This is a genomic window from Bacillus cereus group sp. TH152-1LC (assembly GCF_027710505.1).
In the GTDB taxonomy this organism is placed as follows: domain Bacteria; phylum Bacillota; class Bacilli; order Bacillales; family Bacillaceae_G; genus Bacillus_A; species Bacillus_A mobilis.
In genome coordinates, this window is the sequence record NZ_JAQFNK010000002.1 from 1 (window position 1) to 57,671 (window position 57,671).

The following is a 57,671-nucleotide window of genomic DNA, read 5'->3' on the forward strand; positions in this document are numbered from 1 at the left end:
ATTTATTTCATGGTTTTTAGTAATTGCGCTTGGATTAAGATTAGGATTTCGTTATCAAGAATTGCAAGATGCAATTACGAAAGGGATTTCTAACGGATTAGAAGCAATACTGATTTTAGTTGCAGTAGGTGCTTTAATTGGAACTTGGATTGCTGGTGGCGTAGTACCAACATTAATCTATTATGGATTAGAGTTTATTCACCCTAGCATATTCTTACTGGCAACATTAATTATTTGTTCAATAACTTCTATCGCGACAGGAACATCATGGGGAACAGTAGGAACAGCGGGTATTGCTATGATGGCGATTGGTGAAGGACTTGGCTTACCACTTCCGCTTGTTGCTGGTGCAGTTCTTTCAGGAGCTTATTTTGGTGACAAATTATCACCACTTTCTGATAGTACAGTTCTTGCAGCTTCTATGGCGAAAGTAGATGTTATTGCTCACGTTCGAGCTATGCTCGTATTAGATGTTCCGGCTTACATTATTACTAGCATTATGTTTACTGTAGCTGGTTGGATGTATGGCGGCGATAATGTAGATTTGAATCGAGTAGAGTTTTTAAAAGAAGCTTTATTAAAGCAATTTGATATTAAAATATGGATGCTTGTTCCGGCGGTCATTGTTATCGCACTATTAGCGATGAAGAAACCATCGATGCCAACAATTGCAATGGGAGCTTTAATTGGTGCAATTTGGGCAACTCTTTTCCAAGGAATGAACTTTGGAGAGGCGATTGGAACAGCGTATAACGGATTCTCAATTCAATCTGGTGTTGAATTTGTAGACAAGTTATTAAACCGTGGTGGAATTAACGGTATGCTTGGCTCAGTGGCCGTTATTATTTTCGGTTTAGGATTTGGTGGATTACTTGAAAAACTAGGTGTTTTAAAAGTAATCGTATCAAAATTCGAGAAGAAATTAAATTCTGCAGGTAATGTAACATTGTCTACATTAATCGTGGCATTCTTAGCGAATATATTTGGTTGTGCGATGTACGTATCACTAATTTTAACACCGAAAATTATGGAAGATAGCTATGATAAATTAAAAATAGACCGACGTGTATTAGCGCGTAACTCAGAAGTAGGTGGAACGTTAACTTCTGGTATGGTTCCGTGGTCGGATAATGGTATTTTTATGGCTGGTATTTTAGGTGTAGCAACGTTCTCATACGTTCCGTTTATGTGGTTAAGCTTTGTATCGTTAATTTTAGCAGTTATTTACGGATATACAGGCAAATTCATCTGGTATGTAGATGATGCCGATAAAGGAAAGCAAGTATCATAAAATAAAAAATCACCTTCTACATATTGTAGAAGGTGATTTTTTATTTTGTAATAGGAGTTGAAGAAGTTATCTGGCTCTCATATTTAGCGATTTTTTGTTGTATCTTTTTTAAGTTTTTTTCAGTGTCTTGAATGAGTTGTAAGACATTGGTCTCCTGTTGTTGCATTAATTCCAACCGCCGAAGGATTGTAGATTCTCCCTCCATAGACCAGTCGATAAATTGTTTTATTTTTTGAATGGGCATACCGGTGTTTTTTAAACATAAAATCATTTCTAAATATTTCAGTGCTTCTTCGTCAAAAACTCGATCACCTTTTTCATTTCTTTGAAGAAAAGGAAACAGTCCTTGTTTATCGTAATAACGTATTTGAGAAATAGTTAAGTGTTGCATTTTAGCGACTTGACCGATCGTATAAAACATAGAATTCATCCTTTTACTACCAAGTTATAATGCCATCTTTATTTAGTATTTTACCATTATAGTTTGTTTCACTTAATGCATATTTAATAATAATTTTAGCACTTTCATTAGTCGTATGGCCACCTGGGGAATTACCATTAAGGTCAGTAGTTGTAAAACCCGGAGTTACTCCGAAAATTTCTGGACCGTTAGTACTAAATTCTTTACTAAAAGCTAATGTTAAAGCATTAATAGCTGTTTTTGAAGAATTATACCCTAACGCATTAATTGGATGTGTTTCACCATTAGCAAACATTGTTAAGGAAGCCATGTCAGTTGTTACATTGATAATTTTACTGTTGCTTGATTTCTTTAATAATGGTAAAAAGGCTTGCACCATTTGGAATGTTCCAAAAAAGTTAACTTCAAATCCTTGACGTAAAGTTTCAATATTTAATTCACTAGGTAGCGTATGGAAGTCTAGTGCTATGCCTGCGTTATTGATTAATAAATCTAAGTGGCCAGTCGTTTCATGAATTTTTTTGATTGCTTCTTGAATGGATTGTGAACTTGAAATATCTACTTGAATATAGGAAACGTTTGATACATGTAAAGATTCTACAGCTTGTTGTCCAAGTTGTTTATTACGAGCACCTAAAAATACGTGATAATCTTTTTCTGCTAATTGACGAGCAAGTTCATATCCAATTCCTTTATTTGCACCTGTTATGAAAGCATATTTTTTCATATTGAATTCCTCCAGTAGTGTTATAGTAGGTTACAAAGGAAAGGATACAGCCTAAACTTAAGTTTAGGTCAAGAGGAATTTTTAAAAATAAATATAGAATATTTACATATATGAGTGAGAATTCTTATCATTTAAGGGGAAGTCTGTTATTATAAGAGATGTAGGTATTTTATTTTCAAGGGGATGAAAAAATGGAGTACAGAATTGAAAGAGATACAATAGGAGAAATAAAAGTTCCAGCTGATAAATTATGGGCAGCACAAACACAACGCAGTAAAGAAAACTTCCCGATTGGAACAGAGCAAATGCCGCTTGAAATTGTACAAGCATTTGCCATTTTAAAAAAGAGTGCAGCACTTAGTAATCAAAAATTAGGAAAGCTATCAGAAGAAAAAGCAGAAGCAATTGTGGCAGCAGCTGACGAAGTGATTGCAGGAAAATGGAATGAACATTTTCCACTTGTCGTATGGCAAACAGGTAGTGGTACTCAGTCAAACATGAATGTGAATGAAGTAATTGCAAATCGTGGGAATCAAATTTTGAAAGAGAAGGGATCTGACGTACATATTCATCCGAATGATGATGTGAACATGTCCCAAAGTTCAAATGATACATTTCCAACAGCGCTTCATGTAGCATGTGTAATTGCGGTAGAAAATCATGTCTTACCAGCAATTACGAAATTAAAAGAAACGTTAGCAGAAAAAGTAACTGCATTTGAACATATTATAAAAATTGGTCGTACACACTTACAAGATGCAACACCGTTAACATTAGGACAAGAAATTAGCGGATGGCACCGTATGCTTGAAAAAACAGAGCGTATGATTGCAGAGAGCAATACATATATGAAAGAGCTTGCAATTGGTGGTACTGCAGTTGGAACAGGTATTAATGCTCATCCTAAATTTGGTGAGATGGTGTCGGAGGAAATTAGCCAATTTACAGGTAAGCAATTTATTTCTGCACCAAATAAGTTCCACGCATTAACGAGCCATGATGAAGTTGTATATACGCATGGTGCATTAAAGGCATTAGCTGCTGATTTAATGAAGATAGCTAATGATGTACGCTGGCTGGCAAGCGGTCCGCGTAGTGGTCTAGGGGAAATTATTATTCCAGCAAATGAGCCAGGAAGCTCTATTATGCCAGGTAAAGTAAATCCAACGCAAAGTGAAGCGTTAACGATGGTTGTAGCGCAAGTGATGGGAAATGACGCAACAATCGGATTTGCTGCGAGCCAAGGTAATTTTGAGTTAAACGTATTTAAACCAGTTATTGCATATAACTTCTTACAATCCGCTCACTTATTAGCTGATGCAATTGTTTCATTTAATGATAATTGTGCAGTGGGTATTGAAGCAGATGAAGAAGTAATTAAAGAGAATGTAAATCGTTCATTAATGCTTGTTACAGCATTAAACCCGCATATCGGATATGAAAATGCAGCGAAAATTGCGAAGCATGCTCATAAAGAGGGGTTAACGTTAAAAGAAGCAGCATTGCAATCTGGACTACTAACAGAAGAACAGTTTGATGAAATTGTTGATCCGAAAAAAATGATCGCTCCGAAAGAGTAATAGAAGAAGCCAAGGTTCTTTGTTTAGAATCTTGGCTTTTTTGATATATATTTGTATGTCTTCCATTTGTATTACTTCAATTACCAAACTATATTATTTGTTAGCAGGACTATTCATTACTTTCATTTGTGGACAGTTTTCTTTTAAGAGTGCAATGAATTTTTCTTCTTCTTTGGGTACGAAAGTTGTCACAGAGTCAAATAAATTGTAATGGATTTCTAATTGCTGCCTAGTCCACTTTTCAGAGTGAAGTGTTTTGCCAGAGAATTTAACGTGACGAATATCTTCAAATGGAATTTCAGTATGAAATACAAAACCATGTTTTACAACAAGAGAGGATTCCGTTACGTCGTAGTGAGAGAAATAGAATGAAGAAAGATTCACGACATTTAGTAGCATCATGAGAGTGAAAAAAATAGAATTTTCATTTTGGAAGAATAATGAAACGAGAAAAATACTGCTAAATAATGTAATGAAAATGACGTGAAATGGATTCTTTTTCGCTGTAAACTTCAAGTCAGTCACCTCGGTATACGTGTTCTTTAACTAAATTAAATCACAACATCGTAATAAAACGTGTGAATATGCAAAATTGCATATTCACACGTTTTATTATTGATGTAAAATTTCTTGATGGGATAAATTCAAAGGAAGTTTTTTAATAGCGGAGTGGCATGAAGTGACTTATAAGAATAAAAAGTTAGCATTAGTCATAATTAGTTGTATGATGATTATGGGTAGCTGTGCTAATAAATTTGTTGAAGATCGAAACCTAAAGCATATATTCGTACAGGCAAGTAAAGTATTACTAGAGATTGCAAATAGAATATATAATGGATAAAAGGTGTTTTCGTATATGGAAACACCTTTTTTGTAGTTAAAACTGAATGCTGAAGTTTTGGAATGAGCAAATACCAGTTCCGTGTTAAATGAGGTTGTTGTCACTCAAATATTGAACAGTGTATTTTACTTCTTTCAGTATAGTAGGCGGAAGGCCAAGAGGATGATGGGAACCGTAAATTTGTTTAACAGTAAACCAAAGAGCTTGCAGAATAGTCATGTTTTGTTTCACATTCTATCTTCATTTGCGTATTAAATACATTCGCTTTTTTGTTACTTTAAGTCCTTTAATAAAATTATTTAGTAGACGTTTTAATAAAAGTTTATAAAATGGGCAAACGAAACATTGAGATGTTTATTTACTGTATGTTAAGATGATGAAGTGATAATAAACGATGTTTAAATTTGTTTGTTTTTAGATAAACATTTTAAAGGAGTGTTTAGTATGAGTGATATTTCAGAGAAGTTTTGGGATGCTTCGGTAGAAGAATTGAAGAAAGGGTATGTATTTGACGCGGAAGCAGAGGAATATATTTGTTTAGCTTGTGGAGAGGCGTTTATTAAGGGCGTAATTTATCAAGATAATCAAGTTTTGTATGAAGCTGAGAAGTTTGTACAATTGCATGTGCAAAATGAACATACGTCTATGTTTGATTATTTATTAAACCTTGATAAGAAATATACTGGTTTGACTGATTTGCAAAAGAAGATGGTTCAATTTTTCCATATGGGGCTGAATGATAAAGAAATTGTAAAAGAGATGGATGGCGGAAGTACTTCAACCATTCGCAATCATCGATTTACACTTCGAGAGAAAATGAAGCAAGCAAAAGTGTTTTTAGCTTTAATGGAACTGTCAGAAGAAAAATCAAAAGTACAAACGAAATTTGTACCGATTCATAGAACAGCAACGATGGTAGATGATCGCTACAATATTACAGAAGAAGAAAATGATGAAGTATTAAAAGCGCATTTTACAGAAGGATTAGATGGATCACTTTCTAAATTTCCGAAAAAGCAAAAGCGTAAATTAATTATATTACGCCATTTAGTGACGAAGTTTGATAGTAATAAAAAGTATACTGAAAAAGAAGTGAATACAGTTATAGAAAGTGTATACCCGGATTTTGTAACGTTAAGAAGGTATTTAATCGAATATGGGTTTTTAGATAGAACAGCTGATGGAAGTCAATATTGGGTGAAGTTATAATCATACGGAAAAGAAAATGAATAGAAGCACATTGTTATAACAACTATACAAAGAGATAGAAGTTGAAAAATAGACTTTTAATAAAAGGAGAAATGAAATTTGAAACCACCTACAGATAACAATAAAGAAGGTGCGGAGTCACATAAGTTAGAAAGTGAGAGTAAACCGATTTGGAAGTCGATGTCCATGTTTTTAGTACCGTTATTATTAAGTAACGTATTACAATCAATTGGACAATTATTCGGTATGGTAGTAGTAGGAAGATGGCTTGGAGTGAATGATTTAGCAGCCATATCAGCATTCTTCCCTCTATTTTTCTTACTCGTTTCATTTGTAATTGGTATTGGTTCAGGTAGTTCTATTTTAATTGGTCAGGCGTTTGGTGCTAAAAATGAAGATCGTTTAAAAGCTATCGTTGGTACGACGCTGACATTTACATTTATTATTGGAGTTGTGTTGGCGATAGTAGGCAGTATTTTTGCAATGGATATTATGCGCCTTATGGGAACGCCAGAAAATATTATTGAAATAAGTGTACATTATGCACGTATATTATTTATATCGATGCCAGTATTATTTTTATATTTCGCATATACAACATTTATGAGAGGTACAGGAGATTCTAAAACGCCATTTTACTTTTTAATTGTAAGTACAGCACTAAATATGATTTTATTACCAATTCTTATTTTTGGATGGTTAGGAGCTCCAAAATTAGATGTGTATGGAGCAGCGTATGCTTCTGTTATATCTACAGTTATTACGTTTATTGTCATGTTGGTGTATTTAAAGAAGAAAAATCACCCACTACAATTAGATAGTACGGTAAGGAAATATCTTCGCATGGATGGGGAGTTATTGAAGCTATTGCTACGACTTGGTATTCCAGCAAGTATTAATATGATATTAGTTTCATTATCTGAAATTGCGGTCATCGCGTTTGTAAATCGTTACGGTTCGGATGCAACGGCAGCATATGGCGTCGTGAATCAAGTTGCAAGTTATGTACAAATGCCAGCAGTTAGCCTCGGTATTACAGTTTCTATTTTTGCAGCACAATCAATTGGTGCAAATCAATTTGATCGATTGCAGAAAGTTGTGAAGGCCGGAATTATTATGAACTATGTCATCGGTGGTGTGCTAATATCTCTTATTTACTTGTTCTCAAGAGACATACTATCACTATTTTTAACGAGTCAAACTACAATTGATATTGCTCACAGCCTAGTTATGATCACATTATGGAGTTATTTAATTTTCGGTCATGCGCAAATTATTAGTGCGACAATGCGAGCAAGTGGTACAGTATTATGGCCAACTGTTATCGGCGTTGTATCAATTTGGCTTGTTGAAGTACCCGTAGCGTATTACCTTTCTTACCATACAAGTCTTGGTATAGAAGGGATATGGATTGGGTACCCAGCAGCATTTATTGTCAGCTTAATTTTACAGTATGCATATTATAAGCTTTCATGGCAGAAGAAACGAATTACACGATTAGTGAGCTAAATCATGCAAATGTCCCTAAGTTATTATACTTAGGGACATTTTTTGTAAGTGTAGGTTTATAAATAGCTTTTTAAAGTGATATCAAAATGTTGTCTAATGAGTTTGTTATCACTCATATAAAACTCCCACGCTTTTTCAGGTTCGCCGATAATTTCAAAAGATTCTTCTGTAATATATAAAGCACAATTATCCTCTAGTGCAATTCCTTCTATATTACCTTGATGATTTTGTAAAAAGGAATGGAAGGCGTTCATTCTATTTAATTGATTATAATGTGGACAAAATCTTTTGTTCATAATACCCCAGCCGTTGCTCTCTATATAACCAGAACTTTCGTAATCGGATCGGATACTAGATGTGAACCAGCACATAGCACCGGCGCTATACCCTGCAATGAGCGTTCCTTGTTGCAAAGCAAATAATAATTTTTCATCTAGTTTAAGTTCTTTCCATTGTGTAAGCATGTGAATATAGTTCCCACCACCGAGATAAATTAAATCAGCTGATTGAATCATTTCGTCTATTTCATATTTAGAAAGTGTATCGGTTATAGTACGTAAAATTTGTACTTCACAGTGTAATTGTTTTTCGAACGTGTCTAAAAATAATTTTATATAGCTTTCATCATCATGACTAGCTGTAGGAATGAATAATACTTTTGGATACTGTTTATTTGTTAATGCTATAAGTCGCTCATTAATAGGCGAGTGATTTGAATCTTGTAAGTCACCGCCACCAATGACAGCTAATTTCATAGTAAAGCACCACCTAATCATTTTCGTTATATAAAAATTCGATAGAAGAGACTTACATTCCTTCTCTATGTAATGAATAAGTAGAAAATGTAGTTTCAGTATATCGGAATAGTAAAGGTGGTGAGAGCTGATAAAAGTTTCACTTTATCGATATATAATACTTCATACTATTGTTTCAAAATATGGAAACAATATGTTTAAATAGATATAATAAGGCATTAATTCATATTGAATTAGTGCTTATACTTTAAAAAAGAATCGGAAATAATAGAGATTTTACAAATGAGTTTTTACTTTTAATAGGAACTTGTATTACAATATGGTAAAATTATTTCAATATATTTATTTAATATAAAAATACAAAGAGGGAGCGTGAAAAAAGTGGATTTTCGATTTGAATTTACAACGAAGGTGAAAGAATACTTAGATGATGAGAAGGATGAAAAAATAATAAAAGATGGACATAGAGATATCATTTTTCAGTATTTATACCCATTAGAGAGTGAAATTGGCATTTATAAAAATCCTAACTTTACTTTTTTGGCATCAGGAAGACGCTCGCATATCGTATTAGAAAACATTGAATTTAAAACAGAGGTAAATGTAAAAAATAACATCATTGAAATTACAAAAATAGTGGATAATGTCGTTATTCCGTTAGATACGATTGTAGCGAAAGATCGGGAATTATTTGCACTTGGACGTAATGAGAAGTTTAGTGTGCAAATATTAGAGCAGTATCTCTTTGATACATTTGGAGAGAAGTTAGGTTTACGATGAATAGAACGGGGTACTGATTTATAGGTAGTGAATTTTAGTGCATATCATTCATGTTTGACCTTTCATTTAATTTATACTACAATTCGTAGTGTGAAAGGAGCCGTACTATGTTTACTCAAAACTATAAGTTAAATGAGCAAGGATTAAATCATTTCTTTGGACCGCTTGAAGCGAAAATTATGGAGATTGTCTGGTCTACCGAGGGTATTACGATTAAAGAAGTGCAGCAGAAATTAAGTGAAGAATCACCTGTGAATTTTAATACGGTCATGACAGTTATGAACAGGTTAGTAGAGAAATTTCACTTAGAAAAACAGACTGTGAAAAGAAGTGGTATATATCGTGCTGTGCAAACAAAAGAAGAATTCTTATCCAATCAAACGAAGAAAATGACACAGGAATTGATGGGGGAATTTGGAGATTTAGTTGTAAATCATATGCTTGATGAGTTAGAGCAGGCTGATCCGACTTTAATAAAAAAATTAGAAGACAAATTGAATCAGTTAAAAAAAGAGGATCAATGAAATGAAATGGCAAATGCGTAAAATCATATTGTTAGCAGTAATTGTTAGTACTCTCTTTTTCAGTGTGTTAGTGTATTACGTTACATATCCATTTCTGTTTCAAAATAAGGCGTTTTTTCTTTCAAAGTTTTGCTTGTTTCAGTTAGAACAACATATGAAGGAATTATCGTTCATTCGTATTATAATTGCTGGATTACTATTACTTACTGTACTCATAGTATGCAACAGAATTTGGCGACAATTTTTCTATAGTAAAAAATTACAAAAAGTACTTATTCCTTTCATTCGAAAAGGAAAACAAATATATATATTGCCGACCTCGGAAGTTGCAGCGTTTACAATTGGGTTATTTCGTCCGAAAGTTGTCATGTCAGAAGGGATGATTCAAACATTTTCAGATGAAGAAATGGATGCAATTATTTTCCATGAAGAATATCATCAAACTAATCGAGATCCGTTAAAATTATTTTGTTTTACGTTATTAGCAGAAGGAATGATATACATCCCGATATTAAAAGGGCTATTGCAACGCTATCATGTGTATCAGGAGTTAGCTGCAGATAAATATGCAATGCGAAAAATGAAATCTAAATTCGAGTTAGGTAGCGCATTATTAAAAATAATTAAAATAAAGACAATGAAAAATCGATGTGTGACAGCTTCATTTGCAAAAACAGCAATAAATTTACGAATCGAGCAAGTGTTAAATGAAAAAGTCGTAAAGCTCAATATTCCATTACATACGAATTCGGTATATGTAACATTAGCTTTATTCTGTATATCGATTGTACTTATTGTCGGAGAGTGCATATAGCCTCTTTTTTTAAGAATTAACACTACTCATTGTAGTGTGTTTAGGGGGAATAAAATGAATGCAGCAGATTTAACAATTTGGCTTGTAGCTGGGGCAGGGGTATTGTCATTTATATCACCATGTTCTTTACCGCTATATCCATCTTATTTATCATATATTACAGGTGTCTCTATTCAAGATTTAAAAGATAATCGTGGAATGATGCAAAAATCAGCGATTATGCATACCGTATTTTTTATGATCGGATTTTCGGTTATATTTTATGCGTTAGGTTTATCGGTAAGCTGGATTGGAATAACATTTTCATCTAACCAAAAATTGATTCAACAAATTGGTGGGATTTTCATTGTTTTGATGGGGCTGTTTATGACAGGGTTGTTTCAGCCTAAGTGGCTTATGGCGGAGAAAAAGGTACAGTATAGAAGTAAGTCGACTGGATATATTCGCTCGATTTTAGTCGGTATGACATATGCAGCGGGTTGGACGCCATGTGTTGGACCGATATTTTCAGCTGTACTCATGCTTGGGGCGACGAATCCTGAAGGTGCACTTCTTTATATTACAGCGTATACTCTTGGGTTTGCGGTTCCGTTTTTCGTGATGGCATTCTTTATTGGGAAGGTAAAATGGATTGTTACATATGCCAATGTCATGATGAAAATTGGCGGTGGAATGATGATTATAACAGGTATTTTGCTGTATACAAATCAAATGACGAAAATTACAGCATTCTTTATTCGGCTATTCGGTGGATTTACAGGTTTTTAAAAATGAGGAGGAAGAAAAGTGAAGAAACTAATCGCGATTATACTGGCCGGGGCATTAATTTGGGCCGGAGTGAACTTTTATAATACAAAAAAAGAAGAAAAAGAAAGAAAAGCAAAACAAGCGGAGTTACAAAAAACAGAAGTATTACCACAAGTAGGATTTAAAGCACCAAACATAACGTTAAAAGGATTAGACGGGAAGCTGCATTCGTTAAATGATGCAAAAGGAAAACCATATCTTATTAATTTTTGGGCATCATGGTGTGGTCCATGTGAAATGGAGGCACCTGACTTAGTTCATTTGTATGATAAATATCAAAAGGATGTTGAAATTTTTGCGGTAAATGCGACAATTGGAGATCCAGTACAAGAAGCGAGCGCATTTGCAGATCGTCACGGATTTAAGTTTCCTGTTTTACTAGATATGGACGGAGTAGCTGGGTTAGATTATAAAGTATTTTCGTTACCAACGACATTTTTTGTTAATAAAGATGGGATTATCGTAGAGCAAGTACGAGGTGTATTACCTCCAGATCAATTAGAAGAGAAATTTAAGAAATTAATTGAGAGTTAAGGGGATTTTGTATTGATGGAGTGGATCGTGAGGTTACAACCTGTATCTCTTATAATTGGAAGTCTATTTGGATTTATGTTGATGAAACGAAAGATGAAGAACGAAAGTGTACCATATGAAAAAATGATGGATGCAGTAACAAATGCTTTTCTAATCATTGTATTTGTATGGAAATTTGCACCGGCGATTATAAATCCAGTATGGGCTTTTAAATCGCCATTGCAAGCATTATTAGCTATAGGGAGTATGCAGCATATTATAGTGGGCTGTGTAATCGCGAGTGCATATATTGTTTGGAAAAGTAAAAAGGAGCAATTTTCGCTTCGTATTTTACTTGATGCATTGCCTATTGGGCTATGTATGAGTATTGTTTTTTATTTTCTATTCCACCAAAAAGTAGGTGTACAAACGACATTGCCTTGGGGAATGAAAATATATGAATCTAAATTTTTATATCATCCCATTTTCGCATACGAGATTATCCTTGCCCTTAGTATAATGGGCTTGTTATGGATGAAAAATGAAAGACTCGGAAATGGAAAGGATATAAGTGTTTTTCTAATAGTTGAGGGGTTTGCTCATATCATTATTTCGCTTATTAGTGAACAAAATTCGGTTGTATTTGGTTTATCAATACAGCAAATAATGAGCTTTTTTGTTATTAGTTTAGGTATTTTGTTGGTGCCGAAAAAATAAAAAGATAGCTAAGTATGGAGTGTGTCCGTACGTGGCTATCTTTTTATTGTGTATTAAAAAATCGGCGGAGTAACAGAAAATAAAACAATGGCATTTTTCTCGAATTGATTTACCCATTTATGTTTTAAATAGGCGGGTATTTTTACGCTATCACCTGTTTCTAATATGTACTCTTCTTCGTTTAAATGTAATGTAATTGTTCCGTCTAATACAAATGCCAATTCTTCACCTTTATGTTCTAGTACATTTTCAGATGAAGCTGTATTCGGTGGAACAGTCATAATTGCTGTTGCTAAATTTCCTGTGAAATCAGGTGATAACAATTCATATGATAAATTATCGATAATCATTTTTTTTCGTTTATGAGAACGTACAATTAAATCGTCTGTATTTGTATCTTCAAGTAAAAAGCTAAATGTTGGAACATCTAACGCTTTTGCGAGTACTTTTAATGTTTGGATAGAAGGGTTAGCAGATCCACGCTCAATTTGACTTAACATAGAGGGTGTTATACCTGCCATCGTTGCTAGTTCTTTACTAGTTAAACCTTTTTCTTTTCTTTGCTTTTCAATCTTTTTACCAATATCTATATTTTCCATGATTAAAGCTCCTTACCGATTATTTAATTATATTTAAATAAATTAAATTAAAATTAACTAAAGCGAATAATTTATGTTAAACTATATTAAAATTAATTTAATTATAATTTATTAAATCATAAGCTACAAGGTGATGAGGAGGAAGAGAAATGAAGGAAATAGAGAAATTAAAAGAGGAATATCCACTCTTAAATAAATTAATCGTAACAGAAGAAGTGTTTTGGGTGAATCCGAACATGGAAAAGTATGAAACGGCAATAAAAGATTCGCCACTGAATGAAGAGAATGTAAAAGATGCGGAAGAGAGGTTAAAGCGTTTTGCACCATATATTGCAAAAGTTTTTCCTGAAACGAAAGAGACTAACGGCATAATTGAATCACCCTTACTAAAAATCCCTTCAATGAAACAAGCTTTAGAGAAACATTACGAGCAACCTATTTTAGGGGAATTATTATTAAAATGTGATAGTCATCTTCCGATATCAGGGTCAATTAAAGCTAGAGGAGGCATTTATGAAGTGTTGAAGCATGCTGAACGATTAGCTTTGCAGCATGGTATGTTAACAGAAGAAGCTGATTACTCTATTTTAGATAGTGATACATGTAGAGAGTTTTTTGCAAAATACTCAATTGCGGTAGGTTCTACAGGTAATTTAGGGCTAAGTATTGGGATTATGAGTGCGAAACTAGGTTTTAATGTAACTGTTCATATGTCAGCAGACGCAAAAGAATGGAAAAAAGATTTATTAAGAAATAAAGGTGTGCACGTTATTGAGTATGAAGCTGATTATAGTAAAGCAGTAGAAGAGGGGCGTCAGCAAGCAGATGCAGATCCTAGCTGTTATTTTGTAGATGATGAAAACTCCCATGATTTATTTTTAGGATACGCAGTAGCAGCATCGCGTTTACAAAAGCAATTAGAAGAGTTAGAGATTGTAGTAGATGAAGGGCATCCTTTATTTGTTTACCTTCCGTGCGGAGTAGGAGGCGGACCTGGCGGCGTCGCATTTGGTTTAAAGTTATTGTATAAAGACAACGTGCACTGCTTCTTTGCGGAGCCTACGCACTCTCCATGCATGTTACTCGGTTTAATGACAGGACTTCATGATAAAATTGCTGTTCAAGATGTCGGGATTGATAATGTAACAGACGCGGACGGACTAGCGGTAGGAAGACCGTCTGGATTTGTCGGTAAAACGATGGAACCATTTTTGAGTGGGAATTACACAGTAAGTGATGAAGAGTTGTATAGATTGTTAAAAGAACTAGCTGATACAGAAAATATTTATTTAGAGCCTTCTGCGTTAGCCGGTATGATAGGACCAGTGAAAGTGTGTAAAGAAGGTGAGTACTTACAAAAACAACAGTTAACAGAGAAGATGAAGAAAGGTACTCATATTGTGTGGGGAACTGGAGGTAGTATGGTTCCAGAAGATGTAATGAATGAGTATTATAAAACAGGTGAGGCATTAACAATATTAGAAAAATGAGGCTAATTGTGGCCTCATTTTTTATTTAAATGACATATGTATTATTATAAATTCTTTGTTATTTTCGCATTAGTTCATTATAGTATAGATATAAAGAACGAATATCAAATAAATATAACAAAAAGCTTTATTTTACATAATAAGAGGATGTGTATACGATGTCATTACAGACTAAATATATAGCGGGTATTTCGCTTGGGGTTATGGGAGTAGGTTTTGCGGCTTCTATCCCGTTTCAAGGAACGGTAGCTGGAGAGATTATACAAGGGGGATTTGAAGCAGGGTTAGTTGGCGGACTTGCGGATTGGTTCGCAGTTACAGCATTATTCCGTCATCCGATGGGAATTCCAATTCCGCATACAGCGTTATTACCTAAAAATCGTAAACGAGTAACGAAAGGGCTCATTCATACGTTAGAAAATGAGTGGCTAACGAAAGAAAGTATTACGGATAAAGTAAAAGAAATGCAGTTAGCGCAAATGGTGCTACAAATTGCTGAGAGAGAAATGCAGTCTGACGCTGTGAAAAAAGGGATTGTAACGATTGCGGAGAAAGCGATTGTAACAATAGATACGGAAAAATTAGCGGTTATTATTGAAAAAGAATTAAAAACGTATTTGCATACAATCAATACAAGTAACATTTTACAAGTGCTTGTTGATCAATTAGTTGTGCAAGAATATGATGAAAAGACACTTGATTACATTTTAGTAAAAGTGAAAGATTGGACAGCGCAAGATGAAGCACGATACCAGCTCGGAAGCTTAGGTATAAAGGCGATGGAAAACATAAAAGTAGATGGATTTTTACAGTTTACTTTGAAATCGTTTATGAATATTGTAGATGAAGATAAAATTGGCGGTATTTTGCAGAAATTCATTATTAGCAATATTAATAGCTTACAAGATGCAGATAATAGCACAAGACAAATTATATTATCGAAAATTCGTCAAGAAATTATAAATGTAAAAGAAAATGAAGCGTTACTACAAGAATTAGAAAATTGGAAAGAGAAATGGATTGCCAATTGGAATGCTACTGACAAAATTAAAGAGATGCTGGAGCAAGTACAACAAAGGGCGATTACTTTTGTGAAAAATGAAGAATTTACGGATAAATATGTTATTCCATTTTTACAAACACAAATGAATAAAATAAAAGAAGATGAACAAACTGTTCAAAAAATAGAAGAGTGGTTACAAAAACAAGTTGTCACACTTGTTGAAAAGAATTATTCGAAAATCGGAAAACTTGTACAAGAAAACCTTGATAAGTTAGATGATAAAACGTTAATTGAAATGATTGAAAATAACGTCGGTAAAGATTTACAGTGGATCCGAGTAAACGGGGCTGTTTGCGGATTTATGATTGGATTAGTGTTAGAAGGAATTAAAGCGATTATATGAGAAAAACCTTCCACAATTGTGGAAGGTTTTTATTTTTCAATTATACTCATATTGATATTATAAGCTTTTTCAATATTTAACTTGTACGTCCCGCTGCCTGTTTTAATCGAATTTTTATACCAATGTTCTTGCTCGTTGAATTCTGGATTTTCTTCTGAAGAATTATTTTCTTTTTTCGTTAAATCTTCAACTTGTTCCCAAGGTGTGTTTCCGTGTGCTTCTTTTTTGTTTGTTACGGCGATTACAGATACATCGCTTTCTTTCGTTAAATGAACAGATACATGTGAACTTTCTTGTACAAACCAATTATTTTGTAATTGACCTGGATAAAGGGATAGTTCGTTATTTGAAGCACGAACTTCTACATTTTTATTTTGCGGAAGAACGAGTGTCGGTTTGACCTGTGGTGCTGAATTCCATAACGTATGTTGAACTGGTAAAGATTTTAAAGTAATATACATCGTTTCCCCTGCTGTTTGAACTGAAAGGAAATCTTCTTGTTTTAAATTGAGTTTTTCATTAGCTTTCGTTGTTATTTCATATGTTCCAAGAAGGTGAATTTGATTTGTATCATTACCCTCTATTGTTAGAGGGTAATGTCCTGCATCCACTACAATTTTTTTGATAGATTCAGGTATATCAAGTTGTCCACTTGGAATATTACTCGTTTGGCGAGTGGTATGAATAGAATGACGAACTTCATCTAGTAATCCAGTTGATAATAAACAGTAAAAAGCAATTCCAACGCTTCCTAAAACGCCGATAAAGAAAATACTAAAAATATCATATTTAATAAAGGATTGTTCCTTCTTAGAAAATAGAAGGTATAGTAAAATTTCCACGCCAAGTATAATAAGTAAAACAGGCCACCATGCTGTTAAGGAATCTAATACCTCAGTCCCTTTTATAACTGAAAATAGTAAGAAGCAACCTAATGAAATAATAGAAAGCCCCATTGAAAATGTTCCAACGCGCCATGTTCTCATTCTTTTGTACCACCTTTGTTTTCTTTATTTCCAAGTAACAATTTAAAGCCGCCACCAATTAAGAGGAGTGCAACGATAGATGTTTGGAAATAGCGATAATATAGCTCGCTAAGATGAATGTTAAATATAGTTGCAAAGTAATCATTCAAAATAGGAAGGAGTGTTTGATCTAATAAATAATAACCACCGAGTGTAATTAACCCAATACCGATCCATCTTTGATGATTGATAAAATAATCAATGATAGGTTCGTCATGTACACGTTCTTTTCCATACTTTGCAGTTTGCTGTAAAGCGTCAAAGAAGCTGTAGAACCAAATGATTGGAACTAAAAATAAAAACGCAGAAAGTCTTAATAAATCGAGTAAATATATTGAAAGTAAAAAGGCTGCCATAAGCTGAAGGCCGCGGCGTTGTAAACCTAAATACATATGTCCTGCTCCGGGGAACATGGCTAAAATAGAAGCGAATGTTTTATTCTTCTTTCCTTGTTCACGATGTTCTTCAAACTCTTCGAAAATAGTACGATCATCTAGTTGCTCGCCACGTTCTTTTTTCTGGAGCTGCTGAACAACATCGAAGAAATTGTAAATCCATAAAACAGGTAATGTAATAAGGAAGATTAGGAAACTTTCTTGCGATGTTAAAAGTGCAACGAAAATAATCATACTTCCGATTCCTGTGCAAGCGACTAAAAATGTCAGTCCACGTTGCATAAGTCCTAATTGAAAATGTCCAAGTCCAGGGATGATTGATAGAAGAATGATATAAAATCGTTCGCTCTCTTTAGAGGACTCTGTAAATTCTCCGGTTGCTTGTTTTTTCGATTGATTAATAATAGTGATAACTAAATCTAATAAATTGATCACCCATAACACAACTAGTAAAAATAGAGAGATAAAAGCCAACTCACGCGCTATTAATTCTATTACGCAAAAAACTGCAAAAGAAAATAGTAATAAAGCCCCTCCGCTATATAAAATAAACCGTCCAAACTTCTTTAAATATAAATGTCCAAGCCCGGGAATTAGCCCTAATACAAGTGCTAAAAAGGGATTTTTATTCATGCTTTAAACCTCCGTCCTTTTTTGATGTGTCTACCGATTTGTTAACAATTTGTTGTGAGATAGAAGACTCGTTATGTTTTGAAGATTTCTCGAAATTTGATGTCGCTGTGAAAATATATTGGAATAAACCACTTACCATAAAAATAATTGTAGCTGCGGTCGCAATTATGTAGTGAATAATCGTTCGCTTTAGTGAGTTTGTTTTTATATTTTCACTAGGTTGTAGCGTTTCAAAATCAATTTGCGTCATAACTTCATTCGTAAATGAATCATCATTTATCATTGGAAGGTTTTCGTGTTGTTCATCGATACTTTCCATATAAAGCGCTAAACAATGATCACATTCATAAAGGTGTTCTTCCATAGATTCACGTTCATTGCTTTCTAAAAAATCTAAAGTATAATTGCGCCAATCTTCTTTTGAATAATGCGTCATAGAAACTCTTCCTCCTTCCAATGTTTTTTAATCCATTTTCTTGCCCGATACAATTTCATTTCGACTGTTTTCACTTCGATGTTTTCCTGTAAAGCAATTTCTTGATAGCTTTTTTCTTCTAAATAATGTGAGAGAACGACGTCGCGGTAATTTTCAGGAAGTTCTCTCAGTTTTTGAGCAATGAGTAATTTTTGCTCTTTCGTCAATAATAAAGCCTCAATATTCTGAGAGGATTTTATATTTTCCTCAGTTTCTTTACATAAGGAGAGTTCTTCGTTTTCTCTAGCTTTTTTTCTCTTATAATCAATAGCGTGATTGGTGGCAATACGCGCCATCCACGTTTTTAATCCGCGAAATTGATAATTTGGGAGAGAGGCGTGGATTTTTACGAATACTTCTTGTGTAACATCTTTCGCATCTTCTTCATGTCTTAAAATAGAAAAGATAACTTGGAAAATATAGTGACGATATGTTTGCACAAGGATACGAAAAGCATGTTCGCTTCCTTGCTGTGCCTTTTCAATTAATTGTTTTTCTTCAATGGGTCTCTCCCTCCTTTTTGACGCATTCTATTATATAGACGTAAGAAATGACTGGTCACCCTACACATGTTGTAAAAAAAGAATAATATATTTTTAGAAAGGAGGCTACATGAAAAAAGGTGTGAAAAAATGGTAAAAAGAAGTATATAATGAGCAAGTGGGAAATGTTAAGTGAAGAAAGGATGTGAATGTTAGTAGGGAAAGGTCCATACTAACAAACATGAAAATTAAAATATTAATAGCAGATGATAATTCTTTTATTAGAGAAGGCATGAAAATTATTTTAAATACATATGAAGAGTTCGAAGTGGTAGATACAGTAAATGATGGGAAAGAAGCAGTGGACTATTGCAAAAAGAACGACGTTGATATCGCTCTTTTAGATGTTCGTATGCCAAACATGAATGGGGTAGAGGCGACGAAATTCATTTGTGAAGAGACGAAAACGAAACCGCTAATTTTAACGACGTTCGATGATGATGAATATATTTTGGACGCAGTAAAAAACGGGGCGAAAGGTTATTTATTAAAAAATAATGATCCAGAGCGTATTCGTGATGCAATAAAAGGAGTATATAACGGTCAAACTGTTATGCAAGATGTAGTGCTTGATAAAATTAAGTGCAATTTAATGGAAAGCAAAGAGGACGAATGTAAAATAGATAAGAGTCTTTTTACAGAAAGGGAGCTTAGTATTATCGCATTAATTGCGAAAGGTTTCTCGAATAAAGAAATTTCAAAGCAACTTTTCATATCAGAAGGAACGATTGCAAATTATATTACATCAGTTTTAGGGAAAACTGGACTTGAACATCGTACACAAATTGCGATTTATTACTTAACAGGGAAAGTAGATTAAAGATATGGAATTTTGGTTAATTGTAAGTAAATTAATTGTCTTTATATATATTGTGTTTAGTTACATTTATTTAAATGTCGCGAACTTACCATGGATTATACTTACTTTGCTTTTATATCTTTCTGTAAACGTGCTTATTTCCATATTTAAAAAAGATACGTACAAAAACATATTAACTTCTCTGTCAATTGGCGTAGTTATGTTATTTGCATGGAAGGTTCATCCGTTTTTTATTTTGTTTTTACCATTGAACTTATATGAAATTATATTTCGTTATATAGAGAAGAAATGGCATCTCTTTATCATTATGATGATTCCTATTATCTTTACAGATGAAAGTATCCGAATGACATATGGATTAATTGTTGCATTTTCTTTCCTTGTATTAACTATGGCAGAACGGTATATATCGCGTGTGTTAAAGCTTGAATCACAAAATGATAAGATGCGAAAAGATATGCAGCGGCTGACGAAAAGCTTACATGAAAATAAAGAGTACATAAAGCAATCAGAGTACACATTTAAGTTAGAAGAGAGAAACCGGCTCTCTCAAGAAATTCATGATAAAATTGGCCACTCGATGACAGGGGCGTTAATTCAAATGGAAGCGGCAAAGAGATTAATGGGGATAGATAAAGAGAAATCTGCCGAGTTATTACAAAATGCAATTCATATTTCGAAAGATGGAATTGAAAGTATTCGAGTTACATTAAAAAATATGAAGCCACCAACTGAGCAAATTGGTATTCATCGTATGAAATTATTCATAGAGGAATTTGCCGGTAAGCATGATATAAATATTCCTTTCGTATATAAAGGGAATTTAGATATGATTTCACCGATTCAGTGGAAGATTATCGGTGAAAATGTTACGGAGGCACTAACGAACGCGATGAAATATGCTGATGCGACAGTCATTTCAATCGATATTCATGTACTTAATAAGATGGTGAAAGTACAAGTGAAGGATAACGGAAAAGGTGCAGATCTCGTTAAGAAAGGTCTCGGGATTATGGGGATGGAGGAGCGAACAGCATCAGTAAACGGAAAAATTATTGTAGACGGAACAAGTGGTTTTTCAGTAACAATGTTGTTGCCGATATAGGAAATGGTGATGAGGATGAATCATCTCATATGAAAAAAGTGAATAATCTCATGTGAAAAGAATGAACTTCTGCACTGAGCAGGTTCATTTTTTTTGTTTATACTAAAAGCAGAGAAACCGAAATAGGGGTGAAATGATGAATACATTAGAAATTAAAAATTTAACGAAAAAATTTGGTGATTTCATCGCGGTAGATAATATGTCTTTATCTATTAAAGAAGGAGAGATATTTGGCTTTTTAGGATCAAATGGTGCTGGTAAAAGTACAACGATAAATATGATCGCTGGGTTGTTAAGAAGTAATGAAGGTGAAATTAGCATATTAGGAAAAAATATAAAGAAACATAATCGATTTGCGAAGATGAATATCGGTATCGTTCCGCAAGATATTGCGATTTATGAAGAGTTAACTGCCTATGAAAATGTGAAATTCTTTGCTGGATTGTACGGGTTAAGAGGAGCTGAGCTAAAAGCGAGAGTAGAGGAAGCACTTCAGTTTGTAGGACTAAGCGATAAACATAAAAGTTACCCGAAAAACTTTTCTGGCGGGATGAAACGAAGACTAAATATCGCTTGTGCGATCGCTCATAGACCGAAGTTAATTATTATGGATGAGCCGACAGTTGGAATTGATCCACAGTCAAGAAACTATATTCTCCAGTCTGTTCGAAAATTAAATGAAATGGGAAGTACCATTATTTACACGAGCCACTACATGGAGGAAGTAGAAGAGATTTGTACGAAAATAGCAATTGTAGATCATGGTAAAGTAATTGCAGAAGGTACGAAAGAACAGTTAAAAGCAATAATTACTGATACGAAAGATATTTGGGTGGAAGTGAAGTCAGTAGAAAATTTAGATGTAGAAAAGTTAAAAGAGATAAACGGTGTGAAAGCTGTTCAAATGGAAGAGAACGTAATTAAAGTAAACTCGGATGCAGGAGTAAACAATTTGAATAAAATTATTCAGCACTTCATTAATCATGATATTGAAATCCGTTCGTTAGAGGAGCAGGCTCCAAACTTAGAAACAGTATTCCTTACGTTGACTGGAAGAAACTTACGAGATAAATAAAAGGAAAATGAAGAAAAGGTAAAGGGAGGTTCATCAATTGAACATCTTCAATATTGCAGTTATGCATATTAAAAGAGATTTCAGGGACGTAAGAACTTTAGTTTTTATGTTAGCATTTCCAATTGTGCTTATGCTTGTGTTAGGAACAGCATTAACGAATGCATTTGATAGCGATAGTCAATCGATTAAGGATATACAAGTGCTGTATAAAGATGAAGCGAGTAGCACACTTTCTCAATCGTTTGCAGCATTTACGAAAGAAGTCGATAAATCGGGTATTCATTTTAAAAAAGCTTCCGGCAGTATAGATGGGAAAGAAGAAGTGAAGAAAAATAAATATGCTGCTTATGTAGAGTTAAATAAAGATGGTGCAAAATTTTACGGAAGTGACAAAAGTAGTATTGAGGGAAGTATTGTGGAAGGCATGCTTACAACATTTGTTGATAAGTACAATGTAGCAACCGAAGTTGCAAAAGTTGATCCTAGTAAGGTGAGCGCAGTTATTTCAAATGGAAATCATAATGATTATATAAAAGAAACATCTTTACAAGCTGCGAAAAAACCAGGTTCTATGGATTACTATGCGGTTGTAATGACAACGATGATTGCACTATATGCTGCGATGGGAGCAAGTTCTTTAATTCGAGGAGAACGGATACGTAAAACAGGAGATCGTCTCATTGCTGCACCTATAAGTAAGGCTGAAATATTCATTGGAAAAGTACTTGGTAGCCTAGTAGCAAATGCACTGTGCATATTACTCGTTATGCTATTTAGTAAATTTGCTTTTCAAGCGAATTGGGGCGACCATCTTGGAATCATATTTATTATTTTATTAACACAAGTCTTTCTAGCAATTAGCTTCGGTTTAGGAATCGGATATATTACGAAAACACCGGAATCATCAAGAGCAATTATTATGGTAGTAGTGCAATTAGCTTCTATTTTTGGTGGTGCATATTTCGTAATAGAAGAAAATTTCGTTACGAATTTATCACCATTAACGTGGGCAAACACAGCTGTCATGAAAATTATTTATGCAAATGATGTAGGTGCAGCACTGCCAGTAATATGTTTAAACCTTGGCATTTCGGCACTCTTTTTATTAATTGCAATTATTGCATTACGTAGACGGGAGGGGCTATAGTATGAAAGATATTTTATGGCTCATACAAAAAACGTTATCTGTACTTTTGAAAAATAAAAAAGGGTTATTCATTATTATTAGCTTGCCGATAATCGGAACACTAATCTCCTTCTCAATGTATGGGAATGTCGGGCAAGGGACGTTAAATATCGGTGTTATAAATAAAGAAAATCAATTTATAGCAAATGATACGGTGAAATTTTTAGAAGGATTAAATCATGTAAAGGTAAGTAAAATTAAAGAATCTGAAGTAGAAGATAAACTTACTTCCAAAAAACTTGATGGAGTTATTACATTAGATTCTGGTTTTTCAAAAAGTGTTCGAGAAGGGAAACCAGCTCATATTGAAATTTCATCGATTAAAGGTGATCAAGTAACAGGATTTATAAAATCATATTTATATAATTATGTTGATAATATCGCTGCGATTAGTAAAGTAGCAGGAACAGATCAAAGTGCATTTGATAGTATGTACGCAGGATATCAAAAAGGTTCATTTAAAATGAAAACTGAGACGCTAGAAGATACTTCGAAAAATAAAGATATGACAAACCAAACGATGGGTTATCTTATTATGTTTATGCTATTTTCAGCAGCGAACTTATCAGGTTATATTTTAAAAGAAAAAGAAAATAGAACGTATTTTAGACTCTTATCAACGCCGATAGATGGGAAGAAATTTATATTATCTAATGTCGGGGTAAATATGATGCTATTAACAGTACAAATTCTGATTACAATCTTATTCCTAACGAATGTTTTTCATATAAATATTAATATGCCTTTCATAGTGATGATTGGTGTACTCATGCTATTTGCTTTAATAGCGATTGGAATATCGTTAGTCCTTGTCGCTTTTTCGAAAAACTCAGCATCGGCAAATGCACTGCAAAATATGATTATTGTACCGACATGTTTATTGGCTGGATGTTATTTTCCGTATGACATTATGCCAAAAGCGGTACAAAAAGTAGCTGATTTTCTTCCGCAAAGATGGCTATTAGACACAGTATCAAAACTACAACAAGGAATTCCAGTTTCAGATTTGTATTTAAATATTTTAATCTTAATTGCCTTTGCGGTAGCATTCTTCTTAATTGCTATTTATAAGTTTGGAAGAAATAACGATGCGAGAAACTTTGTTTAAATATAAAAAGGTGTGGCTTAATCTTAATGCCACACCTTGTTTGTTCGTAAATTAGAGTATCTTTTGTAATATAGGAATGCTTTTATAGAGCACTTCATTATGTGAAGCATGCACAACATATTTATTTCCCTCTAGAAGAAAAACGCTATGTAGAACAGCGTTACCATCACCATGTTTTGTAAGTATATCACCGACGACTTTGCCGTCTGTCCATTTCAGTTTGGAATGTGAAGGGACAACTTGTAAATATTGAATGGTTTCCTCTCCATCTCCGGCAATGAGTGTAGTTTCAATATTTCTTTTTTGCATCATAAATCTATTTTCATTTAATGCATCGAGGAAAGGGTTTTTCGTTTTCATCTTATTATAAGGAAGAAATGCAATCGAAGAGCCAGATCTTATAAATAAATAATTTCCGTAATCTTTACACGGAATAACATCTTGTAATCCTGGAAAGTAAAGATGTATCGCCTCAGCTGTATTCATGTTATGTAAGGTGCCTAAATAGTGAATGTATTGTTCCATATAAAAATGAATGATATTTATTTTAGAAGAGGCATGGACAGGAAGACTGCCCTCAGTCCAATAACTATAATTTGCTGGAGACCCAGCGTTTGGTGTACAGAGTATAATAAGCTGATTCACATCATTTTTATATTCGTCACTTTGAACGTAAGTCCGTCCAAGAAGTCCGCCCATACTATGGCATATTAGATTTAGTTTATCGCAACCTGTAATTTTTTTCGCATAGGCAATCGTTTGTAATAAATATTTTTGTGTAGAAAAAACAATGCGCTGCTGCCAATCATAAAAACAGATGAACAAGTCTTTATTTCGTTTGTAACCCATACTTTCTAACATCATGATGAATGGCTCATAAACAAAAGCAGAAAGTCCAAAGCCCCAATTACCGGTACCTGGAATAATAATATTGCTCATAGAACCGAAAAGCCCTGGGATAAAAACAATAGGGATTTTTCCTTTTCTCATATTCTTCTCTCCTTTATCTGTTTAACATCGATAAAAAATTAAGAAATACATTTCGTATGAAAACATATTTAAATGAAACACTACGGAGTAGAAAGTAAATTGAGCGGAAGGAAATCAAAATGATAAAAAAAATATTGCGAGTTACTTCTATTATTATTGCGATTGTTATTTTTATATTAATTTGTATGCATATTGACGTTACGCTCGGAAGAAAAATGGAAGCCGGGAAAAACATGCCGACAGAGTATGCATCTCATCATAGTGACTTTCAATTATATGTAGAAGGGAAGTCATTTTATAAACAGTTATTTACGGATATAAAAGAGGCGAAACAATCTATTTACACGTACTTTTTTATTTTGTCTGATGATAAAAGTAGCCATACTTTTTTAAACTTATTAAAAGAGAAGGCAAAAGAAGGAGTAAACGTGTATTTATCAGTTGATCGCATTAATGATTTATCATTCGAAAGAAAGAAGATAAATGAATTGCGGGAAAGTGGTGTACATTTTACATATAGTAGAAAACCTCAATTGCCATTCGGATTTTATTCACTTCACCATCGCAATCATCGCCGTATTACGACGATTGATGGGGAGATTGGCTATACAGGTGGTTTTAATATAGGAGATGAGTACTTAGGAAAAGATAAGCGATTTGGATATTGGCGTGACTATCATGTGCGTCTTAAAGGAGAAGGAGCAAAAGATTTAGAAGAGCAATTCGCTTTAGATTGGAAACGAGATACAAAAGAACATATAAAAAGAAGTACGAATAAAGCGAGTAAAGGGAATACACTACATACCATGGTTAGCTACAATGGACATTACGTCGTTGAAAAATATATAGAGTTAATAACTCAGGCGAAGCATTCAATTGTCATTACAACACCTTATTTTATAGCGAAAAATAAAGAATTTATGAATGCTTTAATTGAAGCGAAAAAACGTGGTGTTACAGTAAAAATACTATGGTCATATAAACCAGATATTCCTCTTATTAAAGAAGCAGCGTATCCGTATATTCGTCAAGCTGTTAATAACGGGATTACGGTATATGGTTATAAAAAAGGTATGTTTCATGGAAAGTTAATGCTGATTGATAATGAACTAACTGTTATCGGCACAACGAACATAACGGCACGAAGTTTTTATATAAATGATGAGATGAATTTGTATATTCATGGTGGAACTATCGTTTCAGAAGTGAATAAGGCGTTAACAGAAGATTTTCATGATTCGAAAGAGATGACGAAAGAGTTTTTTGAGAAGTTATCGTTTTGGGAGCGTTGTAAGGAAAAATTGGGGGGATTGGTGGAGTATTATTTATAGAGAGGAAAGGGTGTCTTTTATAGACACCCTTTTTTATGAAAAATAATTAGTTTTCATGTACAAGCAATGAAGCATCATCATTAATCAATGTCCCCACATGCTCACCTAAGCAAATTCTTTTCATTACACCAGGCTCATCAAAGTTAAAGACGTGTGCGGGTAAATTATAATCACGGGCCAGTAATAAAGCGGCTTGATCCATGACTTGAATGTTTTGCCTAACAATATCGTTATAGTTTAGTTTTCTGTACATTTTCGCTGATTTATTATGTTTTGGATCACTAGTAAAGACGCCATCCACCCCTTGTTTTGCGACTAATATTGCGTCACTATTCATTTCAATGGCTCTTTGAACACTTGGATAATCTGTCGTAACGAATGGTTGCCCGTTACCACCGCCAAAAATGACAACATAACCGTTATCTAAATGATGTACTGCTCTGAGGCGAATATAAGGCTCTGCTACTGCATTAAACGGGATGGAAGTCATAACACGTACTTCTCTATCTGTTTTACTTGTTAAAACGCCGCGAAGCATTAAGCTATTAATGATTGTACCTAATGTACCGATATTATCAGCTTCAACACGATCAATTCCCCATTCTTCAGCTAGATGACCTCTGAAAATATTACCGCCGCCGATAACTATGGATACTTCGATATCTAAGTCAATAATGGATATAATTTCGTTTGCGATATGTTCTAATCGTTTGGAGTTAAAGCTATTTCCAGATTGATCAGCAAGTGCGCCGCCGCTTAATTTAATTAAGACTCTTTTGTATGGCTTCATAACAATTCCCCCTATATAGATCGCAATAAAAAAGGAACAAAGGCAAATGCCTTTGTTCCTTTTTAAGAAAATGAAAAAGAAAAGAAGAAGATAGGACGAATTTTTGTACATAATTTTTCATACTATCCACTCCTTTTCATTTTGATTTGTTGTAAGTATATATCTTTTTGATTATACGAAACAATCTGATTACTTATCAAGTATATTGTATTTCTTTTTCAGGAAAAGGTGTCAATGAAAAAGAAAAGAAAAATTTTCGAATTTTTTGTGACGAACTTGTAGGTTTTTGTATGATTTTGTAGGTTCGCCTATATGATGTGTGTGTAAGCTTTTATAAATACGAAATGAAAGCGTTCGCATAAAGGGGATGAACATAAATGAAAAAATTCGGATTGGCAACACAAATTTTTGTTGCACTTGTTTTAGGGATTGTAGTAGGGGCAATCTTCTATGGTAATAAAACGGCGATTTCTTATATCACACCAATTGGAGATATATTTATTCACTTAATTAAAATGATTGTAGTACCGATTGTTATTTCAGCATTAATTGTTGCGGTAGCTGGTGTAGGCGACATGAAAAAGCTTGGGAAACTGGGCGGGAAGACAATTCTTTATTTCGAAATCATTACGACGATTGCTATTTTAATGGGATTACTTGCGGCAAATATATTCCAACCAGGTACTGGCGTTGATATGAGTAATTTACAACAAAGTGATATTTCTTCTTATAAACAAACGGCAGATGCTACAGAGAAGAAAGGATTCGCTGAGACGATTGTTCATATTGTACCGAAAAATGTATTTGAATCGATTTCACAAGGTGACTTATTACCGATTATTTTCTTCTCAGTGTTATTCGGTTTAGGAGTTGCGGCAATTGGAGACAAAGGAAAACCTGTCTTTAACTTCTTTGAAGGTGTACTTGAAGCGATGTTTTGGGTTACAAATCAAGTTATGAAATTTGCACCATTTGGTGTATTCGCATTAATTGCGGTTACTGTTGCAAAATTTGGTGTAGCAACACTACTTCCTTTAGGAAAACTAGTGCTAGCTGTATACGTAACTGTTATACTATTCGTTGTGATTGTATTAGGTATTAATGCACGAATGGTTGGCGTAAACATTTTTACATTAATGAAAATTTTAAAAGAAGAACTTATTCTTTCATTTACGACAGCAAGTTCAGAAGCTGTTTTACCTAATATAATGAGAAAAATGGAAGAGTTCGGTTGTCCAAAGGCAGTTGCTTCTTTCGTAATTCCGACAGGTTATACATTTAACTTGACTGGATCGGCTATTTATCAAGCGTTAGCGGCATTGTTTGTTGCACAAATGTACGGTGTGCACATGTCACTGACGGAGCAAATTACGTTATTATTCGTTCTCATGTTAACATCCAAGGGTATGGCGGGAGTTCCAGGTGCATCGTTCGTTGTTGTATTAGCAACGTTAGGTTCAATGGGGTTACCACTAGAAGGTATCGCATTAATTGCGGGAATTGACCGCATTTTAGATATGATTCGCTCATCTGTCAATGTATTAGGAAATGCATTAGCGGCCATTGTTATGTCGAAGTGGGAAGGCGAATTCGATGATGAGAAAGCAAAACAATATGTAGAAACAGTCAAAGAAACAAAAGCAGCATAAGAAATTGTTAAGGAGTGAATAATCATGGCAACATTAACTGAAGTTAAAAATGGTGTTCGAATTGAAAAAGATTTTTTAGGTGAAAAAGAAGTACCAAACTATGCATACTATGGCGTACAAACAATGCGTGCAGTAGAAAACTTCCCAATTACAGGATACAAAATCCATGAAGGCTTAATTAAAGCATTCGCAATTGTAAAAAAAGCTGCAGCGCTTGCTAATACAGATGTAGGAAGATTGGAATTGAACAAGGGCGGCGCGATCGCAGAAGCCGCTCAAGAAATTCTTGATGGAAAATGGCATGATCATTTCATCGTAGATCCAATCCAAGGCGGAGCAGGTACTTCAATGAACATGAATGCAAATGAAGTCATGGCCAATCGTGCTCTTGAATTATTAGGAATGGAAAAGGGAGACTATCATTATATTAGTCCAAATAGTCATGTAAACATGGCGCAATCAACAAACGACGCATTTCCAACGGCGATTCATATTGCAACATTAAACGCATTAGAAGGTTTATTACAAACGATGGGTTATATGCACGATGTATTTGAATTAAAAGCAGAACAGTTCGATCATGTAATTAAAATGGGTCGTACACATTTACAAGACGCTGTACCAATTCGTCTTGGTCAAGAATTTAAAGCATACTCTCGCGTACTTGAACGTGATATGAAACGTATCAAGCAATCACGTCAACATCTATATGAAGTAAATATGGGAGCAACTGCAGTTGGTACAGGATTAAATGCAGATCCAGAATATATTGAAGCAGTTGTAAAACATTTAGCTGCAATCAGTGAATTACCACTTGTTGGTGCAGAAGACCTAGTAGATGCAACGCAAAATACGGATGCATACACAGAAGTATCTGCAGCACTTAAAGTGTGTATGATGAATATGTCTAAAATTGCAAATGACCTTCGCTTAATGGCATCAGGTCCACGTGTTGGTTTAGCGGAAATTATGCTACCTGCTCGTCAACCAGGTTCATCTATTATGCCAGGGAAAGTAAACCCTGTTATGCCAGAAGTAATTAATCAAATTGCGTTCCAAGTAATTGGTAACGACCATACAATCTGCCTTGCTTCAGAAGCGGGACAATTAGAATTAAACGTTATGGAACCAGTACTTGTTTTCAACTTACTTCAATCAATTAGCATTATGAATAATGGTTTCCGTGCCTTTACAGATAATTGCTTAAAAGGAATTGAAGCAAATGAAGATCGCTTAAAAGAGTATGTTGAGAAGAGTGTAGGAATTATTACAGCCGTGAACCCTCATATCGGTTATGAAGCAGCTGCTCGCGTTGCGAAAGAAGCAATCGCGACAGGGCAATCCGTTCGAGAACTTTGTGTGAAAAATGGTGTATTGTCACAAGAAGACTTAGAGTTAATTCTAGATCCATTCGAAATGACACACCCAGGGATTGCAGGAGCAACTCTTTTAAAGAAAAATTAAAAGAAGAGGGGGGACAAGCCCCTCTTTTTTGTTTACAATATAGAAATGCTATATATGAATAGAGGTAGGGATGTTATGAGTAAGTTTACAGTAGCTTCTAATGGTTCATTAGAAACGACATTAAGAGGAGTAGAAGTATTATCAACACCACTTTTAAATAAAGGGGTCGCTTTCACGCAAGAAGAGAGAGAAGAATTAGGTTTAAAAGGGTTATTACCGCCAGCAGTTTTAACATTAGAAGAACAAGCACGCCGAGCATACGAGCAATTTTGTTCTCAGCCGGATGATTTATTAAAGAATGTATACTTAACAGCGTTGCATGATCGAAATGAAGTATTATTTTATCGTATATTAACAAATCATTTACGTGAAATGTTACCGATTGTATATACACCAACTGTTGGTGTAGCAATTCAAAGATATAGTCATGAATATCGTAAACCACGTGGTGTGTATTTATCAATTAACGATCCGTCAGGTATTGAAGAAGCATTCGCTAATATCGGTGCAACAGCTGAAAACATTGATTTAGTCGTTGTAACAGATGGAGAAGGCATACTTGGAATTGGTGACTGGGGCGTTGGTGGTATTAACATCGCAATCGGAAAATTAGCTGTTTATACGGCCGCGGTTGGAATCGATCCTAGTCGTGTATTACCGGTAATTTTAGACGTAGGTACAAATCGTGAAGAACTATTAAATAATCCATTTTATATTGGAAATCGTCACCCTCGTATAACAGGTGAAGCTTATGATGAGTTTATTGATACGTTTGTACAAGCGGTAAATAAGCAATTCCCGAAAGCGCTATTGCATTGGGAAGACTTTAGTTCTCGAAATGCACGAAAAATTTTAGATAAATATCGTCATGATATTTGTACATTTAATGATGATATTCAAGGTACAGGTGCAGTTTCACTTGCTGCTGTATTATCGGCAGTGAAAGCTTCAGGTGTACCGTTAAGTGAACATCGCGTTGTTGTATTTGGTGCTGGGACGGCTGGAATCGGTATCGCAGATCAAGTTAGAGATGCAATGGTCCGCGTAGGCGTATCAGAAGAAGAATCATATAAGCGTTTCTGGTGTATTGATCGTAACGGGTTAGTTACAGATAATATGGAAGATCTTCTTGATTTCCAAATGCCATATGCACGAAAAGAAGCGGAAGTAAGTGAGTGGAAACAAAACGATGTGATTGGACTTGCTGAAGTTGTGAAACATGTAAAACCGACAATTTTAATCGGTACATCAACTGTTGCAGGCGCATTTAAAGAAGAAATTATTAAAGAAATGGCTTCTCACGTAGAAAGACCAATCATTTTACCAATGTCGAATCCGACGCCACTTGCTGAAGCGAAACCAGCTGATTTAATCGAGTGGACAGAAGGAAAAGCATTAGTAGCAACAGGAAGTCCATTTGAACCAGTTACATACAATGGTGTAACGTATGTGATTGGACAATCAAATAATGCACTTATTTTCCCGGGGCTTGGGCTTGGAACAATTGTTGTACGTGCAAGCGTCATGACGGATGGAATGTTCGCAGCAGCTGCTGAAGCAGTTGCAAGTATGGTAGACACAAGTCAGCCGGGAGCACCTATTTTGCCAGAAGTTGAAGAGTTACGTAATATCTCGGAAATGGTTGCAATTGAAGTAGCGAAAGTTGCTGTTGCAGAAGGGGTAGCTAGAGAGAATTTAAGTGATAACGATATCAAGATTGCAGTGAAAGAAGCAATCTGGGAGCCAGAGTATCGCCAAATAAAAGCGGTAGAAAAGGTTAGAATATAGAAATAAAGCCCGTTTATTATATAAGCGGGCTTTCACTTTTACTACTGACAAAAAGTATAGGAAGTGGCACCTTTGAATTGGAATCAGTTATGGAAGAAAGATATATCCCTTTTAATTATATTAATGGTTGTTGTTCCGATTGCTGGAGAGCTTAATTTTCATCCTTTTAACGATACGTTTCGCGTTAGCTTTGGGACACCGCTTTTCTTCTTTTTATTGCTATTTTTAAGAAGAATACCAGCAGCGGCTGCGGGTATTCTTGTCGGTATATGTGTCGTTTTATTCCGCGTATGTCTGGACTGGGTTATGCAAGGTTCATTTCATATGACAGAGTCATTTTATTTGCGTTATCCTGTGTTCTTTTATTATTTTATTTATGGAAGTCTTTTTTCACTTTGTAGGGTAAATAAGTTTCATCAGAAACCAATCGTTATTGGATGCCTTGGAATTACAATTGAAATTATCGCAAGTATGTCAGAACTAGCGATTTATCATATGGTAGTACTCGGTACAACAATAACCGTTTCTGAAGTAAATAAACTTATCATTATTGCTATTTTTCGTAGTTTCTTTGCACTAGGATTTTTAAATATGATGATTTTATATGAAACGAAATTAAAAGAATCACAAGTCCGAAAAGAAAATGAAAAAATGTTCATGCACCTTTCGAATTTATATGTAGAATCCGTTCATTTGAAAAAAACGTTGCAAAATGCAGAGTTGATTACACAAGAAGCATATCAACTATATCGAAATTTACAGGCGAAAAATGATTCTAGCAGTAAAACAGCATTGAAAATAGCAGGAGAAGTGCACGAAATAAAAAAGGATAATCAAAGAATTTTTGCGGGGTTATCTAAACTGTTATTAGATAAAAATGTGGCTGAGTATGTAGAAGGACATGAGCTTACAGAAATGATTGTAAGAATAAATGAAAAGTACGCTGGAATGCTAGAGAAAGATATATGTTTTTCTAAACATATAGAAGGTGAACACGCTGCATATCACGTGTATACAGTACTATCAATCTTTAATAATTTAGTTGCCAATGCAGTGGAAGCGATTGAAGATAGAGGTCTCATTCATATTAATTTATATAAACGAGAGCAACATGTAATATTTGAAGTAATTGATGATGGCCCTGGTATAGCACAAAAGTATAAGAAATTAGTATTTAAGCCCGGGTTTACTTCCAAGTATGATCAAACAGGAACACCGTCAACAGGTATTGGACTTTCTTACATACACGAAATGGTAACAGAGCTCGGCGGAGAAGTAAGGTTAGAAGACAATGAAACTGAAAAAGGGTGTAAGTTTATCGTTTGTTTACCAGAGTGCAGTTTAAAGCGGGAAGGGGAATAGGTTTGTTTTATTATATAGTAGATGATGATGAAGTTTTCCGTTCGATGCTTTCACAAATTATTGAGGATGGCGATCTTGGAGAAGTAGTTGGAGAATCGGAAGATGGAGCTTTTGTTGAAGCAGAACAGCTAAATTATAAAAAAGTGGATATTTTATTTATTGATTTACTCATGCCAATGAGAGATGGCATTGAAACAGTTCGCCATATAGCGCCTTCATTCAATGGGAAAATTATTATGATTTCTCAAGTTGAATCGAAACAGCTCATTGGTGAGGCATATACACTTGGTGTGGAATATTATATTACGAAACCACTAAACAAAATTGAAGTTGAATCTGTCGTACGAAAAGTAATGGAACGGATTCGCTTGGAGCGTTCCATACATGATATTCAAAAATCATTGAATAACGTGTTTCAGTGGGAGCAGCCGCAAATGCGTAATGAACCGGTGCAAGAAGCAAAAAAGATAGCGGATTCCGGACGCTTCTTACTAGCAGAACTCGGTATTGCGGGAGAGAACGGAAGTAAAGATTTACTTAGTATGCTGGAATATTTATACGGACAAGAAAAGGCGCAAACATTTGAATTTGGATTCCCTGCGTTAAAAGACATTTTTCACCAAATCACATTAAAAAAATTAGATCATATAGCTTCGGATGTAGATATAGATAAGGAGAAAAAAGTATCTGAACAACGTGTAAGAAGAGCGATTTATCAATCATTGAATCATTTAGCTTCCATCGGACTAACAGACTTTTCAAATCCAAAATTTGAAAGCTATGCCCCGAAATTTTTTGATTTCACTGTAGTGAGAAAACGAATGACAGAAATGACAAAGGATGAAATAGCGACTTCTGGACATATACGAATTAATACGAAAAAATTTATTCAAGTGTTGTATTTTGAGGCGAAAAGGTTGATGGAGATAGAGTGAAGAAGGTGCTTATAAATAAGCATCTTTTTTTGTTCAATCAACATTTTATATTTTCTCGTTAAGCATGTAAAATGTTAAGTAAGAGAAAATGGTTTTACATTAAGGAAGTGTCAAAACAATGAGTTTTACATTAAATAAATCGATTATTAAAGAAGTGTGCGGAGAGGCCTCCTATAAAAGAGGCGAAGCTTATTATAAATCAAATAAAGTAATCGTGAATCATTATGATGAAACGAAAGAAATTTGTGAGGCGACGGTAAAAGGGAATGAAGATTTTCACGTTACAGTAGAAAAGGCTCAAAAAGGTGATGTAGTTGCGAGATGTAGTTGTCCTTCGTTAGCGTCTTTTCAAACGTACTGTCAACATGTTGCAGCCGTACTAATACAAATAAATTATAACCAGCAAACGGGTGGAATGGGACCTGTTAGTAGCAAAAATGATCAATTAACAAACGGGATGTTTCAGTTGTTTGCAGACAAACCACTACGACCAAAAAGTAAACAACACCGTTTTGATACACGTGAAATATTAGATGTTGCGTTTATATGTTCACCAGTAGCGACGAAAAGTGGTGGGTCTCTTCTTGGAATTCAGTTAAAACTTGCGAAAACATATGTCATAAATCATATTAGAGAATTTCTTTCTAAAGTGGAGAAAAGAGCGACTTTTCATTGTTCTAATGAATTTACATACACACCAGATGTACATAGCTTCAGGCAAGAAACGGATGCGGTTATTCAGCAGCTGATTAAAATGTATCATAATGAAAAAATGTATGAAGATGCGTTAGAAGTACATGCGAAACAAGATGAAAGTATGATATTCATACCGCCAGCTTCGTGGAAAGATATGCTCTCTTTACTTACTAAAGTGGAGTATGTACAGCTGAAACAAAATGAGCAACTGTTTCACGGATTACAAATGTCAAACGGTTTATTGCCATTACATTTTGAATTTACGAAAGGAAATAATGGTGGATTCACACTTCATATAGACGGCCTAAATCGTGTTCAAGTTATGGAGATGTATAACAATGCTCTTTACGATGGGAAACTATATCATTTGCCTATGGAAGATTGTATGCGACTTATTGAATTGCAAAAGATGATGAGCCGCTCAAATAGCAATCAGTTTTATATTCCTAAAAATAAGATGGAACATTTCGTAGCGAAAGTTGTACCAGGATTAATGAAACTTGGAACGGTACGCATTGATGAAGTCATATCAGATCGTGTTGAAACGCCGTCGTTAAAAGCAAAATTATATTTAGATCGAGTGAAAAATCGTTTGTTAGCAGGTCTCGAATTCCATTATGGCAATGTTGTGATTAATCCGCTAGAAGAAAACGGACAGCCGTCTGTTTTTAATCGGGATGAAAAAAAGGAAAAAGAGATTTTAGACATTATGAGTGAAAGTGCCTTCGCGAAAACAGAAGGTGGTTACTTTATGCATAATGAAGAGGCTGAGTATAACTTTTTATATCATGTTGTTCCAACGTTAAAAGGCTTAGTTGATATTTACGCGACAACAGCAATTAAATTACGCATTCATAAAGGGGATACAGCACCTCTTATTAGGGTAAGAAGAAAAGAAAGAATTGATTGGTTATCATTTCGTTTTGATATAAAAGGAATACCGGAAGCGGAAATTAAAGGTGTATTAGTCGCTCTTGAAGAGAAACGCAAATATTACCGATTAGCGAATGGTTCTTTATTATCACTAGAGAGCAAAGAGTTTAATGAAATTAATCAGTTTGTAAAAGAATCAGGTATTCGAAAAGAATTTTTACATGGGGAAGAAGTGAATGTTCCGCTTATTCGGAGTGTAAAGTGGATGAACGGACTTCACGAAGGTCATGTTTTAAGTTTAGATGAGTCTGTTCAAGATTTAGTTGAAAGCATTCAAAACCCGAAAAAATTAAAGTTTACAGTACCGAAAACTTTACATGCCGTAATGAGAGAGTATCAAGTATACGGATTCGAATGGATGAAAACACTTGCCTATTATCGTTTTGGCGGTATTTTAGCAGATGATATGGGACTTGGAAAAACGCTGCAAAGCATTGCTTTTATAGATTCTGTATTGCCTGAAATTCGGGAGAAGAAGCTACCTATATTAGTCGTTTCACCATCCTCGCTCGTCTACAATTGGTTTAGTGAATTGAAAAAATTCGCCCCGCATATTAGAGCGGTTATTGCAGATGGAAATCAAACAGAACGACGAAAAATTTTAAAGGACGTAGCGGAATTTGATGTCGTAATTACGTCATATCCGTTACTGAGAAGAGATATAAGATCGTATGCGAGGCCGTTTCATACACTATTTCTTGATGAAGCACAGGCGTTTAAAAATCCTACAACGCAAACTGCAAGAGCGGTGAAAACGATTCAAGCTGAGCATCGTTTTGGACTAACGGGAACGCCTGTAGAAAATTCATTAGAAGAGCTATGGTCTATCTTCCATGTCGTCTTTCCAGAATTATTACCGGGAAGAAAAGAATTCGGTGATTTAAGGCGCGAAGATATAGCGAAGCGCGTAAAGCCTTTCGTATTAAGACGATTAAAAGAAGATGTATTACAGGAGCTTCCAGATAAAATAGAGCACTTACAGTCATCGGAGTTATTACCAGATCAAAAGAGACTATATGCTGCTTATTTAGCGAAATTAAGGGAAGAAACGTTAAAGCATTTAGATAAAGATACGTTACGTAAAAATAAAATTAGAATTTTAGCTGGCTTAACGAGATTACGACAAATTTGTAATCATCCCGCTTTATTCGTTGATGATTATAAGGGGAGTTCAGCTAAATTTGAGCAACTGTTAGAGATATTAGAGGAATGCAGAAGTACTGGTAAGAGAATTTTAATCTTTTCTCAATTTACGAAGATGCTGTCTATTATTGGTCGTGAGTTAAACCGTCAAGCTGTTCCATACTTTTATTTAGATGGAAATACACCTTCGCAAGAACGTGTAGAGCTATGTGACCGGTTTAACGAAGGTGAAGGGGATCTATTTCTCATTTCTTTAAAAGCTGGTGGTACGGGTCTTAATTTAACGGGTGCCGATACGGTTATATTGTACGATTTATGGTGGAATCCAGCTGTTGAACAACAAGCAGCAGATAGAGCATATCGAATGGGACAAAAAAATACGGTACAAGTTATTAAATTAGTGGCTCACGGAACAATTGAGGAAAAAATGCATGAACTGCAAGAGAGTAAGAAAAATTTAATCGCTGAAGTGATTGAGCCGGGAGAAGAGAAATTGTCCTCAATTACTGAGGAAGAAATTCGAGATATTTTAATGATCTAACATAAAAAGCTATGCCTTCAAATGTATGAGGGCATAGCTTTTTTGTTGTAATAATTATATTTTGTTTTGTACAAAGTAAAGAAATCAAATGTTATTTAGATTACTTCTTTGTGCCTTTACTTTTGTATGGCTTGGCAGCTGCCTTTTTCTTTGCACTTGATTGCCAACGGTTCCACCCTTTACTTCCTGTACCTTGTCCTACACCTTTTTTTGGTTTTGCTTTCGTTTTACTCATATGATCACTCCGTTATATAAAAATCTTATTTGATAATAGTCAATGATTTAGAAAATACTCTTTATAAATGACTATGTTTACTTTAAGTAAAAATAAACTGCTTGAATGCTATAGTATAACATGAATTTGCAAGTAAACTGAAAGGAATTATAAAGAAAATGAAAATAATACGAAATACTGCGGATTCTATATTTCGAACGATTACATTACTTGTTGTGTATATGTTAGTCTCGCTTAGTGAAACGTTTTTTGGATTAACAAGGCAAAAGAAGTGAAGATGTTATATTGAAAACAATCAATAAAGCCGTAAAATAAAGAATTTAAAAATATTTTTAAATTTTTGTTGACTTTCTTTATTTTTTGTATAGAATAATCATTAATAAAATGTTTCAGAGATGTGACAACAAAACGACTATGAAAGGACGAGTAGTAGTAGGATGTAGTCTAAGCGAGTCAGGGGTGGTGTGAGCCTGATACGAAGCCTATTATGAAGAACCTCCTGGAGTTGCTAACCGAAATCCTTTACAGGAAAGTAGACTTAGCCGGGTACTTCGCCGTTACAAGAAGAACAGTATCGAGATATTTCATCTCCGTACTGTATAAGTGAGCAACCTCTGTTGCTAATTTGGGTGGTACCGCGGAACCAAAGTCTTTCGTCCCAGTTTTTTGGGAAAGAAGGGCTTTTTTTGTTGGCTTCTTTTCACAACATCCAAACATTTTAGGAGGAAACCACCATGTATCAATCATTAATGACAGTAAGAGAGACTCAAATCGCAATTAAGGAAGTTAAAACATTTTTTGAGGATCAATTAGCAAAACGCCTTGAACTATTCCGCGTATCTGCACCATTATTCGTAACGAAAAAATCAGGATTAAACGATCATCTAAACGGTGTAGAACGTCCAATTGAATTTGATATGTTACATTCAGGAGAAGAATTAGAAATTGTTCACTCACTAGCGAAGTGGAAAAGATTCGCATTACATGAATATGGATATGAAGCTGGTGAAGGTTTATATACAAACATGAACGCAATTCGTCGTGATGAAGAACTTGATGCAACACATTCCATTTACGTTGACCAATGGGATTGGGAAAAAATCGTTCAAAAAGAATGGCGTACTGTAGATTACTTACAAAAAACAGTACAAACAATTTATGGAATATTCAAAGATTTAGAAGATCACTTATTTGAAAAATATCCGTTCCTTGGAAAGTATTTACCAGAAGAAATTGTTTTCATCACTTCCCAAGAACTAGAAGATAAATATCCAGAATTAACACCGAAAGATCGTGAACATGCAATTGCAAAAGAACACGGTGCAGTCTTCATTATCGGAATTGGTGATGCACTTCGTTCAGGTGAAAAGCATGATGGGCGCGCAGCTGATTATGATGATTGGAAATTAAACGGTGACATTTTATTCTGGCACCCAGTATTACAATCTTCATTCGAATTATCATCAATGGGAATTCGTGTTGATAGTAAATCACTTGATGAGCAATTAACGAAAACAGGTGAAGACTTCAAACGTGAGTACGATTTCCATAAAGGTATTTTAGAGGACGTACTACCATTAACAATTGGCGGTGGTATTGGACAATCAAGAATGTGCATGTACTTCTTACGAAAAGCACATATCGGTGAAGTTCAATCTTCTGTATGGCCTGACGATTTACGTGAAGCTTGCAAAAAAGAAAACATTCATCTGTTTTAATAGAAGGGAGAGAGTAACTCAAGGAGTTATTCTCTCTTTTTTTATTGTGTAAACGAATGGTTTACAGTGGGTTTTACTAATAGTTTCTTTCTTTTTCATCTCCTAATATGTAATAATTTGTTAAAGGAGGGGGCGTTATGAGCTTAGGAGAACAGCTAAAAAAGCTACAAGATTCAAAGGGATTTTCGCAAGAGGATGTTGCTAAAAAGATTGCTATAACGAGGCAAGCGGTGTATAAAGTGAAACTTTAATCAGTGGGCGATTTATCCTACTGATTATTAGTTGAACCAATCGGGCTTTTATAGGCAGTTAATCGCATCTGGCTGCCTTGATTGTGCTTAAAAGCTTTGATGAGATTTACTGCCTGTTAAAGCGGGGTAAATGGGAAAATGATAAAAGTTACCCTGATATTGAAAATTTGATTTTATTGAGCGAAATGTATAATGTTACGCTCGATGAGTTAATAAAAGGGAACCAAAATTTAAAAGAGAAAATACATATTGATGAAGATGAAGATTTTGAAAAAGAGAATGAGTTTGGTTTTTATATTGGGTTTGGTTTGCTAATTGTGAGTGCTTTCGTTGATTATGAAGGAATGCAAGAGATCTTATTAGGGATAGCACTATTCATGATGGTTTTTTATTCTGACGTGAAGAAAGTTATTTTGAATGAGTTCAGATCATCTTTCAAAAGAAAAGATATATATGATAAGAAATGAGAAGAGTCAGTTATATTTCCTAGGAAAGAGTATAACAAGAAATCCAATTGTTTTATGATGATTTTGGGATGTTGATAGTATGTTAAAAAGCTCAAATAAGCATAACCCCGTTCTAAAGTTAGGACGGGGTTGGAAATCTAAGCTTTATTAAGCGTAAAGTTCTTTCAATTATTTTTACTTTAGTAAAACATTACTTATTTGTTACCGATTTCTTCCGCTAAACCGATTAAAATTCCTTCCGTTCCACGAATGTAGCAAAGTCGATACGAGTCCTCGTATTGAACTATTTCGCCAACGAGCTGAGCACCATGCTTAGTAAGTCTCGATACCATTTCGTCAATGTCTTCAACGGTGAACATGACGCGCAAATAACCGAGGGCATTTACAGGAGGTGTCCGGTGATCTGCAATAGTAGGTGGTGTGAGAAATCGCGAAAGTTCAATTCGGCTATGGCCATCTGGGGTAACCATCATAGCAATCTCCACGCACTGAGAACCGAGTCCAGTTACGCGACCGGCCCATTCACCTTCGACAGTAGCGCGTCCTTCTAGTTTTAATCCAATCTCTTCGAAGAAAGATATTGCGTTATCAAGAGATTCTACAACGATGCTGACATTGTCCATTCTTAGTAACTTGTTGTTTGCCATAGTCTTTATCTCCTTTATATGTATAAATTTATTATCTAACCATCCTCATAATTATACTAAAATCTCCTATAAACAAAAAACACCTTGTCACAGTGTGGGGAAATATGACAAGGTGTTTTCGGGTATAGAATAAACATTTTATTAACGAACAAAACTTCGGAAACCTTCTACTATTGATATACGCATGAACTTTCTTTCGTGAATGCTATCATTTTAAGAATTTGATAGTGTAGTTTCTATTCGATAATATAACTTCGACTTTCCCGCAAAATAGTCCTATCCTGTTTCTATTTATATAGGAAAGAAATAGATTCATATAATTTGTTTTTAGTTTTACTAGTGGAAATTAACTCATCTGCACTAAAGGCTCAATTTTCGCCATAAATGATTGATGCAGTGCCTCAACACCTGTTACTAAATGAAGGCGGTCAATAACGACAGACACTTTAATTTCTGATGTACTTACCATTTTAATATGAATATCTTCTTCTTTTAAAGTAGTGAACATATTCGCAGCAACACCGGGATTAGAGACCATACCAGATCCTACAATTGATACTTTAGCTAAATGATTTTCATATTCTACAGATTCATATTGTAATGTTTCTTGATGTTGTTCTAATACCTCTAATGTTTCTTTTAAATCATTAGAATGGATTGAGAAGGAGAGGTGAACAGTTCCTTCATTTGTAATACTTTGAATGATGATATCTACATTAATATGTGCCGCTGCTAATGTAGAGAAAACTGTTGAAAGTGAACCTTGTTCCAATCCTTTCATTGTGACGCGTGTAATATTATCTTCAAATGCAATACCTTTAACGATTGATTGTTGTTCCATGTTACATTCTCCTTTTACAATTGTTCCGTTTTCTTGTTCCATACTTGAGCGAACTTCTAAAATGACATTATGATTTTTAGCAAATTCAACAGCACGTGGGTGTAATACACCAGCACCGAGATTTGCTAGCTCTAGCATTTCGTCATAAGAAATTTCATCTAATTTATAAGCATTTTTTACAACTCGTGGGTCCGTCGAATAAACACCGGTCACATCCGTGTAAATATCGCATTTTTTTGCTTTCAGTGCAGCAGCTAATGCAACAGCAGTTGTATCAGAACCACCGCGTCCAAGCGTTGTAATTTCATGGTTTTCACTAACTCCTTGGAAGCCAGCTACGATAACAATCGTACCTTCAGTAAGATAAGATTGAATTCGATCTGTATGAATGTCAGTAATCCGTGCACTACTATGTACAGATTCTGTCGTAATACCAGCTTGCCATCCTGTTAATGAAATCGCGTTATAACCTTTTGCTTGGAGTGCCATCGTTAATAATGAAATAGTAACTTGCTCTCCTGTTGATAGAAGCATATCCATTTCACGTTTACTTGGATTTTCTGAAATCGCGTTAGCGAGTGCTACAAGTTCATCTGTGCTCTTTCCCATTGCTGAAACGACAGAGACGATACTATGCCCTCGTTCATATTCTTCAATAATTAAATTTGCTACATGTTGAATGCGCGCGACATTTCCGACAGAAGTGCCACCAAATTTTTGTACAATCGTTTCCATTACGAATTCCTTCTTTCATCCATTTTTAAGAATAGATTAGGACATATATAAATCCCAATATTCCTGTAGTTACCAGAGAAAAACAAAAAACACCATCTCAAATAGGTGAGGATGGTGCTGTTACAGGAAAAGGGAAACAGAAAACGGAGCTAATAAAAAAACCGCCAAAAAAGGAATATCATAAAAATAATATCTCTTTTTTGTAGATAGCTCTTCATACATACACTTCTGTACATATGACAGTTCTGTTTCTATTCGAAAACAGCCCCAATCGATAAATGCAGAGAAAATTATCGATTTCGGCAATACTTCCTTTCATCTAATTTCATAGACATCTCTGTGTCTCCATTAGAATAATCATAAGTATCGCAACCTCTATCTCACGTTTTAGGCGAGAGTGTTTGATTTATGAAGTTGTTGGTAACATTTGTTTTATAATAATTTAAATTTTTCGGGGAATCAAGTGTTTTGTATAAATTTTAAAAATTCTTTCTTTTCTTAAAAGAGTTTGTGAAAAATGTAGCAAAATAAATTCATTGCATGTACATTAAACTTATAGTGCATAGGAGGTGGAAGAATGAAGGGAAAAAAGCCTATTTATGTTTCGGCAGAAATGAATACAACAATGGAAAAATTATGGGGATATACGCAGAAACCAGATATACATACAGAATGGGATGCTCGCTTTACTGAAATTTCGTATTTAGAGAAAACGGAAGGAGAGCCACAGAAGTTTTTATATAAAACAAAAATCGGATTTGGACTTGAAATAGCTGGTGAAGGGGAATCGATAGGTGAAATAAGAAAAGAAACAGGTGAACGGATTTCTTCTTTAAAATTTTGGACAGACAATCAATTATCACTTATTCAAATAGGGCGTGGTTATTGGAAGTATACACCGTGTAAAGAACACATTCATTTTGAGACACAATATGATTATAATACGAGGTTTGGTCGTATAGGGAATGTAATAGATATCTATATGTTTCGGCCGTTATTGGGCTGGGCGACTGCTTGGAGTTTTGATGCTTTAAAATTATGGTTAGAAAAGGGATTGCACCCTAGATTACTAATTAGAAGAACAATGACATACTGGCTCGTATGTTTTTTATTTGCATTTGTATGGATGTATCAAGGAATAGTGCCGAAACTAGTGTTTACTCATTCAGAAGAAGTAAAAATGCTATCTGTGATGATTGGTTCAACTGAACATAGTATTTTTGTACTTAAAATAATTGGATTACTAGAAATTATTTTTGGTGTCCTATGGCTGTTGCCATTGCCGAAACGAAAAGTATTTGTCGTACATATTTTTATTTTAATAGCCTTAACGATAGCGGCAGGATTTACGAATATCGTAAGCTTTACAGAGCCATTTAATCCAATTACATTAAATGTTCTACTAATGGGGTTATCAATTGTCGGCTATATAAATAGCACGAATTTGCCAAGCGCAAAAAATTGCAAGAGGAAGAGAAAGGGATAATGTATGGCTAATATGTATGAAAGACTATTAGGGGATTCTTATAAAAAACTTCATCCGAAATTACAGAAACGCTATGAGATTACGGAAGAAAATAGCTTTACTGGAGAAGGAAAGATGGATGAAATTTACGGAGGTTCTATTTTCGTAAAATTAATATTAAAAATTGCATCGAAGTTTAGAATGTTTTTCTCTGAGCGGGGGAAGGAAGTGCCATTTACAATACATAATACCGCAGAGCGAGATGAACATGGAGATGAACTTGTGCGGTGGAATCGTACTTTTTATTTTCATAATAAGAAAAGATATTTTAATGCTGTTATGCAGTTGGATGAAGAGAATAATGAAATTGTAGATTATTTTGGTGAGCCGCACATACTTGTTTCTACATTGAATTTTCATATTGATGAGGTGGGGGCAATGCATATTTCTTCAAAGAAACAATGGTTTTACATGTTTGGAAGGAGAGTCCCGTTACCTAGGTTTTTATACGGAGAGGCCAACATTGTAGAAAGTTATGATGAAACACTACAATGCTTTCGAATTCATGTACAAGTACGAAATCCGTTAATTGGTTCATTATTTTCATATAAGGGAACATTTGTGGAGAGGAAATAAATAATATGAAAAATATAATAGTTGGACTTGCTTGTTATACTATTTTTCTAATATATGAGTGGTCAAATATAAACCCAGTTGAAGCAATTATATTATTATCTATTTTGTTATTTATACCGATGTCATTTTTCATTATTGATAAGGAAACAAGAAATGGATCGTATGTATTCTTTTATAAATTTGTATCGTTTTTATATCCAATCGCAGCAATTAGTGCAATGTTAGCTTTCGTAACAAATCACTATTTATTTGCGTTACTTTGGTTTGTATATACTGGACTTGTCGCGTTATTTGGTGTAAGTAGAGTGCTAGAAAGAGGATGGAAACCGTTAGAAGAGACAGCTATTGATAGTGCGTTTATATATTTGTTTTTAGGTGGTTTCTGGTTTTTAGCTTCAGTAGCAAAAATTCCCATTATGCATTTTAGCTCTGACATTGTGTTACTCACAGCTGCACACTTTCATTATTCAGCATTTCTATTGCCGTTATCAGTTGGTTTAATTGGGAGGAAAAGAGAAAAGAGAAGTAAAGTATATGATGTTATTATGTTTATCATCGTCATTTCACCTATGACAGTTGCGATAGGAATTACGTACTCAAGAGTATTTGAATTTTTTGCAGTGTTCCTATATTTATGTGCGATTTATGGTTATGGGATTTATGTTTGGCGCACGAAATTTAATGCTATCAGTGCAAAGGTTCTTCTGACCATATCGTCTAGTACACTCATGGTAACAATTATGTTTTCACTTATATATTCATATGGGAATTTGAAACATGTAATGACGATTACAATTGCTCAAATGGTTTGGATTCACGGTGTTGTCAATGGAATTGGAGTGGCGTTACCAGCATTTGTCGGCTGGATGATTGAAAAAAGTGATCCGAATTATAAATATTACGGGAAACCAATGAGCAGGTTAAGAGGAAATCCGACAGTTGGGGAAGTATTTTTACATAACAGAAGTTTAATAGATAGCAAGGAATACAGAGGTTTAGTTGATAAAATGAATGATTATCATAGTGAAGCATTTGACGTGACGAAGATTCCTTTAAGTATTATTCGTTTTTATGAAAATACAAAAGAGTATGAGTTACAATCGCATATTAAATGGGCTCGTTGGTTCCGCCCGGTTGCATTTTGCTATGAGAAAATGAGTAAACGTGTAGGACAAATACATTTAGGAATGGGCGGCAAGTGGGAAATGATGCATGGCTCTATCATTGGGATAATAGATGCGAAGGATGGAAGAGAGAATGTAAGGGCTTGGCTAAGAAAAAATGAAGCAGAAGAATCTATTTTTGTAGCTCTTTACTCAAAACATACACATGAGAATGAGACATATATGAATATTGCATTGCCTTTACCATATTCGAATATGACGGGGGTTTTGAAATTATGTAATAAGAGTAATGATTTAATTATTACTAGTAAGCTAAGAGAAAATGGTAAGGGAGATGAGGGGATTTATTTACATACTCGTTTCTTTACAATACATTTACCGCTAGCAGAGACGTTTATTATTAAAGAGAGCACGGATCACATATTAGAAGCTAATCATAGAATGTGGATATTTGGAGTTAAGTTTTTAGAAATTGATTATGAGATTAAGAAAATAGAGGAGAAGTAGGAAAAGCTTGGAGAGATTCCAAGCTTTTTTATGTATGCGTAATTGTCATAGCAACTTGTTTATCTAAGTCTCGGTCCCAAATGCGTTGAATTTCAAACGTACCTTTTTCAAAAAATAATGGGAATCTCTCTTTAAACCAATCTTGCATAGGAAGATTTAGTGCTTCATCAATTGGTACCCATAATAATTCGCCTTCAGGAGGGTTCATAAGAAGTTCACCATCAAATGAGTCTGTCCAATAATTAAATACCATATATCGAACATTTTCTTTCGGATTTACGTATTCATCTAATCCTTTAAAACTTAAATTTGAGACAAGTAATCCAGTTTCTTCTTTTACTTCTCGTGTAGCAGCTTTAACGATACTTTCTGGAAAATCTACTTTACCGCCAGGAGCGATATAACCAGGGAAACCTAGATGATCGGGGCGCTGTATTAGCAATACTTTGTTATTCTGCTGAATCATACACATCGTGTAAATACGGTGTTCTATATCTTTCCAATTGTTGCTCATATGAATCTCTCCTCTTATAAAACCTTATAGTTTTTAACTATAGTTATATATGACAAAAAATACAATAATAATACAAAAATATACAAATTCCAATTGACTATTACTAATTTTCAGAACTATAATTAGTCTGTTATATAAATATATTGTACTTGAGAGGGGAATATATTCTATGAAAAATAGAATAATCGCAGCAGGATTAATCGCAGCTAGTATATTATCTTATTCATCTAGTAGTTTCGCACAAACAAAAAAATTTCCAGATATCATAGCTAAACATTGGGCAGAAGATTCTATTTACTATTTAGTAGATAAAGGTGCAGTTACAGGTAACGATAAAGGAATGTTCGAGCCTGGAAAAGAAATTACTCGTGCAGAAGCAGCTACAATGATGGCTAAAATTTTAAACTTACGAATTGATAATAATGCTAAACCATCTTTCGGTGATTCTCAAAAACACTGGGCTACTCCAGTCATCGCAGCTGTAGAAAAAGCTGGCGTTGTTAAAGGTACAGGCAATGGATTCGAGCCAGACGGGAAAATCGACCGTGTTTCAATGGCGTCTCTTCTTGTAGAAGCTTACAAATTAGAGTCTAAAGTAAACGGTATTCCAGCAACTAAATTCAAAGATTTAGAAACATTAAACTGGGGTAAAGAAAAAGCTAACATCCTAGTTGAATTAGGCATTTCTCTTGGTACTGGTGAGAAGTGGGAGCCTAAGAAAACTGTAACAAAAGCAGAAGCAGCACAGTTTATTGCAAAGACTGACTCACTTAAAGTAGGCAATCCTTTAGTAGAAAAGGTAGTTATTATTGATCCTGGTCATGGAGGATTTGATCCAGGGAATCCGGGACAAGGTGTAGAGGAAAGTGGAATTGTATTTGATACTTCTTTAAGATTACAGAAGTTGTTAGAAAAAAATACACCTTTAAAAGCTTTGTTAACACGTGAAGAGAATGGAAATCCAGGCAGTAACAAAAATGAATCTCTTGCGAATCGAGTGAAATTTGGCCAAGAGCACAATGGAGATATATTTGTAAGCATTCATGCAAATTCTTCTGAAAATCATGATGGTCATGGAACGGAAACATATTATTATAAAAAATCCAAGCGTGGAGAAGAGACACAGATTGAAAAGGATAGCGAAGTATTAGCGAAGAAAATTCAAAAACGAGTAGTAGAAGCACTACATACAAGAGATAGAAATATAAAAGACAATCATTCATTTTATGTAGTAAATAATAATACAGTACCAGCAGTTTTAACAGAGCTTGCCTTTATTGATAATAATATAGATAATGGTAAATTAGCTGATGAATCAGGAAGACAAATTGCTGCTGAGGCAGTTTATGCTGGGATTTTGGATTATTATGAGTGGAAAGGTTTCGATGTTTCAAAATATCGTTTAGCTAAATAAGAATGTTGATTGCTAAGTCCATCGTCTATATAGAGGTGGGCTTTTTATGTAAATTTATAACAGAATAAAAAGATATATCGTATTATGCTGATTATGAATAAAATAATGGTAGATTAGTTTATTTTTATCACGTATACTTTTACTGTTGACTAATTAAGAGTTTGTTAGTTTAATAGGGAAAATTATACGATAAAGGGAGGCAAGTTAACACGGGACAAGCATATAGAAAACGTGTTAAACAATTTATGAAAAAAGTTATTTCTAATGTGTTGGCAGTGACAGTTGCACTTCAAGTAGTGCTGGCTCCAGCAACTTCGTTTGCATCTACAAAAGAATTTCCAGACGTTCCGAAAAATCATTGGGCACTTGAAGCGATTACTGATTTAACGTCAAAAGGGGTTATTGTAGGTTACGATAATGGTAAATTTGGCTTTGGAGATGTTGTAACTCGTGAGCAAGTAGCAGCATTAATGTATCGCGCTTTAAAACCAGAAGTAAAAAGCGATTATAAAAATCCATACTCTGATATTAGTGCAGGAACGACGATGTTCCCAAAAGAAATTTTGGCATTAACAGATATGGGGATTTTCGTAGGTGATGGTAAAGGGACGTTTAGACCGAAAGAATCATTAACTCGTGCTGAAATGTCTGTTATTTTGCAAAGAGCATTTAAATTAGAAGTAAAAGCACCACATACATTTAATGATATAGATGCAACACATTGGTGGGCAAAAGAAGCAATTAGTGCATTACAATCCAATGGTGTATCGGTAGGAAATGGGCTTGGAGGATTTGATCCATCAGGTGTATTAACACGTGAAAGCTATGCGCAACTTTTATATAAAGCGATGAAAATTAAAAATGATGTTCCTGTTGAACAACCATCGTATATTAATCTAGACGTAACTTTGCCATCTAACGTAACGGCACTAGAGATTGATAATTTCATTAAAAAATCTCATTCAGATAGTCCACTTATTGGAACTGGTAAAGATTTTATTCAAGCACAAAATGAGTATGGTGTGAGCGCACTATATTTAGCTGCACATGCAATCTTAGAATCAGCGTACGGTAAATCAGAAATTGCATATCGTAAACATAATTTATTTGGCTTAAGAGCATATGATCGTGACCCATTTGCATATGCAAAATATTTACCGTCATATAAGGAAAGTATTTCTTACAATGCTGATTATGTAAGGAAGAACTACTTAGAAGAAGGTGCAAATTATTTCAGCGGTTACACATTACCTGCTATGAATGAAAAGTATGCAACAGATAAAGAATGGGCTGGCAAAATCGCTAATATTATGGAGCGTATTAAACCGTTTAACAAGAAAGATTATGAAAATGTAAAACGATTACCGAAAAATCCTAATACATTAAATGTAGAGGCATTAGGAAAAGATATTCCATATAAAGATTATGCAAAAGATGCAACAGCTACTGTTCAATTAGTAGGCTCTTACTATCAAGTGCCATATCCATTTGGCTATACAATTAAGAGTGTACCAAATGTTACACAAAATGAAGTTGGAAAATTAGAAAATGGTAAGAAAGTAAATGTATATCATGAAGATCCAAACGGTTGGGTAGAATTTTCATTTGAAAATGCTCAAGAAAAATATTGGACATTAAAGAATAACTTAAAATTATAATATAAAAAAGGTGTTTTCATTTATGGAAACACCTTTTTTATTTATATTTAACATGTAATATTGGTAGATTTATTAGGAGTTTCTATTTTACTTTTACCAATAATTTAACAGTTTCATATATAATTAAAAGTATTGAAGATTGAATTTTCTGTTTTATATTCGGTGTTAACTTAATTTGAAAAGAGGGGAGAAGTATGCAAGGAGAAATACGAACAGAGAAACATGTAAGTTATGTCGGTAAATTGTTATTGCCAGTTAAAGCGTCACCACATTTTAAATTTTTGTGGATTGGGCAATTACTTTCGACTTTAGGTAGTTCGATAACGATGGTTATTTTGCCAGTCGTTGTGTATTCATTAACTGGTTCAACAGTTGTAATGGGAATGACTATGGCAATGTACATGCTACCTAATATTCTTGCTTTACCGTTTGCAGGTTTAGTTGTAGATCGAATTGATCGAGTGAAATTAATGTTATTAACAGATATAATTCGCTGTATACTAATGCTTTTACTTGCGACACTTATATTTATGGACGTTTTAACAATTCCACTTCTATATGTACTTGTAGCATTATATGGGCTTATGGAAGGGATATTCCAACCAGCATATGCGGCTGTAAGGGCGAAAGTATTTGTACCGGAAATTCGTAATGCAGCTAATGCATTAACGCAAATGAGTAATCAAGGTATACGACTAATTGGACCGGCTCTTGGAGGATTGATCGTTTCAGTTGCATCTGCGGGAATAGGATTTGGACTGGATGCAGTAACGTATTTGTTATCATTTTTTTGTTTATTATTTTTAAGAGAAATAAAGTTTAAAAAAGTAAAACCCATCGAAAAGAGGAAGACTGATTACAAACAAGAGTTTATGGAGGGGGTTTTCGTTTTAAAAAGTCATCCGTGGCTGTGGGTTACAATTTTAGTTTTTTCTTTTGTAAACATTTGTTATGCCGGCATTATCGTCGTATTAATTCCATGGTTATTTAATGTTCATCATCATTTTGAAGCATACGTGTATGGATTAGGAATGGCATCTTCTGGTGTTGGGGCTGTAATTGCCGCGCTAATATTTGGCGGGAGGGAACGGTGGCATAGGCGGGGATTACTTGCCTATGGTGGTGTATTAATAAGTGGTTGTGCGCTCTTAATAATGCCGTTTATTGCTTGGGCACCTGCATTAATTGGATTAATGGCAATTGAAGGATTCGGTATGATGATATTTGGACTCATTTGGGAAACAAGTTTACAAGAGCTTGTGCCAGAAGAAGCCTTTGGAAGGGTGGCAAGCCTTGATATGCTAGGTTCATTTGCTTTATTGCCACTAGGTTATGTGGTTGTAGGATGGTTAGCTACTGTCATAGGTGGTGAGATAACGATTATAACACTAGCTATATTAGTACTTGTAACAATTGGAATAGCGTTATGTGTACCAAGTATTCGACGATTTGATTGATGATATAAGGGAAGGGGAACGACTTATATGATTATAGAAAACTTGAACGATATAGTAGTAAAGGAATTGGACAGACAATACACTTTGCAGGAAAAGGTCTTTGAAGCAAAAAATTTTACAGTCTACATTGCTACCTATAGAGAAAATAAGCTAGCATATAACCAACTAGTATTAATAAAACATTTTTGTAACGAAAAGCCTTCCGTACATATTGGGCATAAGAAAATTAGCACCGATGCAACAAAACTGGATATCACAAAAGAAGTAACAGAAGCAATTCAATCTGGTTTTATAAATGAAGAGTAAGCCCTAATCAAATTAGGGATTATTCCTCATTAAAAACAAATGTTTGTTTCAGTTGTTTCCCCTCATTTACCGGATGGCCGTTGTAAGAGAAACTGTTTTCTTCCCAAGTGATGACGACTTTGAAATTATGGCTATTAAAGTCTAATGGGAATACGATATAGTCAAAGCTTGTATGGCTTTTTGAAACGTTGTTATGTAATGTAGTAGGATTAAAAGTAGCTTTAGAAGTAGGAGTGTTATCAACTATTTCTACAGCTACGTTTGACACATCATTACCGATGTTTTTTACGAGTAAACGATATGTATCGTATACACCTTGTTTTGGCTGCACTGCTTGCTTGTTTGCACTATAAGATTGATCGATTTCGATATACCACTGTTTTGACTTTGATTCAATTGGTAGTGATTGAAATGTGTATGCACTAGCTTGTATTGGTAGTGCTAAACAGATTAGTGCAAAGAGAGAAAATAGTATTCGTTTCATTTTTAGAGAGCTCCCATTCTGTAACGGATTTATTTATTAGTATCTTCTCTTCATGTGAGTATATACCATATAATGTAAGGTGATGTTTATGAGCCTCATGAATGTAATTTACATTTTAAATGCGAATATTAACTGCTGTATTTTTTATGAAAGCTGTGTAGAGATTTTTCTACACAGTTTTTTCTAATGTGAAAAAATTTCCAAAAATATGTTAAAATAACATTGTCATACAACAAGGGGGATTTGTTTTATGGAAAATGGACATCTTGCTAAAGTGAATGTAACGAAAAGAATTGAATCGAAATCTAAGTACAATAAGAAACTTGAAAAATATCAAAGGCGCTTATTAGCATTACAGCAAATAGTAAAAGAAGAAAAAATCGCAGTTATGTTCGTTATGGAAGGCTGGGATGCGGCTGGAAAAGGCGGAGCGATTAAGCGAGTGACAGAACACCTTGATCCACGTGGGTTCCAAGTCAATCCAATTGGAGCACCAGCACCTCATGAAAAACGGTACCATTACTTGCAACGTTTCTGGCGGAAACTTCCTCAGTACGGGCAAATTACTATTTTTGATCGCTCATGGTACGGCCGTGTGTTAGTTGAGCGTGTGGAAGGTTTTGCTACAAAGGAAGAGTGGATGAGAGCGTATGATGAGATTAATGATTTTGAAAAACTATTAACAGATGATCATTATATAGTCGGAAAGTTTTTCTATCATATTAGTAAAGATGAACAATTAAAGCGGTTTAAAGATAGAGAGAACAACCCTTTGAAAAAATGGAAAATTACAGACGAAGATTGGCGCAACCGTGAAAAATGGGATGAGTATGTTGAAGCGATGGAAGACATGTTTGAAAAAACAAATAAGCCAAATGCAAAATGGCAAATTATCGCGAGTAACGATAAATTATATGCTCGATTGAAAACGTTGAAAGTGATTATTTCATTAATTGAGGATTATCTCTTAGAACATAATATAGAATTACCTTCGTATTATTATGAATTAAAAGAGGGAAAGACAGAGAGTTTTGCAGCTAATGAAGATGCAGTTGTAAAATAGTACAGAGTTTACATATGAAATATAAAGTAGAGTTACCCTGGAATTTTGAACGATAAAATTACAGGGTATTTTTTTATCCCGCTTTAATGGGCAGTAAGACCCCCACCTCAAAATTCAGGGAAAGCAAAGAAGTTAGGTGGGGGATCAACTACCCATAAAAGTCCGATTGATGAGGGCTAATGATCAGTGGGGGATGAAGAAAACCCCCACTGATTAAAGTTTCACTTTATTTAGAAAAATTTTACAATTAACAAAAAAAGGTATATAATCAATAATCATATTAACAATGTTAATATGATTATTGATTATATACTATGTGGGGGTCTTATTTTGAAGGGAAGAGATGTTGTTTTAGGTTTGTTAATGGGAAAAGAAATGTCTGGTTATGATATTAAAATTGTGTTTGAAGACGTATTTACTCACTTTTTTGATGGGAGTTTTGGAATGATTTATCCAACGTTACGACAGTTGGAAAAAGAGGGGAAAATAAAGAAAGAGGTTATTATGCAAGAAGGGAAACCAAATAAGAAAATGTACTTTATTACAGATGAAGGGCGTGAAGAGTTTTATCAATACATGCAAACAGATGTAGAGAAAGACGTTTTACGTTCAGATTTTTTAATGAGGATGTATTTTGGTAATTATAGCGATGATAAGGCAATTAAAAAATGGATTGAAGATGAAATTGAAAAGAAAGAGGCATACATTGCGGATCTTCGTTTGAAATATGAAAAGTGGAGAGAAGGTATTACTTTTGTTGAGGAAATTTCACTCGATGTAGGTATTGCATCGTATAGTGCTCAAGTAGAGACGTTGAAAAGAAAACTAGAGCAACTAGAAGCAAAAAAACACAATAAAACAGAAGAATGAAAAACACGTTCATAATAAATAAAGGGGTAGATGAACATGGAGCAATCAAGGGGTATTAAGATTGTCTTTTTAATGTGCTTAGGTATATTTCTTTGTATGATTGATACGACAATTATGAATATAGCTTTACCAGCGATACAAACGAGTGTAAATACTTCATTGGAAAAGATGTCTTGGGTATTAAATGTTTATACAATGACAATAGCGGTACTCGCTATCCCGCTAGGGCGGATAGCTGATATTTTTGGGAAAGCAAAGATGTATATTCTTGGTTTGATTATTTTTGGCGGCGGGTCAGTACTTTGTTCTTTTGCTAATACGGGCGATTTTCTTATCTTTTCCCGCTTTATACAAAGTGTAGGTGCAGCGATTTTATTTCCAACTAGTATGGTAATTGGTGTATCTGCAATGCCATTAGCTAAGAGGCATGTTGCACTTGCAATTTTAGGCGTAACACAAGGATTGTCAGCTGCGATGGGACCAGTAATAGGTGGAATTATTACACAAAATTTCGGTTGGAGATGGGTGTTCCTCGTTAATGTTCCAATTTGTATTTTTGGAATCATTTTATGCTTCTTTATGCTACAAATAAAAAATGAAGAACGTATTATCTCAAAAATAGATTGGATAGGATTGTTATTAAGTAGCACAGCAATTTTTTCTTTTACTCTCATATTAGTAAAAGGCAATACATGGGGATGGCAAAGTAATATAGCTTTGTTTTGTTATGCAATTAGCACTATTTCTCTTATTCTATTTGTTTTAGTAGAACGAAAGATTCATAATCCGATGGTGAATTTAAATTTATTTAAAGATCGAATGTTTGTCGGAGCATCTATCGTTGTCATATTAAGTAATTTATTTTTAATTGGAGTTACTGTATTGCTTCCGACGTTCTTGACAAAAATACAAGGCCGAACGGAAATTGAAGCAGCTTTTTTAGTGACACCTATTTCAGCAATGATATTTTTTGTCTCACCAGCTGCAGCAACTTTGATTAAAAAACTCGGAAAAGTAACTATTATTTTGTCAGGCTTTCTTGTTATGGGCTTATCTTATTATTGGTTGCAAATGATTGATGTTAATTCAACAAATATAGAAATTATTATTCCATGTATGATATTAGGTGTTGGGTATGGTTTAGTAGTAGGTCCAATTACAGTTTTAAGTGCTTCTTCGTTTGAAGGGGAATTACTAACTGCTTCTCAGAGTGTTGTATCAATGTTACGGCAAGTAGGTATTGTTTTAGCGGTCGCAATATTTGTATCTAACTTAACTCATAATTTAACTATAAATAAAGAAAATGTATATCGTTATGCAGAAGAAAAAGTTCGTAATATTCATGTGAGTAGTGACGAGCAAGCTGAGATATTACAAGTAACAAAAGAAAAAATAGAGAATCAAAGTATAGAAACAAATGTCGAAAAGCATCAAAATGAAACATTTGTAGGGTTAAATAAAGAGAAAAAAGACGAACTAATTCACCAAAAAGTGGCTGAGGTATTAAGAGAAGTTCCAGTAGAATATAGAGATGTAAAAAGAGAAGAAGTAATGAGTCAAGTGACAAATGAAGTTGAAAAACAAGAGGAAAGTATAAAGAAAGAAGTACGTGCATTTTCGAATGATGTGAATCATTATGCTAAGAATCAGATGGCTATGAGTTTTACAGATTTATATAAAGCGAGTGTGCCAATTATTTTAGTTTTTGCTTTAGTGAGTTTGTTATTTTGGGAAGGAAAGGCTTTGAGTAAAAAGAGAGGGGAAAGAGTTGTAGGGGGAGTGTAAGGGAAATAATCTAAAGGTGAGTTATGCTCAAATGATGGAATGCTAGCTGTGAAAAAATTAGTATAATTATTATGGGAACTCTTCGGTAATGAGTGAAACGTAAACAGTGGGGGTCTTTACATGTATAAATAAATTTCAGCATTATAAATTTGGGGATTTTGTTGTTCTATAGTACATTAACAAGAGGTATTAGTTTTATAGAAAGGATGAGAAAATGATAGATACAGCAGATGCTTCAATAAGTAATCATATATATACAGAAGAAGAGCAACAAAAATTATACAAAAGAACGTTACTAATCGTAAGCATTTCACAAATGTTCGGCGGAGCAGGGTTGGCTGCTGGAATTACAGTAGGTGCACTTCTTGCGCAGCAAATGCTTGGGACAGATGCATATGCAGGATTACCAGCTGCTATGTTTACAATGGGATCTGCGGTAGCGGCTTTCTTTGTTGGGAAATTATCGCAAAAACATGGTCGCCGCATAGGGCTTGCAGGAGGTTTTATAGTAGGCGGGTTAGGGGCTATTGGAGTTGTGGTTGCAGCTTTAACAAATAGTATTATTCTTTTACTAGTTTCTTTACTTATATATGGCGCGGGCACAGCTACGAATTTACAAGCGCGTTATGCTGGAACAGATTTAGCGAATAAGCAGCAAAGAGCAACTGCTATTAGTATTACGATGGTAATGACGACTTTTGGTGCAGTCGCAGGTCCAAATTTAGTAGGTGTAATGGGAAGGTTTGCTCATTCAATTGGGATTCCTGAACTTGCTGGTCCGTTCATATTATCAGCAGCTGCATTTATACTGGCGGGTATTGTCCTATTTGTTATGCTTCGTCCAGATCCGTTACTTATTGCTAATATGATAGAAACATATAAACAAGAGCATACATATAAAGGGCAAGCGGTAACAGAGGAAACGATAGAAAATAAACGAGGAATTACTGTTGGGGCTATCGTAATGATACTTACACAAGTCGTGATGGTCGCGATTATGACGATGACGCCAGTTCACATGGGACACCACGGTCACGATTTAAGTGCAGTAGGCCTTGTGATAGGTTTTCATGTAGGTGCAATGTATCTTCCGTCTCTCGTTACAGGAATGCTAATTGATAAAATTGGCAGAACTACTATGAGTATAGCTGGCGGAGTAATTTTACTAGCGGCAGGTGTCATAGCTGCAATAGCGCCGAGTGATTCTTTAATACTATTAATTGTTGCTTTGTCTTTACTTGGATTAGGATGGAACCTCGGTTTAATAAGTGGTACGGCTCAAATTGTTGATGCAACTATACCTTCCACACGTGCAAAAACACAAGGGAAAATAGATGTGTTTATCGCGCTAGCTGGAGCTTCAGGCGGAGCGATGTCAGGTATGGTAGTAGCGAATTCAAGTTATGCGGCCTTGTCATTAGCTGGAGGAGTTTTAGCTTTCATGCTGATTCCTGTTGTGATATGGGCTCGGACAGGTAAAGTGAAACTTTAATTAGTGGGGGGCTTCATCCCCCACTAATTATTA

Annotated in this window: 52 protein-coding genes, 2 pseudogenes, 1 riboswitch and 1 other annotated feature; of the genes and pseudogenes, 37 read left to right on the forward strand and 17 right to left on the reverse strand. The window is 34.6% G+C overall.

Annotation, left to right across the window (positions count from 1 at the left end):
• Nucleotides 1-1,291: Na+/H+ antiporter NhaC (nhaC, locus tag PDL00_RS06645; protein WP_270727863.1), on the forward strand; the 1,291-nt coding region annotated here is incomplete at its 5' end.
• Nucleotides 1,292-1,331: 40 nt separating this feature from the next.
• On the opposite strand, the gene PDL00_RS06650 is transcribed toward nhaC, so the two are convergent.
• Both PDL00_RS06650 and PDL00_RS06655 read right to left on the reverse strand, forming a co-directional pair.
• Nucleotides 1,332-1,712 carry a MerR family transcriptional regulator gene (locus PDL00_RS06650; protein WP_270727867.1) on the reverse strand — a complete coding sequence of 127 codons (381 nt, stop codon included), beginning with the start codon at nt 1,710-1,712 and terminating at the stop codon, nt 1,332-1,334.
• A 16-nt stretch (nt 1,713-1,728) separates the two neighbouring features.
• Nucleotides 1,729-2,439, reverse strand: coding sequence for an SDR family NAD(P)-dependent oxidoreductase (locus PDL00_RS06655; RefSeq protein ID WP_242256993.1), 711 nt, complete (start codon nt 2,437-2,439; stop codon nt 1,729-1,731).
• A 191-nt stretch (nt 2,440-2,630) separates the two neighbouring features.
• Between PDL00_RS06655 and fumC the strand changes: the two genes are divergently transcribed.
• Nucleotides 2,631-4,019, forward strand: a complete 1,389-nt coding sequence (gene fumC / locus PDL00_RS06660) for a class II fumarate hydratase (RefSeq protein ID WP_166702407.1) — start codon at nt 2,631-2,633, stop codon at nt 4,017-4,019.
• 93 nt (nt 4,020-4,112) lie between these two features.
• Here fumC and PDL00_RS06665 read toward each other — a convergent pair whose 3' ends face one another.
• Nucleotides 4,113-4,535, reverse strand: a complete 423-nt coding sequence (locus tag PDL00_RS06665) for a PH domain-containing protein (protein WP_270727873.1) — start codon at nt 4,533-4,535, stop codon at nt 4,113-4,115.
• A gap of 409 nt (nt 4,536-4,944) precedes the next feature.
• A pseudogene (locus tag PDL00_RS06670) lies at nt 4,945-5,049 on the reverse strand (MBL fold metallo-hydrolase); the annotation flags it as partial.
• Between the two features lie 255 nt (nt 5,050-5,304).
• On the opposite strand from PDL00_RS06670, the gene PDL00_RS06675 reads away from it, so the two are divergent.
• Together PDL00_RS06675 and PDL00_RS06680 are read left to right on the forward strand one after the other, a co-directional pair.
• Nucleotides 5,305-6,069: a DUF2087 domain-containing protein gene (locus PDL00_RS06675; RefSeq protein WP_270727876.1), complete on the forward strand. Its 765-nt coding sequence runs from the start codon at nt 5,305-5,307 to the stop codon at nt 6,067-6,069.
• A gap of 99 nt (nt 6,070-6,168) precedes the next feature.
• A complete protein-coding gene (locus tag PDL00_RS06680; protein WP_063263638.1) occupies nt 6,169-7,578 on the forward strand; it encodes an MATE family efflux transporter in 1,410 nt (469 codons plus the stop codon).
• 56 nt (nt 7,579-7,634) lie between these two features.
• Here PDL00_RS06680 and PDL00_RS06685 read toward each other — a convergent pair whose 3' ends face one another.
• Nucleotides 7,635-8,333, reverse strand: a complete 699-nt coding sequence (locus tag PDL00_RS06685; RefSeq protein ID WP_242256998.1) for a peptidase E — start codon at nt 8,331-8,333, stop codon at nt 7,635-7,637.
• Nucleotides 8,334-8,714: 381 nt separating this feature from the next.
• On the opposite strand from PDL00_RS06685, the gene PDL00_RS06690 reads away from it, so the two are divergent.
• From PDL00_RS06690 to PDL00_RS06715, 6 genes are all read left to right on the forward strand, one after another.
• Entirely contained in the window at nt 8,715-9,113 is a 399-nt protein-coding gene (locus tag PDL00_RS06690) for a DUF3942 family protein (RefSeq protein ID WP_270727881.1), read from the forward strand.
• Between the two features lie 107 nt (nt 9,114-9,220).
• Nucleotides 9,221-9,637 carry a BlaI/MecI/CopY family transcriptional regulator gene (locus tag PDL00_RS06695; RefSeq protein WP_063263636.1) on the forward strand — a complete coding sequence of 139 codons (417 nt, stop codon included), beginning with the start codon at nt 9,221-9,223 and terminating at the stop codon, nt 9,635-9,637.
• A gap of 1 nt (nt 9,638) precedes the next feature.
• Complete coding sequence (locus PDL00_RS06700) at nt 9,639-10,451, forward strand: M56 family metallopeptidase (RefSeq protein ID WP_270727884.1); 813 nt, start codon at nt 9,639-9,641, stop codon at nt 10,449-10,451.
• A 54-nt stretch (nt 10,452-10,505) separates the two neighbouring features.
• Complete coding sequence (gene ccdA / locus PDL00_RS06705) at nt 10,506-11,219, forward strand: cytochrome c-type biogenesis protein CcdA (RefSeq protein WP_061676592.1); 714 nt, start codon at nt 10,506-10,508, stop codon at nt 11,217-11,219.
• A gap of 18 nt (nt 11,220-11,237) precedes the next feature.
• Entirely contained in the window at nt 11,238-11,792 is a 555-nt protein-coding gene (locus PDL00_RS06710) for a TlpA family protein disulfide reductase (RefSeq protein ID WP_061676593.1), read from the forward strand.
• A gap of 15 nt (nt 11,793-11,807) precedes the next feature.
• On the forward strand, nt 11,808-12,488 hold the full coding sequence (locus PDL00_RS06715; protein WP_270727888.1) for a prolipoprotein diacylglyceryl transferase family protein: 681 nt from the start codon (nt 11,808-11,810) through the stop codon (nt 12,486-12,488).
• Nucleotides 12,489-12,541: 53 nt separating this feature from the next.
• On the opposite strand, the gene PDL00_RS06720 is transcribed toward PDL00_RS06715, so the two are convergent.
• Complete coding sequence (locus PDL00_RS06720) at nt 12,542-13,087, reverse strand: helix-turn-helix domain-containing protein (RefSeq protein ID WP_048566872.1); 546 nt, start codon at nt 13,085-13,087, stop codon at nt 12,542-12,544.
• Nucleotides 13,088-13,236: 149 nt separating this feature from the next.
• Between PDL00_RS06720 and dsdA the strand changes: the two genes are divergently transcribed.
• Nucleotides 13,237-14,577, forward strand: a complete 1,341-nt coding sequence (dsdA, locus tag PDL00_RS06725) for a D-serine ammonia-lyase (protein WP_270727893.1) — start codon at nt 13,237-13,239, stop codon at nt 14,575-14,577.
• A 158-nt stretch (nt 14,578-14,735) separates the two neighbouring features.
• Nucleotides 14,736-15,983: a DUF445 domain-containing protein gene (locus tag PDL00_RS06730; protein WP_270727895.1), complete on the forward strand. Its 1,248-nt coding sequence runs from the start codon at nt 14,736-14,738 to the stop codon at nt 15,981-15,983.
• Between the two features lie 29 nt (nt 15,984-16,012).
• On the opposite strand, the gene exsE is transcribed toward PDL00_RS06730, so the two are convergent.
• The 4 genes from exsE to PDL00_RS06750 are packed head-to-tail and all read right to left on the reverse strand — an operon-like array spanning nt 16,013 to nt 18,951.
• Nucleotides 16,013-16,969, reverse strand: coding sequence for an exosporium protein ExsE (gene exsE / locus PDL00_RS06735; protein WP_242254853.1), 957 nt, complete (start codon nt 16,967-16,969; stop codon nt 16,013-16,015).
• A complete protein-coding gene (locus PDL00_RS06740; RefSeq protein ID WP_242254855.1) occupies nt 16,966-18,036 on the reverse strand; it encodes a hypothetical protein in 1,071 nt (356 codons plus the stop codon). Before PDL00_RS06740 ends, exsE begins: the two co-directional genes overlap by 4 nt.
• On the reverse strand, nt 18,029-18,472 hold the full coding sequence (locus PDL00_RS06745; protein ID WP_071721861.1) for a hypothetical protein: 444 nt from the start codon (nt 18,470-18,472) through the stop codon (nt 18,029-18,031). Before PDL00_RS06745 ends, PDL00_RS06740 begins: the two co-directional genes overlap by 8 nt.
• Nucleotides 18,469-18,951: an RNA polymerase sigma factor gene (locus tag PDL00_RS06750; protein ID WP_235608063.1), complete on the reverse strand. Its 483-nt coding sequence runs from the start codon at nt 18,949-18,951 to the stop codon at nt 18,469-18,471. The genes PDL00_RS06745 and PDL00_RS06750 overlap by 4 nt, the downstream gene beginning before the upstream one ends.
• Before the next feature lie 283 nt (nt 18,952-19,234).
• Between PDL00_RS06750 and PDL00_RS06755 the strand changes: the two genes are divergently transcribed.
• The 5 genes from PDL00_RS06755 (at nt 19,235) to PDL00_RS06775 (ending at nt 24,347) form a co-directional block, all read left to right on the forward strand.
• A complete protein-coding gene (locus PDL00_RS06755; RefSeq protein ID WP_071721859.1) occupies nt 19,235-19,873 on the forward strand; it encodes a response regulator transcription factor in 639 nt (212 codons plus the stop codon).
• A gap of 4 nt (nt 19,874-19,877) precedes the next feature.
• Nucleotides 19,878-20,978: a sensor histidine kinase gene (locus PDL00_RS06760; RefSeq protein WP_242254858.1), complete on the forward strand. Its 1,101-nt coding sequence runs from the start codon at nt 19,878-19,880 to the stop codon at nt 20,976-20,978.
• 136 nt (nt 20,979-21,114) lie between these two features.
• The gene (locus PDL00_RS06765; RefSeq protein WP_242254860.1) at nt 21,115-22,053 is read left to right on the forward strand and encodes an ABC transporter ATP-binding protein; all 939 of its coding nucleotides are present in this window, start codon (nt 21,115-21,117) and stop codon (nt 22,051-22,053) included.
• 37 nt (nt 22,054-22,090) lie between these two features.
• The gene (locus tag PDL00_RS06770; RefSeq protein ID WP_270727902.1) at nt 22,091-23,200 is read left to right on the forward strand and encodes an ABC transporter permease; all 1,110 of its coding nucleotides are present in this window, start codon (nt 22,091-22,093) and stop codon (nt 23,198-23,200) included.
• Nucleotide 23,201: 1 nt separating this feature from the next.
• Nucleotides 23,202-24,347 carry an ABC transporter permease gene (locus PDL00_RS06775; RefSeq protein WP_270727904.1) on the forward strand — a complete coding sequence of 382 codons (1,146 nt, stop codon included), beginning with the start codon at nt 23,202-23,204 and terminating at the stop codon, nt 24,345-24,347.
• Nucleotides 24,348-24,398: 51 nt separating this feature from the next.
• Here PDL00_RS06775 and PDL00_RS06780 read toward each other — a convergent pair whose 3' ends face one another.
• Nucleotides 24,399-25,337: an esterase/lipase family protein gene (locus tag PDL00_RS06780; protein WP_270727906.1), complete on the reverse strand. Its 939-nt coding sequence runs from the start codon at nt 25,335-25,337 to the stop codon at nt 24,399-24,401.
• A gap of 119 nt (nt 25,338-25,456) precedes the next feature.
• Here PDL00_RS06780 and cls point away from each other — a divergent pair, with 119 nt between their 5' ends.
• Nucleotides 25,457-26,668, forward strand: a complete 1,212-nt coding sequence (cls, locus tag PDL00_RS06785) for a cardiolipin synthase (RefSeq protein ID WP_270727908.1) — start codon at nt 25,457-25,459, stop codon at nt 26,666-26,668.
• Nucleotides 26,669-26,714: 46 nt separating this feature from the next.
• Here cls and pyrH read toward each other — a convergent pair whose 3' ends face one another.
• Nucleotides 26,715-27,458 (reverse strand): UMP kinase, encoded by a 744-nt coding sequence (gene pyrH / locus PDL00_RS06790; protein ID WP_270727910.1) that lies wholly within the window; start codon nt 27,456-27,458, stop codon nt 26,715-26,717.
• 377 nt (nt 27,459-27,835) lie between these two features.
• On the opposite strand from pyrH, the gene PDL00_RS06795 reads away from it, so the two are divergent.
• The 6 genes from PDL00_RS06795 to PDL00_RS06820 all read left to right on the forward strand — a co-directional run bounded on the left by PDL00_RS06795 (nt 27,836) and on the right by PDL00_RS06820 (nt 37,969).
• Nucleotides 27,836-29,107, forward strand: a complete 1,272-nt coding sequence (locus tag PDL00_RS06795; protein WP_242254870.1) for a cation:dicarboxylate symporter family transporter — start codon at nt 27,836-27,838, stop codon at nt 29,105-29,107.
• 24 nt (nt 29,108-29,131) lie between these two features.
• The gene (gene aspA, locus PDL00_RS06800; RefSeq protein WP_061676611.1) at nt 29,132-30,571 is read left to right on the forward strand and encodes an aspartate ammonia-lyase; all 1,440 of its coding nucleotides are present in this window, start codon (nt 29,132-29,134) and stop codon (nt 30,569-30,571) included.
• Between the two features lie 75 nt (nt 30,572-30,646).
• Complete coding sequence (malS, locus tag PDL00_RS06805; protein WP_144535062.1) at nt 30,647-32,359, forward strand: oxaloacetate-decarboxylating malate dehydrogenase; 1,713 nt, start codon at nt 30,647-30,649, stop codon at nt 32,357-32,359.
• A gap of 63 nt (nt 32,360-32,422) precedes the next feature.
• Entirely contained in the window at nt 32,423-33,721 is a 1,299-nt protein-coding gene (locus tag PDL00_RS06810) for a sensor histidine kinase (protein WP_242254874.1), read from the forward strand.
• A gap of 2 nt (nt 33,722-33,723) precedes the next feature.
• Nucleotides 33,724-34,656, forward strand: a complete 933-nt coding sequence (locus tag PDL00_RS06815) for a response regulator (RefSeq protein WP_270727915.1) — start codon at nt 33,724-33,726, stop codon at nt 34,654-34,656.
• Nucleotides 34,657-34,774: 118 nt separating this feature from the next.
• On the forward strand, nt 34,775-37,969 hold the full coding sequence (locus PDL00_RS06820) for an SNF2 helicase associated domain-containing protein (protein ID WP_270727917.1): 3,195 nt from the start codon (nt 34,775-34,777) through the stop codon (nt 37,967-37,969).
• A 100-nt stretch (nt 37,970-38,069) separates the two neighbouring features.
• Here the strand turns inward: PDL00_RS06820 and PDL00_RS06825 are convergent, their stop codons facing one another.
• Nucleotides 38,070-38,204, reverse strand: coding sequence for a DUF3934 domain-containing protein (locus PDL00_RS06825; protein ID WP_000047588.1), 135 nt, complete (start codon nt 38,202-38,204; stop codon nt 38,070-38,072).
• A gap of 405 nt (nt 38,205-38,609) precedes the next feature.
• Nucleotides 38,610-38,868: a binding site (T-box leader), on the forward strand.
• Between the two features lie 70 nt (nt 38,869-38,938).
• On the opposite strand from PDL00_RS06825, the gene asnA reads away from it, so the two are divergent.
• Complete coding sequence (gene asnA, locus PDL00_RS06830; protein WP_061676615.1) at nt 38,939-39,922, forward strand: aspartate--ammonia ligase; 984 nt, start codon at nt 38,939-38,941, stop codon at nt 39,920-39,922.
• A gap of 379 nt (nt 39,923-40,301) precedes the next feature.
• A pseudogene (locus tag PDL00_RS06840) lies at nt 40,302-40,640 on the forward strand (helix-turn-helix domain-containing protein); the annotation flags it as partial.
• Between the two features lie 194 nt (nt 40,641-40,834).
• On the opposite strand, the gene PDL00_RS06845 reads toward PDL00_RS06840, so the two are convergent.
• Both PDL00_RS06845 and PDL00_RS06850 read right to left on the reverse strand, forming a co-directional pair.
• Complete coding sequence (locus PDL00_RS06845; protein ID WP_270727921.1) at nt 40,835-41,287, reverse strand: VOC family protein; 453 nt, start codon at nt 41,285-41,287, stop codon at nt 40,835-40,837.
• A 346-nt stretch (nt 41,288-41,633) separates the two neighbouring features.
• A complete protein-coding gene (locus PDL00_RS06850; RefSeq protein ID WP_270727925.1) occupies nt 41,634-42,863 on the reverse strand; it encodes an aspartate kinase in 1,230 nt (409 codons plus the stop codon).
• A gap of 199 nt (nt 42,864-43,062) precedes the next feature.
• A riboswitch (Lysine riboswitch) is annotated at nt 43,063-43,249 on the reverse strand.
• Nucleotides 43,250-43,440: 191 nt separating this feature from the next.
• Between PDL00_RS06850 and PDL00_RS06855 the strand changes: the two genes are divergently transcribed.
• Genes PDL00_RS06855 through PDL00_RS06865 form a run of 3 tightly spaced genes read left to right on the forward strand, consistent with a single transcriptional unit; the run spans nt 43,441 to nt 46,595 of the window.
• Nucleotides 43,441-44,349, forward strand: coding sequence for a DoxX-like family protein (locus PDL00_RS06855; protein WP_270727928.1), 909 nt, complete (start codon nt 43,441-43,443; stop codon nt 44,347-44,349).
• A gap of 3 nt (nt 44,350-44,352) precedes the next feature.
• Entirely contained in the window at nt 44,353-44,964 is a 612-nt protein-coding gene (locus tag PDL00_RS06860) for a DUF4166 domain-containing protein (protein WP_242254884.1), read from the forward strand.
• 5 nt (nt 44,965-44,969) lie between these two features.
• Entirely contained in the window at nt 44,970-46,595 is a 1,626-nt protein-coding gene (locus tag PDL00_RS06865) for a YndJ family protein (RefSeq protein WP_270727932.1), read from the forward strand.
• Nucleotides 46,596-46,623: 28 nt separating this feature from the next.
• Here the strand turns inward: PDL00_RS06865 and PDL00_RS06870 are convergent, their stop codons facing one another.
• On the reverse strand, nt 46,624-47,109 hold the full coding sequence (locus tag PDL00_RS06870) for an 8-oxo-dGTP diphosphatase (RefSeq protein ID WP_242254886.1): 486 nt from the start codon (nt 47,107-47,109) through the stop codon (nt 46,624-46,626).
• A 169-nt stretch (nt 47,110-47,278) separates the two neighbouring features.
• On the opposite strand from PDL00_RS06870, the gene PDL00_RS06875 reads away from it, so the two are divergent.
• From PDL00_RS06875 to PDL00_RS06890, 4 genes are all read left to right on the forward strand, one after another.
• Nucleotides 47,279-48,523 carry an N-acetylmuramoyl-L-alanine amidase gene (locus PDL00_RS06875; protein ID WP_270727936.1) on the forward strand — a complete coding sequence of 415 codons (1,245 nt, stop codon included), beginning with the start codon at nt 47,279-47,281 and terminating at the stop codon, nt 48,521-48,523.
• A gap of 245 nt (nt 48,524-48,768) precedes the next feature.
• On the forward strand, nt 48,769-50,181 hold the full coding sequence (locus tag PDL00_RS06880) for an S-layer homology domain-containing protein (protein WP_270727938.1): 1,413 nt from the start codon (nt 48,769-48,771) through the stop codon (nt 50,179-50,181).
• 194 nt (nt 50,182-50,375) lie between these two features.
• The gene (locus PDL00_RS06885) at nt 50,376-51,638 is read left to right on the forward strand and encodes an MFS transporter (RefSeq protein ID WP_270727941.1); all 1,263 of its coding nucleotides are present in this window, start codon (nt 50,376-50,378) and stop codon (nt 51,636-51,638) included.
• 27 nt (nt 51,639-51,665) lie between these two features.
• Nucleotides 51,666-51,944, forward strand: a complete 279-nt coding sequence (locus PDL00_RS06890; protein WP_242254890.1) for a hypothetical protein — start codon at nt 51,666-51,668, stop codon at nt 51,942-51,944.
• Nucleotides 51,945-51,963: 19 nt separating this feature from the next.
• Here the strand turns inward: PDL00_RS06890 and PDL00_RS06895 are convergent, their stop codons facing one another.
• A complete protein-coding gene (locus PDL00_RS06895) occupies nt 51,964-52,428 on the reverse strand; it encodes a hypothetical protein (RefSeq protein ID WP_242254892.1) in 465 nt (154 codons plus the stop codon).
• Between the two features lie 250 nt (nt 52,429-52,678).
• On the opposite strand from PDL00_RS06895, the gene PDL00_RS06900 reads away from it, so the two are divergent.
• The 4 genes from PDL00_RS06900 to PDL00_RS06915 all read left to right on the forward strand — a co-directional run bounded on the left by PDL00_RS06900 (nt 52,679) and on the right by PDL00_RS06915 (nt 57,638).
• The gene (locus tag PDL00_RS06900; protein ID WP_270727945.1) at nt 52,679-53,491 is read left to right on the forward strand and encodes a polyphosphate kinase 2 family protein; all 813 of its coding nucleotides are present in this window, start codon (nt 52,679-52,681) and stop codon (nt 53,489-53,491) included.
• A gap of 330 nt (nt 53,492-53,821) precedes the next feature.
• The gene (locus tag PDL00_RS06905) at nt 53,822-54,361 is read left to right on the forward strand and encodes a PadR family transcriptional regulator (protein ID WP_270727949.1); all 540 of its coding nucleotides are present in this window, start codon (nt 53,822-53,824) and stop codon (nt 54,359-54,361) included.
• Between the two features lie 36 nt (nt 54,362-54,397).
• Nucleotides 54,398-56,146 (forward strand): MFS transporter, encoded by a 1,749-nt coding sequence (locus PDL00_RS06910; protein WP_270727950.1) that lies wholly within the window; start codon nt 54,398-54,400, stop codon nt 56,144-56,146.
• 214 nt (nt 56,147-56,360) lie between these two features.
• The gene (locus tag PDL00_RS06915; RefSeq protein WP_242254897.1) at nt 56,361-57,638 is read left to right on the forward strand and encodes an MFS transporter; all 1,278 of its coding nucleotides are present in this window, start codon (nt 56,361-56,363) and stop codon (nt 57,636-57,638) included.
• The last annotated feature ends 33 nt before the right edge of the window (nt 57,639-57,671 follow it).

Coding starts and splice junctions, on each gene's coding strand:
- PDL00_RS06650 (WP_270727867.1), bottom strand. CDS start 1,712: ATGTTTTATACGATCGGTCAAGTCGCTAAAATGCAACACTTAACTATT.
- PDL00_RS06655 (WP_242256993.1), bottom strand. CDS start 2,439: ATGAAAAAATATGCTTTCATAACAGGTGCAAATAAAGGAATTGGATAT.
- fumC (WP_166702407.1), top strand. CDS start 2,631: ATGGAGTACAGAATTGAAAGAGATACAATAGGAGAAATAAAAGTTCCA.
- PDL00_RS06675 (WP_270727876.1), top strand. CDS start 5,305: ATGAGTGATATTTCAGAGAAGTTTTGGGATGCTTCGGTAGAAGAATTG.
- PDL00_RS06685 (WP_242256998.1), bottom strand. CDS start 8,333: ATGAAATTAGCTGTCATTGGTGGCGGTGACTTACAAGATTCAAATCAC.
- PDL00_RS06695 (WP_063263636.1), top strand. CDS start 9,221: ATGTTTACTCAAAACTATAAGTTAAATGAGCAAGGATTAAATCATTTC.
- PDL00_RS06700 (WP_270727884.1), top strand. CDS start 9,639: ATGAAATGGCAAATGCGTAAAATCATATTGTTAGCAGTAATTGTTAGT.
- ccdA (WP_061676592.1), top strand. CDS start 10,506: ATGAATGCAGCAGATTTAACAATTTGGCTTGTAGCTGGGGCAGGGGTA.
- PDL00_RS06715 (WP_270727888.1), top strand. CDS start 11,808: ATGGAGTGGATCGTGAGGTTACAACCTGTATCTCTTATAATTGGAAGT.
- PDL00_RS06720 (WP_048566872.1), bottom strand. CDS start 13,087: ATGGAAAATATAGATATTGGTAAAAAGATTGAAAAGCAAAGAAAAGAA.
- dsdA (WP_270727893.1), top strand. CDS start 13,237: ATGAAGGAAATAGAGAAATTAAAAGAGGAATATCCACTCTTAAATAAA.
- PDL00_RS06730 (WP_270727895.1), top strand. CDS start 14,736: ATGTCATTACAGACTAAATATATAGCGGGTATTTCGCTTGGGGTTATG.
- exsE (WP_242254853.1), bottom strand. CDS start 16,969: ATGAGAACATGGCGCGTTGGAACATTTTCAATGGGGCTTTCTATTATT.
- PDL00_RS06740 (WP_242254855.1), bottom strand. CDS start 18,036: ATGAATAAAAATCCCTTTTTAGCACTTGTATTAGGGCTAATTCCCGGG.
- PDL00_RS06745 (WP_071721861.1), bottom strand. CDS start 18,472: ATGACGCATTATTCAAAAGAAGATTGGCGCAATTATACTTTAGATTTT.
- PDL00_RS06755 (WP_071721859.1), top strand. CDS start 19,235: ATGAAAATTAAAATATTAATAGCAGATGATAATTCTTTTATTAGAGAA.
- PDL00_RS06760 (WP_242254858.1), top strand. CDS start 19,878: ATGGAATTTTGGTTAATTGTAAGTAAATTAATTGTCTTTATATATATT.
- PDL00_RS06765 (WP_242254860.1), top strand. CDS start 21,115: ATGAATACATTAGAAATTAAAAATTTAACGAAAAAATTTGGTGATTTC.
- PDL00_RS06775 (WP_270727904.1), top strand. CDS start 23,202: ATGAAAGATATTTTATGGCTCATACAAAAAACGTTATCTGTACTTTTG.
- PDL00_RS06780 (WP_270727906.1), bottom strand. CDS start 25,337: ATGAGAAAAGGAAAAATCCCTATTGTTTTTATCCCAGGGCTTTTCGGT.
- cls (WP_270727908.1), top strand. CDS start 25,457: ATGATAAAAAAAATATTGCGAGTTACTTCTATTATTATTGCGATTGTT.
- pyrH (WP_270727910.1), bottom strand. CDS start 27,458: ATGAAGCCATACAAAAGAGTCTTAATTAAATTAAGCGGCGGCGCACTT.
- PDL00_RS06795 (WP_242254870.1), top strand. CDS start 27,836: ATGAAAAAATTCGGATTGGCAACACAAATTTTTGTTGCACTTGTTTTA.
- aspA (WP_061676611.1), top strand. CDS start 29,132: ATGGCAACATTAACTGAAGTTAAAAATGGTGTTCGAATTGAAAAAGAT.
- malS (WP_144535062.1), top strand. CDS start 30,647: ATGAGTAAGTTTACAGTAGCTTCTAATGGTTCATTAGAAACGACATTA.
- PDL00_RS06820 (WP_270727917.1), top strand. CDS start 34,775: ATGAGTTTTACATTAAATAAATCGATTATTAAAGAAGTGTGCGGAGAG.
- PDL00_RS06825 (WP_000047588.1), bottom strand. CDS start 38,204: ATGAGTAAAACGAAAGCAAAACCAAAAAAAGGTGTAGGACAAGGTACA.
- asnA (WP_061676615.1), top strand. CDS start 38,939: ATGTATCAATCATTAATGACAGTAAGAGAGACTCAAATCGCAATTAAG.
- PDL00_RS06845 (WP_270727921.1), bottom strand. CDS start 41,287: ATGGCAAACAACAAGTTACTAAGAATGGACAATGTCAGCATCGTTGTA.
- PDL00_RS06850 (WP_270727925.1), bottom strand. CDS start 42,863: ATGGAAACGATTGTACAAAAATTTGGTGGCACTTCTGTCGGAAATGTC.
- PDL00_RS06855 (WP_270727928.1), top strand. CDS start 43,441: ATGAAGGGAAAAAAGCCTATTTATGTTTCGGCAGAAATGAATACAACA.
- PDL00_RS06860 (WP_242254884.1), top strand. CDS start 44,353: ATGGCTAATATGTATGAAAGACTATTAGGGGATTCTTATAAAAAACTT.
- PDL00_RS06865 (WP_270727932.1), top strand. CDS start 44,970: ATGAAAAATATAATAGTTGGACTTGCTTGTTATACTATTTTTCTAATA.
- PDL00_RS06870 (WP_242254886.1), bottom strand. CDS start 47,109: ATGAGCAACAATTGGAAAGATATAGAACACCGTATTTACACGATGTGT.
- PDL00_RS06875 (WP_270727936.1), top strand. CDS start 47,279: ATGAAAAATAGAATAATCGCAGCAGGATTAATCGCAGCTAGTATATTA.
- PDL00_RS06880 (WP_270727938.1), top strand. CDS start 48,769: ATGAAAAAAGTTATTTCTAATGTGTTGGCAGTGACAGTTGCACTTCAA.
- PDL00_RS06885 (WP_270727941.1), top strand. CDS start 50,376: ATGCAAGGAGAAATACGAACAGAGAAACATGTAAGTTATGTCGGTAAA.
- PDL00_RS06890 (WP_242254890.1), top strand. CDS start 51,666: ATGATTATAGAAAACTTGAACGATATAGTAGTAAAGGAATTGGACAGA.
- PDL00_RS06895 (WP_242254892.1), bottom strand. CDS start 52,428: ATGAAACGAATACTATTTTCTCTCTTTGCACTAATCTGTTTAGCACTA.
- PDL00_RS06900 (WP_270727945.1), top strand. CDS start 52,679: ATGGAAAATGGACATCTTGCTAAAGTGAATGTAACGAAAAGAATTGAA.
- PDL00_RS06910 (WP_270727950.1), top strand. CDS start 54,398: ATGGAGCAATCAAGGGGTATTAAGATTGTCTTTTTAATGTGCTTAGGT.
- PDL00_RS06915 (WP_242254897.1), top strand. CDS start 56,361: ATGATAGATACAGCAGATGCTTCAATAAGTAATCATATATATACAGAA.